Here is a 54,484-nt window from a genome sequence, read left to right as displayed (position 1 = left end):
GACGAGGTGTGCCATGCCTGTGTCAGCCACCCTGCAGGATTGCCTGCGTCAGAAGTCATCGCGGTACGAAGTGGTGTACCACCCCTATAGCCATACGAGCATGGAGACGGCCGCTGCCGCGCATATTCCCGGCGATCGCCTCGCGAAAACCGTGCTCCTTGAAGACGACGAAGGCTACGTCGCCGCCGTATTGCCGACCACACATGCCGTGCGCCTGTCGGATCTCTGGGTGAAGACGGGACGCCATCTCGTGCTCGCCCGGGAGGCCGAGCTGCGCGAGCTGTTCAAGGATTGCGACATGGGTGCGCTGCCGCCGGTTTGTATGGCGTACGGAATGAAGACGTTTCTCGAGGAACGTCTCGCGCAGCAGCCGGAAGTCTATTTCGAGGCCGGCGACCACGAAGCGCTGATCCATATGATGCAGGATGAATTCCTGATGCTGATGGAGACGGCCGAGCGCGCGCATTTCTCGCACAAGATGCAGGGCATGCAGTCCTGACGCGCGCGGCGCGTTGGTACGGGGCGATGCGAGTGTGACAACGCTGCGTGTCGGGGGATGGGGTGTGTCGCGAGATAGTTAATTCGATGTGCGAAATTATCGTGATTGCTTGGCGATGATGAGTTAAGGCTATAACTTGTATCGCATTGCAGATTAACTGTCTGGATATCGATGCTGCTTCAGACGTTTTTAGGAAGCGGTGTAGACCAGCTCGATGCGGTCGACAAGCGTATCGGGCGACCGATGCGGACGTCGACGAGGCGAGGACGCACACTCTGCCGCTCCCTTCCCAGCCGGCTCATTTTGGTGCAGCGCGGGAAATATGCCGTTATTTATGTTGAAGCGGCTTAATATCCGATTTTTCATATATCCATACAATTCAATTACCGTTTTAATAATAAAAGTTTGATTTGTGCTTACTGGAATATTATTTGAATAAACCCTCCAAACTTTGTATTCGGGTATCAAATAAAGTTTGACGTCAAAATTTTTTCCTTGCTATCTTCTGCTCCCAAGTGAACGGCACAAATGACATCACCGTGTAACGAACGGCGAACCGTCATGCGAAACACAAGGTGCCGCCCGCTCAGCTGACAATTGCCTGAACGTGCAGGCGCGTGGTTTTCCGGTTCAATGCCGGGCCGCGCCGGCCGGAACGATTCCTTGAAAAAGAATGAATTGGAATTCGAATGCAATTCTTTCAATTCGGATTGCTAATTGAATTTGAAATGAAATGTTCGCGTTGATGCGATGGCGATGCCGACCTGGCTTCGCCGCCGGCAGCAATCCGAAACTGGGCGAATCGCTTGGGGGATGGGATGGTGGGCATGAAAGTCGAAGAACGTCTGGTTACGTCGAACAGCGGACTGGCTACGCTGGGCCGTCCGCGAGAGTTCGGCAAGAAGCAACAGAATCCGGTGCGCCGGTTCGGTGGCATCGGAATCGTCCTGGTGCTGCATGCAGTGCTGATCTACGCGCTGCTCAACGGCCTCGCGACGAAAGTCGTGCAGGTGATCCAGCATCCGATCGAAACCCGCATCATCGAGCCGGTCAAGCCACCGCCGCCACCGCCGATGCCCGTGGTCAAACTCCCGCCGCCGAAATTCGCGCCGCCGCCGCCGCCGTTCGTCCCGCCGCCGGAAGTGCCGGTGCAGGCGCCGCCGCAGGCGACGATCACGCACCAGTCGGCCCCGGTACCATCTGCGCCGGCCGTGCAGGCGCCGGTCGTGGCGCCTCCGGCCCCGGCCAAGCCCGTCAGCCATGACGTAGGCGTGGTCTGCCCGAATTCGGACACGCTTCGCGCGTCGATCCAGTATCCGAAGGAAGCGCAGGAAAACAACATCACGGGCGACGTGACGATCGAGTTCGTCGTGGATGCGGAAGGGAACATCACGAACGAGCGCGTGGCGCAGTCGGCGGATCCGATCCTCGATCGCGCGGCCTACAACACCGTGAAACGATTCAAGTGTGTCGCGCAGGGCCAGTCGGTGCGGGTCCAGGTACCGTTCTCGTTCAATCTGAATTGATGCAGTGGGCGGCCCGGCGCGAACCGGGCCGGGGAAAACCATCTCGAACTGACGTATTAAGTTCACCGAAATAATTGGAGTGGGGTATGACGAAGCGTTCACTGGCCGCGCTGGCGGCAAGCATCCTGATGTCCGTCGCCGCAATCGACGGGTTCGTTGCGCCGCAGCTCGCCCATGCGCAGGCAAGCGGCGCGGCCGGCACATCGGCGCAGGCCGCGGCGCCGTCGGCCGCACCGGCCCCGGCTCCGGCCGCTGCCGAGCCGGCTCCGCCGCCTGCGCCGGCCACGACGGAAGCAGTCGAGAATCCGTACGGGCTCGGCGCGCTATGGAAGAACGGCGACTTCGTCGCTCGTTTCGTGCTGATCCTGCTGGTGATCATGTCGATGGGAAGCTGGTACATCATGATCACGAAGTTCGTGGAACAGTTGCGCGCGAATCGCCGCGCGAAGCTGGCGGATGCGCAGCTCTGGTCCGCGCCGTCGCTGGCCGAGGGCGCCAAGCTGCTCGACGAGGCGTCGCCGTTCCGGTTCATCGCCGAAACGGCGATCGAGGCCGGCGAGCACCATGAAGACGCGCTGCTGGAAGCGGTGGACCGCAATACGTGGATCGACGTCTCGGTCGAGCGCTCGATCACGAACGTGTCGAACCGGATGCAGGACGGGCTGGCCTTCCTGGCCACGGTGGGCTCCACCGCGCCGTTCGTCGGGCTGTTCGGCACGGTCTGGGGGATCTATCACGCACTGACGGCCATCGGCATTGCCGGCCAGGCGTCGATCGACAAGGTCGCGGGCCCGGTGGGCGAGGCGCTCATCATGACCGCGATCGGCCTCGCCGTCGCGGTGCCGGCGGTGCTCGGTTACAACTTCCTGGTCCGGCGCAACAAGTCGGTGATGGAGCGGGTCCGCAACTTCGGCGCGCAACTGCACACGGTGCTGCTGGCCGGCAATCGGCGCCCGGGGCGCGCGGCGGCGTCGCCGGCAGCCGCGTCGCTTGCGAACTGATCGGCTGACGGAGACGCGCGATGGCCATGAACGTCGGGCAGGACGATAGCGACGAGGTGATCGCCAACATCAACACGACGCCGCTCGTCGACGTGATGCTGGTGTTGCTGATCATCTTCCTGATCACGATTCCGGTCGTGACGCACACGATCCAGCTTCAGCTGCCGAAGGAGACGGTGCAGCCGCTGCAGACGACACCGAAGAGCATCGAGATCGCGGTGAACCGCGACGGCGATTTCTTCTGGGGCGAGCAACTGGTGGATGCGCAGACGCTGCTTGCGAAGCTGAAGGGCGTGTCGCAGCAGCAGCCGCAGCCGAGCGTCCACGTGCGCGGCGATCAGAACACGCGCTATGAGTTCATCGGCCGGGTGGTCACGATGTGCGAGCGCGCGGGGATTGCGAAACTGTCGTTCATTACGGAGCCGCCTGCGCGCGGGGGATAGTCGCGCACGGGAATGGGGGTGAAACAGGGGGCCGGCGGCAGGTTTGAGGCACTGACGCTGGTCGACGGTGACGCACTGGGCCGGTGTAAGGGAAAAAGCGCTGGCGCGGGTCGACCGTGAAGTATGGGGGCTGCGTAGGTGCTAAGGCGCTAACGTGGATCGACAGGAGTCGACGATGGGAATGAATGTGCCTTCGGGCGGAAGCAACGCCGAACCGGAAGTGATGGTCGATATCAACACCACGCCGTTGATCGACGTGATGCTGGTGTTGCTGATCATGCTGATCATCACGATCCCGATTCAGATGCATTCGGTGAAGATGGACCTGCCGGTGGGTAATCCGCCGCCGCCGGCCACGCCGCCGGAAATCGTGCAGATCGACATCGACTTCGACGGCACGACGACATGGAACGGTGCGCCAGTACCGGACCGCACAGCGCTCGAGGCAAAACTGACCCAGGTGGCGGCGGAGCCGGTACAGGCGGAGATCCATCTGCGCCCCAACAAGCTGGTGCCGTACAAGGATGTGGCCGCCGTGCTCGCGTCCGCGCAACGCGTGGGCGCGACCAAGATCGGCCTGATCGGTAACGAACAGTTCATGCAATGACGACACGGACGAGCCGATGAACCAGCGACGATGGAAACGGATGATGGCGGTGACGGCGCTCGGCGCGGCAGGCATGCTCGGACGCCCGGCGTTGCCGGCGGACGCGCTGCGGCCTGATGTGGCGAAACCGTTGGCGGCCGCACAGGAGCTGTACCGGGCGCACAAGTATCGCGACGCGCTGGGCAAGATCGCCCAGGCGGCCGCCGTGCCGAACCGGACGCCGTACGAAACCTATATGGTCGAAGAGATGCGCGGCGCGGCGGCGATGGCGGCCGGCGACACGGGCACGGCTGCGCAGGCGTACGAAACCGTGCTGAATTCGGGGCGGCTGTCGGGCGAGGATGAGCAGCGGACAACGGCGGCGCTGGCCGGCATCTACTTCCAGCAGAAGAACTATCCGCTCGCGATCCGGATTGCCCAGCGCTACCTGAAGGCAGGTGGATCGGATCCGGAAATGCGCACGCTGCTCACGCAGTCGTACTACCTGTCAAACGATTGCGCACCGCTCGTGAGTCAGTTGAAAGCGAGCACGGACGCGCAGGCGAATGGCGGACACGCACCGGATGAAGGGCAGTTGCAGATGCTGGCGACCTGCGCGCAGAAAGTGAAGGACGGCAACGCGTATCGCAGCGCGCTCGGGCTGCTGGTGGCCTACCACCCGAGCCCCGCGTACTGGGACGAAATGGTCACGGCCATTCGCGGCACCCCCGGCTATCTGCCGTCGCTCGATCTCGACATCTACCGGTTGCGGCGGGCAACGGGCTCGCTCGCGTCAGCGAACGCGTACATGGAGATGACGCAGCTCGCGCTGGTTGCGGGGTCGCCCGCCGAAGGCAAGCAGGTGATCGACCAGGGGTTCGCGTCCGGCGTACTCGGCAAGGATGCACAGGCCGACCGCGAGAAGCGGCTGCAGGCATTGGCCGCGAAGCGCGCGCAATCGGGCGGCGACGCCACGACGCCTGCGACGCCGATCGATGCGGGCATGAACCTCGTCTTCGAGGGCCATCCCCAGCAGGGGCTGCCGATGATGGAGCAGGCGATCGCGAAGGGCGGAATCGAGCATCCCGATGCGGCGCGACTGCGGCTCGGCGAGGCGTACTACGTCGCCGGCCAGAAGGCGCGTGCGGTCCAGGTACTGCGCACGGTGAAGGGAACCGACGGTTCCGGTGACCTGGCGCGCCTCTGGACGGTGGTGGCATCCCGGTAACGCAACGGAAGGGTACGACGGCGCGCAACACGGGCGCGGTCGGCAAGCGGTGTGCCGCCGCGACAGCACCGATGCACGACGGGCAGGTCGGCCGATGGAAAGGGGCAGCCTTGTTGATTAGTAAACCGAACGAAATGTGCGAGGGCTGCGTGGCCGCGCGACGCGGGTGCCATGCCGCGCCGCGCGTGGCTCTCAGGCCACGGAAGCGTGCAGCCGGGTATCGCGCCGGGCCGGTCGCGTCACGGCATGGGGCGCGTCTTGACGACATCAAACCGATTTCGACTGCGAGGGTCCGTCTTTCCATGGTTTTGCCCCCTGATGAGTCGGTGCTCGTCGCCGTGTCGCTAGGCAACAAGATCCGGGCGCTGCGCCAGCGCCTGAAACTCACGCTCGACGAAACGTCGACGATCGCCGGCATTTCGAAACCGTTCCTGTCTCAAGTCGAGCGCGGGCGGGCGACGCCGTCGATCACGTCGCTGGTCCGGATCGCGAAGGCGCTGGGCGTGACGATGCAGTACTTCATCGACACGCCGACGGAAGCGCGCTCGGTATGCCGGGGCAACGCGCTGCAGTATTTCCAGTTCACGAACTCGGCCAGCCTGTTTGCCAGGCTGACGAACCTGGTGGACGGCCGCAAGCTCGACGCGATTCTCGTCAGGATGCCGGCGGGGCAGTTGTCGTCCGAGATGACGACGCATGCGGGCGAGGAGTTCGTCTACGTGTTGCGCGGGCAGGTGGCGCTGACGCTCGAGGATTGCACGTTCACGCTGAACGAGGGCGACACCGCGCATTACGAATCGACGATGCCGCATGCGTGGCGCAACACGGCCGACGAAGAGGCGGTGATCGTCTTGGTCGGCACGCCCAGGTTGTTCTAGCGACGGCGGCCGCAGCGGCAAGCCGCCACGAAGGAGAAGTACCCGATCGGCAGTGGAGGGTGTGCATCAAGGCGCGCGTACAGGCTCGCCTTGTACGGAACCTGTTGTCCGTCGAATCGGGAGGAAGCAGGCAATGCGCTCAATGTAGGTGTTTAGTATGACGAATCGAAATAGAAAACGACGGTGATGCTGGATGGTGCGGGTGACCCGAGGCCGATCCGTTCGAGTCGTGGCAGCGAAAGCGTGGCAATCGCGGGTTCCGGTACACGGGCACCCAGGACGCGCAAGGAATTCACAAGGTTCCGGCGCACAGCAGGTGGGGTCTTACTACGAGCGAGAGGGAACGAGATGAAGCAGAGAGTTTTGGCGTTGGCCATCAAGAGGATAGTCTGGGCGGAGCTGGCGCTGACGGCCGCACTGGCGCCGCCGGCGTTCGCCCAGAGCCAGCCGGCGCCGGGCGCCGTCGCGATCGCGGATGCGGTCGCGAACGGCGCGCCCGTGACCGTTGCACAGGCGGGCGGTACGCCGGGTGCCGCCGCTGCCACGGGCACCGCGGCGCCCGATGCGACAGCAGGCGCGGCAGGCGCGGCCGCCGAGGCGACGCCCGCCGCACCCGGTGCGAACGGGCAGGGCAAGGTCGCGCAGATCAAGCGATTCGAAGTGACGGGTTCGCTGATCCGGCAGGCCGACAAGACCGGTTTCCAGCAGGTGCAGACGATCACGCCGAAGGAAATCCAGGCCAGCGGCGCGGTGACCGTCACCGACTTCCTGCGCGACGCGGCGGCCAACTCGGCGAACAGCTGGGGCGAAGGGCAATCGGGCAACTTCGCGGCCGGCGCGGCGGGCATCGCGTTACGTGGCCTGTCCGAGAAGTACACGCTCGTGATGGTCGACGGCCAGCGCGTCGCACCGTACGCATTCTTTTCGAACAGCGTCGACTCGTTCTTCGACCTCAACACGATTCCGCTCAACGATATCGAGCGGATCGAAATCGTGAAGACGGGCGCGGTGTCGCAATACGGTTCGGACGCGATCGGCGGTGTCGTCAACATCATCACGAAACACAATTTCCGCGGCCTGCAGCTCGACGGCAGCCTCGGCAGTGCGATCAACGCCGGTAACGGCGACGGCACGGTGAAGTTCGGCGTGCTCGGCGGCTTCGGCGACCTGAACGCCGACCGCTTCAACGTGACGGCGGCAGTCAGCTACTACAAGTCGAACGGCTTCACGCTTGCCGACCGCGATTCGACGCGCAACCAGGACTTCACGGGCAAGCCGGGCGGCTTCTCGCTGCTCGCGCCGTCGTACTGGAACATGCCCGGCGGCGTCGCGCAGGCGCTGAGCGGAGGCTGCCCGTTCGGCGGCTCGGTGCGTCCGGCCGTGTCGAATTCGTTGTCGGCCGGGTCGCCGGGCACGGTCTGCGCGTACAACACGGCCGAAAGCACGTCGATCCTGCCGATGACCGAGCGCCTGAACGCGAAGCTCCACGGGGACTTCAAGATCGACGACAAGACGACCGCGTTCGCGGATTTCCTCGAGAGCTACAACACGACCACGACCAACGACGGCCTGTGGAACAACGTGATCGGCAATTCGCAGAACCCGGCGCTCGTCTGGAATCCGCAGACGAAGCTGCTGTCGCCGTTCAACTTCACGGTGCCGGTCAGCAACCCGTACAACACGACAGGCGCGGCCACGCCGCTTACCTATGCGTTTCCGAACACGGTCGCGCAGAAGACCTGGGCCAACTACTGGCGTGCGGCCGTGGGTATCAAGGGGTCGTTTACGCTGCCGTACGGCGACTGGGACTGGGCGACGTCGGTCAGTCACTCGCAGAGCACGGTGTCGAACGTGTTCACGAACCAGCTGAACGTCAATGCGCTGAACAACATCTACCAGAACGGGACGTTGAACTTCGCGAATCCGGCGGCAACGCCGAACGCGTTCAACGGGCTCTATCAGGATGCGAACAACCTCGGCATCTCGAAGCTCGACACGATCGACGCGACGGTATCGACGCCGAACCTGTTCCATCTGCCGACGGGCGACGTCGGCATCGGCTTCGGTGCGCAGTTCACGCACCAGAGCGAAATGCTGACGCCGGGCGCCGAATACATGAGCGGGGCCGTCATCACGCCGGATCTCGAGACGGTGGATGGCCAGCGCAACGTCGCAGCCGTCTATTACCAGATCAACGTGCCGATCCTCGAGAACCTGACGTTCAGCCAGGCGGGCCGCTACGACCACTACACGGACGTGGGCGGTGCCTTCTCGCCGCGCTTCGCGTTGCGCTACCAGCCGATCAAGGCGCTCACGCTGTATACGTCGTACAACCGCGGCTTCCGCGCGCCGACCTTCGTCGAGGACAGCAAGTCGCAGACGCTCGGCATCCAGGTCGATCCGGCCACCGGCCAGAACTACACGTCGATCACCGTCGGCAACCCGAACCTCGCGCCGGAACGCACGCGCAACTTCAACATCGGTTTCCAGGTGTCGCCGAGCCGCTACACGGATCTCGGCTTCGACTGGTACAAGATCCGCATCGACAACGTGATCGGCCAGGGCGCACCGTCGCAGATCGCGACCGACCCGACGACGGGCCAGCTGCTGTACAAGGTGATCCCGTACCAGAACCTCGGCTATCTCGACACGAACGGCTTCGAAGGCACGTTCCGCCAGGGCCTGCCGCTCAAGGGCTGGGGCACGCTCACGCTGTCGGGCGACTGGGCGTACATCAACAGCTACAAGATCGGCTTCCCGGGCGGTACGCCGGTCAACGGCGCGGGCAACAACTTCACGATCACGCAGCCGTTCGGCGGCAGCTTCCCGCGCTGGCGCGGCAACACGACGCTGGACTGGAACTACCGGAAGTTCGATGCGGCGCTGACGTGGCAGTTCACCGGCCCGTACGCGCAGAACCTGCTGCCGGCACCCGCGCCGTCGAAGGTCGGTTCGTACAGCCAGTTCAACCTGATGATGTCGTACACGGGCTTCAAGAACTGGACGATCTACGGCGGCATCAACAACCTCTTCAACCGCACGCCGCCGTACGACCCGATCTTCGCGAACGGCACGCTGGATCAGAGCGGGTACGACACGTCGGTGTATTCGTACATCGGCCGGTTTGCGCAGATCGGCGCGACGTACAAGTTCTGATGGCGATCGCGATGCACTGACAGGCTTTAGACCGGCCGCTCCACGTCCACTACCCCCTTTTCGGAGCGGCCTTTTTTCGCCTGGCGCCACGACGGCCCGCAAGCGGGACGCGCGGCGGCGCAGCTCATCCGATCGTGACCAACACGAACCATCCGCGGGACGCAGCCGGCATGCGGCGTCCGGCACAGGCATCGACCGCGCGCAGGCATCACGCCCGCACGCTTCCGGACAGACTGACCATGAGACAGTTGAAATGGCGACGGGCATGCGTACCGCGCCACGCGCACCTGAAGCGCACGCTTACGTGGATGCGCGCCGCGCTGCTCGTGTGCGCCGCGTGGCTCGTGTCGGGCGGCGTCATGCCGCAGGCTGCGCTCGCGGTGCAGGCGATCTCGCAATACGATCATCCGAAGTATCCGCCGGGCTTCACGCATTTCGACTACGCGAATGCCGATGCGCCCGACAGCGGCACGCTCCAGTTCGAAAACTACGACGAAGCGCAAAGCTACGACTCGCTGAACCCGTTCCTCGTGCGCGGCGCGCCCGCGCCGGACATCAAGAACCTGATGTTCGACACGCTGATGCAGCGCAGCTGGGACGAGCTCGCTTCGGAATACGCGCTGATCGCCGACGACGTCGACGTCGCGCCGGACGGGCTGTCGTCGACGTTCCACCTCAACCCGGCCGCACGCTTCTCGAACGGCGACCCGATCACCGCGACCGACGTCAGGTATTCGTTCGATACGCTGACGAGCCCGCAGGCCTCGCCGCTGTACAACGCACAGTTTTCGATCATCAAGCGCGCGGTGGTCGTCGACGGTCACACGGTGCGCTTCGAGTTCAAGCACGCGGAGCGCGACGCTGCGCTGATCGCGGGCGACCTGCCGGTGTTCTCGCCGAAATGGGGGCAGCGCGCGGACGGCACGCGTCCGCCGTTCGACCAGATCGCGAACGTGCCGCCGATCGCGAGCGGCCCGTACCTGATCGACCAGCGCAAGAACGACAAGCAGATCAGTTACGTGCGCGACCCGCACTACTGGGCGGCGAACCTGCCGTCGCGACGCGGCATGTTCCGCTTCGCGCACGTGTCGTTCAAGCTGTACCTGGACCAGTACACGGCGCTCGAAGCGTTCAAGGCCGGCGACATCGACGCGCGCATGGAATACAGCGCGACGCAGTGGGCGCGCAAGTACGTCGGCAAGAATTTCCGCAACGGCATGCTGAAGCGCGGCGAGTTTCCCGACGGCCCCGCGCAGATGCAGGGTTTCCTGATCAACATGCGCAAGCCGATGTTCCAGGACGTGCGGGTGCGGCATGCGTTCGCGCTGGCGTTCGACTTCGACTGGATGAGCCGGATGATGTTCTACGGGCAATACCGCCGGACCAACAGTTTCTGGGAGGCGAGCCCGTTCGCGGCATCCGGCATGCCGAGCGAGAAGGAGCTTGCGCTGCTCGAACCGTTCCGTTCGACGTTGCCGCCGGAGGTGTTCGGCCCGATGGTCCAGCAGCCGTCGACGCTGCCGCCCAACTCGTTGCGCGCGAACCTGAAGGAAGCGCGCGACCTGCTCGCGCAGGCCGGCTGGCATTACCGCGACGGCGCGCTGCGCGACGCGAACGGCACGCCGATGACGATCGAGATCATCGACGACCAGCCCGGCATGGACCGCCTGATCCTGCCGTACACACAGGCGCTCGCGATGCTCGGCATCCACGCGTATCTGCGCGAGATCGACAGCGCGGTCTACCTGAAGCGTCTCGATAATTTCGAGTACGACATGACGACGTACATCTACCTGCCCGTGACGATCCCGGGGGCGGAGCTGACGCGCCGCTTCGGCAGCGCGGCCGCATCGCAGCCGGGCTCCGAGAACTATCCGGGCGTGAAGTCGAAGGCCGTCGATGCGCTGATCCGCGCGGCGCTTGCGGCCGACACGCTCGACGATCTCGAGACGGCGACGCACGCGCTCGACCGCGTGCTGATCAACCTGTACGCGCTGATCCCGCAGTACTACCTGCCGAATGCGCGGATCGCATACAAGGCGACGCTCGGCCACCCGGCGATCGTGCCGGATTCCTATCAGTACGAGGACTGGATCATCGACTACTGGTACGTGAAGCAGCCGGCGGCGACACCCGCGCCGGCGGCCTGACGGGAGAACGACGATGCTGGCATACATACTCAGGCGTTTGCTGCTGATGATCCCGACGCTGATCGGGGTGGTGACGATCACGTTCGCGGTCACGCAGTTCGTGCCGGGCGGCCCGGTCGAACAGGTGCTCGCGCAGTTGCGCCACGGCAGCGCACGCGGCGGGGAGGCGGGCGGCGGAGGCGGCGGCTACCACGGCAGCCAGGGCGTGGACCCGCAGCAGATCGAGCAGATCCGCAAGCAGTTCGGCTTCGACAAGCCGCCGCTCGAACGCTACGTGCTGATGCTGAAGCACTACGCGACGTTCGACCTCGGCCAGTCCTATTTCGCGCACCGCAGCGTGTGGGCGGTGATCCGCTCGAAGCTGCCGGTGTCGATCACGCTCGGGATGTGGACGGTGATCCTCACCTACCTGGTGTCGGTGCCGCTCGGCATCGCGAAGGCGGTGCGCAACGGGTCACGGTTCGACACCGTGACGAGCGTGCTGGTGCTGGCCGGCTACGCGGTGCCGGGCTTCGTGCTCGGCGTGCTGCTGCTGATGCTGTTCGGCGGCGGCACGTTCTGGCAGGTGTTCCCGATGCGCGGGCTCACGTCCGACAACTTCGACGACCTGACGCTGATCGGCAAGGCGCTCGACTATCTGTGGCACATCGTGATGCCGGTGACGGCGTCGGTCATCGGCAACTTCGCGATCGTCACGATCCTGACCAAGAACACGTTCCTCGAGGAAATCGGCCGGCAGTACGTGCTGACCGCACGCGCGAAGGGCGCGCCGGAGCGCGACGTGCTGTGGAAGCACGTGCTGCGCAACGCGGCGATCCCGTTGCTCACCGGGCTGCCGGCCGCGTTCGTCGGCGCGTTCCTGAACGGCAACCTGCTGATCGAGACGCTGTTCTCGCTCGACGGCATGGGGCAACTGTCGTACGACTCGGTGATCCGCCGCGACTATCCGGTCGTGCTCGGTTCGCTGTTCCTGTTCACGCTGATTGGCCTGCTGACCAAACTCATCGCGGATATCTGCTATGTCCTCGTCGACCCCCGTATCCAGTTCAACCGCCTGGACCACTGACCAGGTGTGCGCCGCGTGCGCGGCCTCGCCGTCGCCGTGGCGGCGCACGTGGCTGCGCTTTCGCGCGCAGCCGCTCGGCTACTGGAGCCTCGTGATCTTCACGGTGCTGTTCGCGCTCAGCCTGGGTGCGGACCTGCTGTCGAACGACCGGCCGCTGATCGTGCGCTACGACGGGCACTATTACTTTCCGATCGTGAAGGACTATCCGGAGACGGCGTTCGGCGGCGACTTTCCCGCGATGACGAACTATCTCGATCCGTATATCCGCACGAAGCTCGAATCGCATGGCAATTTAGCGATCTATCCGCCGAACCGCTATCGCTACGACACGATCGACTATTTCGCGTCGCGGCCGTATCCGGCGCCGCCGTCATCGAGCAACTGGCTCGGCACCGACCAGTTCGGCCGCGACGTGCTCGCGCGGCTGCTGTACGGATTCCGGCTGTCGGTGCTGATGGCGTTCGCACTGACCGTGTCGGGCGTGCTGGTCGGCGTGCTGACTGGCGCGCTGCAAGGCTTCTACGGCGGCCGCACCGATCTGGTCGGGCAGCGCCTGATCGAGATCTGGAGCGCGCTGCCCGACCTGTACCTGCTGATCATCTTCGCGTCGATCTTCACGCCGTCGCTGTGGCTGCTGTTCATCCTGCTGTCGATGTTCGGCTGGCTCGTGCTGTCCGATTACGTGCGCGCCGAATTCCTGCGCAACCGCGGGCTCGACTATGTGAAGGCAGCACGCACGATGGGGCTGACGAACGCACAGATCATGTGGCGCCACGTGCTGCCGAACAGCCTCACGCCGGTGATCACGTTCCTGCCGTTCCGGATGAGCGCGGCGATCCTGTCGCTGACGAGCCTCGATTTCCTGGGCCTCGGCGTGCCGCCGCCGACGCCGAGCCTCGGCGAATTGCTGCAGGAGGGCAAGAACAACCTGGATGCGTGGTGGATCTCGATCGCGGCGTTCGCGGCGCTGGTGGTGACACTGCTGCTGCTTACCTTCATGGGCGATGCGCTGCGCAACGCGCTCGACACGCGTACGCGCGGTTCAGCATTCGGTGGAGGGCGGTGATGACGAGACCGTTGCTGCAGATCGACGGGTTTTCCGCGCATTTCGGCGCGAATGCGGCCGTACAGGACCTGAGCCTGGCGATCGGCCGCGGCGAGCGGGTGGCGCTCGTCGGCGAATCGGGGTCGGGCAAGAGCGTGACCGCACTGTCGATCCTGCGGCTCGCGCAGCAGGCGACGCTGTCGGGGCGGATGCTGTTCGACGGCGAGGATCTGCTCGCGAAGACCGAGCAGCAGATGCGCGGGATCCGCGGCGCCGACATCGCGATGGTGTTCCAGGAGCCGATGACGGCGCTCAATCCGCTGTACACGATCGGCAAGCAGATCGCCGAGAGCCTGCGGCTGCACGAGGGGCTGCGCCCGGGCGACGCGCGCGAGCGCGGGATCGCGCTGCTGCGGCGCACCGGGATTCCGGAGCCGGAGCGGCGCATCGACAGTTTTCCGCATCAGCTGTCGGGCGGGCAGCGGCAACGCGCGATGATCGCAATGGCGCTGGCGTGCCGGCCGCGGCTGCTGCTCGCGGACGAGCCGACGACGGCGCTCGACGTGACGGTGCGCCAGCAGATCGTCGACCTGCTGATCGAGCTGCAGGAGCAGGAGGCCGCCGCGCGCGGGATGGCCGTGCTGCTGATCACGCACGACCTGAACCTCGTGCGGCGCTTCGCGCAGCGCGTGGCCGTGATGGAGAAGGGCGTGCTGGTGGAGACCAACACGACGGCTGCGCTGTTCGCGGCGCCGCAGCATCCGTATACGCGCCGGCTGCTCGACAGTGCGCCGCAACGGGCGATCGAGCCGGTCGCCGCCGGTGGGCAGACGATCCTCGACGTGCAGCAGCTCGCCGTCGACTATCGCATCGCGGCAAAGGGCTGGCGCTCGGTGCTCGGCAAGACGACGTTCCGCGCCGTGCACGACGTGCAGCTGAGCCTGAAGCGCGGCGAAACGCTCGGGATCGTCGGCGAGTCGGGTTCGGGGAAATCGACGCTTGCGTCGGCGGTGCTCGGCTTGCAGCGGCCGGCGTCGGGCGGGATCGAGATCGACGGCATGCCGCTCGCGTCGCTGCGCACGACCCAGGGCCGCCGCACGCTGTACGGGCGCATGCAGGTAGTGTTCCAGGATCCGTTCGGCTCGCTGTCACCGCGCATGACGGTCGAGCAGATCGTCGGCGAGGGGCTGGGCGTGCACCGGCCGCAGGTGACCGGCGATGCACGGCGGGCGCGGATCGCCGCGCTGCTGCAGGAGGTCGGCCTGCCGCCCGAGGCGATGCTGCGCTATCCGCACGAATTTTCCGGCGGGCAGCGTCAGCGGATCGCGATCGCGCGGGCGCTGGCGGTGGAGCCGGAACTGCTGGTGCTCGACGAGCCGACGAGCGCGCTCGACGTGTCGATCCAGAAGCAGGTGCTGAATCTGCTGACGAATCTGCAAAAGAAGTACAAACTCAGCTACCTGTTCATCACGCACGATCTGGCGGTGATGCGCGCGATGGCCCACCGGGTCATCGTGATGAAGGCGGGGCGCGTGGTCGAGGCGGGCGAGACGCTCGACGTGCTGCATGCGCCATCCCATCCGTATACGCGGGCGCTGCTCGCGTCGTCCATGCTGGCGCCGGAGCGCGGCCCGCAGGAGAGGCAAGAGAGAACCGATGATTGACGAGAACCGGGCGCCGGGCGCCCGAGCCGTGCAGGCGGCGCAGGCGTTGCGCAGCGACGCCGATTTCTGGTCGCTGCGCATCGTCGACGAGACGATCGACGAACATGCGGTGCGCAACGACGTCGCGCAACCGTTCTCTCGCACGCGCGAGCGCGGTGCGATGCTGACGGCCTGGGCCGGCACGGGTGCGGGCTATGCGGCGACGCCCGACCTGTCCCCGGCCGGGCTGCAGGCGGCGCTCGATATCGCGACCGCGCGGGCGCGGGCCAGTGCGCCGTGGGCGCTGGTCGATCATCGTCACGCCGCGCGCCCGCAGGCGAGCGGCACGTATGCGTCGCCCGATGTCGATGCGGCACTGCCTTCGCGCGCGGAATGGATCGAGCGTCTCGCGCACGAATGCGCGGCGGCGAACCTCGGCGCGCGCATCGTCGAACGCGCGGCGAGCGTGATGATCGTGCACACCGAGCAGTGTTACGTGACGAGCGACGGCGTGCGGATCGACCAGCGCTTCCGCTTCCTGATGCCCGAGCTGCAAGCCGTTGCCCACGGCGACGGCGACACGCAGACGCGGTCGCTCGGTCAGTCGGGCACGCTCGCGCAGGGCGGCATCGACGTGCTGGCACGCTACGGCTTCGACGGCGCGGGCGTTCGGGTTGCCGACGAGGCGCTGCAGTTGCTCGCCGCGCCGAATTGCCCGACCGGCCGGCGCGATCTGCTGCTGATGCCGGACCAGATGATGCTGCAGATCCACGAGTCGATCGGCCATCCGCTCGAACTCGACCGGATTCTCGGCGACGAGCGCAACTTCGCCGGATCGAGTTTCGTCCGGCCGGAGATGGTCGGCCACTATCAATATGGCTCGCCGCTGCTGAACGTCACGTTCGATCCGGAGCCAACGGCCGAAGCCGCGTCCTATGCGTTCGACGACGACGGCACGCCGGCGCGCAAGCAGTACCTGATTCGCAATGGCGTGCTCGAACGGCTGCTCGGCGGGGCGCTGTCGCAGCAGCGCGCGGGCCTGCCGGGCGTGGCCAACTCGCGCGCGTCGGGCTGGAACCGCGCGCCGATCGACCGGATGGCGAACCTGAACGTCGAACCCGGCGACCAATCGCTCGATGCGCTGATCGCGGGCACCGAGCACGGGATCCTGATGCGCACCAACACGTCCTGGTCGATCGACGATCACCGCAACAAATTCCAGTTCGGCTGCGAATTCGGGCAACTGATCGAGAACGGCCGGCTCACGCAGGTCGTCAAGCGCCCGAACTACCGCGGCATCTCCGCCCAGTTCTGGCGCAGCCTGCGCGCGGTCGGCGATGCGAGCACGTTCGGCATCTACGGCACGCCTTATTGCGGGAAGGGCGAACCCGCGCAGATCATCCGTGTCGGCCACGCCGCACCGGCCTGCGTGTTCGCCGGCGTCGACGTATTCGGAGGGGCGTGATGACGGGATTCGATCCGATGGCACGCCAGGCCGGAATCGACTGGCATGCGTATTTCTCCCGGCTCGCCGACGACGCACAACGGCTGACGACGCCGGCCGAAACCGTGCTGCTCGGCTTCTCCAGCGAAACCTCCGACTTCGTCCGCTTCAATGGCGGCAGGATCCGCCAGACCGGGCGCGTCACGCAGGGGCGGTTGTCCGTGCGGCTCGTCGACGGGGCGCGGCAGGCGCACTCGGCGCTGACCGTGTGCGGCGATCCGGCGGCCGACCTGCGCGAACTGGCGGATGCAGTTGCCGTGCTGCGCGACGGCCTGCGCGATGCGCAGGACGACCCGCACCTGCTGTTCGATACGTCGTCGTGGGTGCAGGAAACGCGCCGCACCGGGCGCCTGCCGGATGCGGACGGGCTCGCGCGAATCGTGGCCGAATGCGCGCGCGGGCTCGACTTCGTCGGCTTTTACGCGGGCGGCACGCTGGCGCGCGGCTTCGCGTCGTCGACTGGCAGCCGTGGCTGGTACGAGGTCGAGAATTTCAACTTCAGCTGGTCGCTGTACGACCCGAGCGGCCGCGCGATCAAGACCGTTTATGCGGGCGACGACTGGCGCGATGCGGCGTTCGCGGCCAAGGTCGACGCGGCCGCCGCGCGGCTGCCTGTGCTCGGCCGCACGCCGAAGGCGCTGGCGCCCGGGCGCTACCGCACCTATTTCGCGCCGGACGCCGTCCACGAAATGACGAGCCTGCTTGGCTGGAGCGGCTTCTCGGCGCGCGCGCTGGCGAGCGCCCGCAGCCCGCTGCATCGTCTGTACGCCGGTGAGGTCGCGCTCGATCCGCGCGTATCGATCACCGAGGATTTCTCGCTGGGCATCGCGCCGGCGTTCAACGCGGACGGCTACCGGCGCGACAGCGTGCCGCTCGTCGTCGAAGGGCGGGGCGCCGGGCAGCTCGTATGTGCACGTACCGCGCGCGAGCAAGGGTGCGCGCCGAACGGCGCGGACAACGGCGAATCGCCGCAGTCGCTGACGATCGCGGGCGGCACGCTCGCCGATGCCGACGTGCTGGCCGCGCTCGACACGGGGCTCTACGTCGGCAACCTCTGGTACCTGAACTTCTCGGATCCGATCGCGTGCCGGATGACGGGGATGACGCGGTTCGCGACGTTCTGGGTCGAAGGCGGTCGCATTGTCGCGCCGATCGAAGCGATGCGGTTCGACGACAGTTTCTACCGGCTGTTCGGGTCGGAGCTCGAGCAGCTCGGCTCGGCACCGGCGCTGCTGGCGAACGACGACACGTACGGCGAGCGTGCCACCGGAGGCGCGCAGCTGCCGGGGCTGCTCGCGCGTTCGTTCGAGCTCACGCTGTAGCGCGTTCGCCGACACTTGCCGATGCCGTCATTCTTCATCGACCGCCCGGTATTTGCGTGGATCGTCGCGCTCGCGATCGTCGTCGCGGGCGTGCTGGCCATTCCGCAACTGCCGATCGCGCAGTATCCGCGCCTGGCGCCGCCGCGGGTGGTGATCACCGCGTCCTATCCGGGCGCGTCGACCGAGACGGTCGATGCCGACGTCGGCAGCATCATCGAGGAAAGCCTCGACGGCGCGGACGGGCTGCTGTACTACGAGACGAGCAGCGACGGCCACGGCAACCTCGAGATCGACGTGACGTTTTCGCCCGGTACCGATCCGGACATCGCGCTCGTCGACGTCAACAACCGGTTGAAGCAGGTCGAGCCGCGGTTGCCGCAGCAGGTCGTCCAGCAGGGAATCGGCGTGTTCAAGGCGGCGAACACGTTCCTGATGCTCGTCACGCTGACGTCGACCGACGGCACGCGCGATTCCGCGCAACTCGGCGATTACCTGAACCGCTACGTGCTGCGCGAGCTGAAGCGCGCGCCGGGTGTCGGCGCGGCCGAGCTGTGGGATGCCGACGAGGCGCTGCGGGTCTGGCTCGATCCGGTCAAGTTGCGCGAATACGATCTCGGCGCCGACGACGTGATCGCGGCGATCAGCGAGCAGAACGCGACGGTCACGGCCGGCGCGATTGGCGATGCGCCGTTCGTGCGCGGCCAGCAGCTCACCGCGACGATCGTCGTCAAGGGGCAGCTCGCGTCGCCGGAGGAGTTCGGCCGGATCGTGCTGAAGTCGAAGCAGGACGGCTCGGCGGTGCGCGTCGCTGACGTCGCGCGCGTCGAAATCGGCCGCGACGACTATTCGTTCTATTCGCGGCTGAACGGCCGGCCGGCGGCGACCGTCGGCATCCAGCTCGGCCCGCGCGGCAACGCGCTCGAAACGTCGAATGCGATCCGCGCGCGGCTCGCCGAGCTGTCGCGGACGCTGCCGCCAGGCGTCGCGGTCGAGATTCCGTTCGACGGCGCGCACTTCGTCAAGATCGCGATCCACGAAGTCGTGCTGACGCTCGTCGAGGCCGTCGTGCTGGTGTTCGGCGTGATGTGGCTGTTCCTGCGCGACCTGCGCTACACGCTGGTGCCGACCGTCGTGATTCCGGTCACGCTGATGGGCGCGTTCGTCGCGATGTGGGCGTTCGGGCTGTCGATCAACGTGTTCACGATGTTCGGCCTCGTGCTGGCGATCGGCATCCTGGTCGACGATGCGATCGTCGTCGTCGAGAGCGTGCACCGCGTGATGGAGGAGGGCGTGTCGCCGCGCGACGCCACGCGCCGGGCCATGAAGCGGATCGGCGGGGCGATCGTCGGCGTGACCGCGGTGCTGACCGCCGTATTCGTGCCGATGGCGTTTTTCCCGGGCAGCGTCGGCGGCATCTACCGGCAATTCGCGGTGGCGATGATCGCGTCGATGCTGGTGTCGTCGTTCATGGCGCTGTCGCTCACGCCCGCGCTGTGCGCGAACCTGCTGAAGCCGGTCGCGCGACACGACGGCGGCACCGGCACCGGCCATGCGCGGCGACGCGGCATCGGCGCGCGTCTGGCCGACCGGTTCGGCGCGGCCTTCGCGCGCGCCGAATCCGGCTATCGCCGCGTCGCCGTGTTTGCCGTGCGCCGCACCGGCATGGTCGTGGCGGTCTATGCGGTGCTCGTGATCGGATGCGGGCTGCTGTACTGGATGATGCCGGGCGGCTTTCTGCCCACCGAGGACCAGGGGCAATTGCAAGTGATGATCCAGTTGCCGGCAGGCGCCACGCAGGCGCGCACGCTCGCTGTCGTCGAGCGTGTGGAGGCCATCCTGCACGGGGAGCCGGCGATTGCGAACGTGACGAGCGTGATCGGCTGGAGTTTCGTGGGCAGCGGGCAGAACGTCGGGATGGCGTTCGTGGAGCTGAAGGACTGGGCACAGCGCGACGTCGACGCGATGGCGTTGCGCGACCGGCTCAACGCGCGCTTCGGCGCGATCCTCGACGGCGACGTCGAGGCCGCGCTGCCGCCGTCGGTGCGCGGCATCGGGCATTCCGACGGATTCACGTTCCGGCTCGAGGATCGTGGCGGAGTCGGGCTCGATGCGTTGAAGGCGGCTCGCGAGCAGCTTGCCGAACGCGCGAAGGCGGATCCGTTGCTGTCTGCCGTGCATTTCGAAGACCTGCCGGATGCGCCGCGTATCGAGCTCGATGTCGATCGCGCGAAGGCCTATGCGCTGGGCGTACCGTTCGAGCGGATCGCGGGGCTGCTGGGCGGCACGTTCGGCTCGAACTACATCAACGACTTTCCGGCGTCGGGCCGGATGCGGCGGGTGATCATCGAGGCCGATCCGGTCGCCCGCGCGACCGATACGCAACTGATGGCGCTCACCGTACCGAACCGCACCGGCGACATGGTGCCGCTGTCTGCCATTGCCGCGCCGCACTGGACGATCGGACCGGTGATGCTGAACCGGTACAACGGCTATCCGTCGCTCGACATCAGCGGCCGAGCAGCGACCGGCACGAGTTCGGGCGCGGCGATGGCGGAGATGGAGCGGCTTGCTGCTGTGCTGCCGGCCGGGATCGGCTTCGACTGGGTCGATGCGGCGCGCGAGGAGCAGGTCGCCGCGCGGCAGACGCCGCTGCTCGTCGGGCTGTCGGTGCTCGCGGTCTTCATGGCGCTGGCCGCGCTGTACGAAAGCTGGACGATTCCGCTGTCGGTGCTGACGATCGTGCCGCTCGGCATGATCGGCGCGATCGCGGCGGCGCTCGCGCGCGGCATGCCGAACGACGTGTACTTCAAGGTCGGGATGATCACCGTGGTCGGGCTGGCGGCGAAGAACGCGATCCTGATCGTGCAGTACGCGCGCGACCTGGCCGGTCGCGGCGTGCCGTTGCGGCAGGCGGTGGTCGACGCGGCCGCCGCGCGATTCCGGCCGATCGTGATGACGTCGATGGCGTTCCTGCTCGGGGTCGTGCCGCTCGTGCTGGCGACGGGCGCGGGCGCGGAAAGCCGGCGCTCGATCGGCACTGGCGCGTTCGGAGGCGTGCTGGCGGCGACGGTGTTCGGGCTCGTGTTTGCGCCGGTGGCGTTTCGGGTCGTGGCATCGGCTGGCCGGCGCGGCCGGCGGGTGGCGGTGACGAGGCGCGACGATCGACAGACAGAGACAGTAGGGGAGTGACGCACCGCCGCCAGCGGATGGCCGGGCGTGGATGAGTCACGGCAATGCCCATCGCATCCGGTTCGTCGAAGCGCACGTCGATGCGTCGAAACCCGCTGCATCGACGCGCGGGGCAAATGACACGCTGCCGGGTTGAAAATCCATAACTCTACGGTTATTATTCAGATTCATAACTTTTGAGCTATGAATTGAAACCTACTGCCAACGACCTGTTTGCCGCGTTGGGCGAACCGACCCGCAGGGCCATTTTTCAGCGGCTTTCCCATGAAGGCGAGCAGACGGTCGGACGACTGACCGCACATGCGGGCGTCTCGCAGCCGGCCGTGTCCAAGCATCTGGCTGTCTTGCGACAGGCCGGGCTGGTGGAAGGGCGCCCGGAAGGACGGGAAACCTATTACCGAGCCCGTTCGGAGGGGCTTGCACCCTTGATCGACTGGCTCGGCGTCTATGGCGTGTTCTGGCGGGATCGAATCGATGCGTTGTCCGACCTGCTGGACAGGATGGACACATGACTGCATCGCGAGAATCGCACAGCCTGGTCGTGGAGCGAAACCTTCGGCATCCGCCCGAAAAAGTGTGGCGCGCACTCACGCAATCGTGGCTGATCGAGGAGTGGCTGATGGCCAACGACTTCGTGCCTGAGGTCGGCCACCGCTTTACGCTGCGCGCGGCGCCGTTGCCCGGGTGGTCGGGCATCACGAATTGCCAGGTCATCGCGGTGGAGCCGGAACGGCTGCTCAGCTATCGCTGGGGCGATGGAACGGAATCCGCAAGCGGGCTGAAGACGATCGTCACGTGGACCTTGACGCCGCATGAGGGCGGCACCGTGCTGCACATGGAGCAGTCGGGCTTCCCGTCTCCGACCGCGCTCAGCTACGTGCGCCTCGGCGCGGCCTGGCCTCGCTTTCTGGACAAACTGGATCAGCTCATCGGCTAGTTCCGGCGACTGAACCTCAACGCTTTCTTCTTCCCGATGGGGCCTGCTGGACGGCCGGCCCCAGGGGTCATGCTTGCCTGGCGCAAGCCATCGGCTTCGGCCACACGTTCAAGGAATAGCAGGTATGTCGACTGTCCGAATCGCAATCATCTATCACAGCATGTATGGTCACACCGCCAGGCAGGCGGATGCGGTGCGCGCCGGCGTGGAACGTATTCAAGGCGCAGAAGCGCTGCTCCTGACCACCGAGGAGGCGCCGTCGCGCTGGGACGACCTGGCATTGGCGGACGGCATCATCTTCGGCTCGCCCACCTATATGGCCAGCGTGTCCGCAGGATTCAAGACCTTTCAAGAGGCGACCTCGAACGCCGTCCTGGCCAAGGGCGCATGGCAAGACAAGGTCGCTGCGGGGTTTACGAACTCAGGCGCTCACGCCGGCGACAAGCTTGCCACCTTGATCCAGATCGCGCTGTTTGCCGCCCAGCACGGCATGCACTGGGTCAACCTTGCGCTGCCGCCGGCGAACAACTCCACCACGGGCTCGGATCGGGACTTGAATCGCCTGGGATTCTGGCTCGGTGCCGGGGCGCAATCCAATGTCGATCAGACGGCCGATGTCGTGCCGCCGGAATCGGATCTGGCCACGGCGCGCCATCTGGGTCAACGCGTGGCGGAGGTTGCGATGCAACTCGTGCGCGGGCGGGCTTGAATGCTGTCACGTGACGGCAAATGGCTGCGGTGACGTTCATCGGCCCAGGTGACGGCCGGCTCGTCGCGGTGAGCGGTGCCGTGTCTCGAACCGTCCGGTCTCGGTCCATCGTTGCGGTCGGCGTGTCCGGGCAGGTGGAAGGCACCGCCACGGGTGGCAGGTCAGGGTGGCTCACACTTCCGCACCTGACGCTGATTTCAATGCAATTGATTGCCACTCGAACTGGATTTCGGTTTGGGGTGTGGATTAACTGAGATTAGAAACCTCCTTTAGTGTGGGGTTTTGAATGATTCAATACCTGAAAATATGCAAATGATTAAGATTAGGGCCTCTCGACCCGAGGACGGTGCGCGCGCAGTTGAAATCTGGCGAGGTGCGGTTGATGCGACGCATGATTTTTTGTCACTGGAAGACCGCCGCGCGATTGACGAAATGGTATGCGGCTTTTTGCCGCAAGCGCCGCTTTGGCTTGCCGTCGATACCGATGATTATCCATTTGTACAGCGTGTTGACCACGGGCGATCAATTGCTATGGGGGGGCGGCTGAACCGCTGCGGCGCGTGCTGAACATGATTCTGAACGCGCAGTAGGTTTCAGCGAGCAGGGCGTTTCAGCGATGGCGGAGCAACATGTGCCGCCATCGCTGGATCTTTCGGTGGTCGCTTCGTCCCGATACGCGGAAAACCCGACTCGATGCGGGTGGCGTCGACGCGCTTCGCATCTGGAAAGCAGAGAGAAAAACCATGAGTGACATCATCATCGCAGGCGTTTTTATCGGTCTGATTGCCACGGCGCTGTCGGATGTGTGGGCCGTGTTTCTCGAAAAGGCATTCAAGGTGCCGAATTACGGCTTCGATGTCGTGGGACGCTGGATCGGGCACATGGCACGCGGACAATTCTTCCACAAGCCGATTTTCGCGTCGCCGCCGATTCCGGGCGAAAAGGCGATCGGCTGGATCGCCCATTACGCATTGGGCGCTGCGTTCGGTTTCTTGCCGATCCTGCTCGGCGGCGGGACGGACTGGATTGCCCGTCCGACGTGGGCAGCGGCGATCGCAGCAGGTCTTCTCACGCTCGCGGTACCGTTCTTCATCGTCGTGCCTGCGTTCGGTATGGGTGTCCTGTGCTCGCGCACGCCGGATCCCTGGGCGGCACGTCGCCAGGGCGTTATCGCGCACCTGTACTACGGCATTGCGCTGTACATCGCGGCAATCTTCTTTGCGATGCTGATGCGCTAAGGGCGGGCGATGGTGAGGCATCGACCGCATGCGGTCCATTCAGGAGATTTCGATGACGTGCGAAAAGTGTCGCAGCTTTGGTGGAACGCGCTCCAACTATGAATATCTGGGTATCAATATTTCCAGGCACGCGGAGTTGTACCAGTGCAAGCATTGTGGGCAGTTTCTGGAGATTGTCGCGGAAGCGCGAGCGCCGTATTTTCTTACGCTTGAGCAGGCCAAGGAACATTTCCCGGATGCTCGCAAAGCGATCGACGACATCCGCTGATGGCCAGGAGGTCGGTACTGGTTTGGTATCGTGATTGGACGAACATGACTTTGGAAATGGGAGCGAAATTGCTTGGAGGACGGGTCAGTGGGCCGTCTGCGACGCCAAAAACATGATTTGACATAATCATCATTATCGACGTTTAAATCGCGGAACTGAATCAGACCCCAAAAGTGATCCAATTATCCGATTAAAGAAGCTGTAACGACCCAGTCACACCATGCCGAAGCCGGGATTCCCCGGCTTTTTTTTCGGACAAAAAGAACGATGCGATACCCAAACCTGCGATACGGGAAGCCTGACGAATTCCGCTACTACATGAACGGCCGGACGGTCGCCGACGTCGCGCGCGAGCTGCGCCGCAGCGAGCGCAGCGTCGACGACTGGCTTTCCGGCCGGCAACGCGTACCCTGGTGGGCACCGGAGATTCTCCGATTACGTGCGGTCGAGCGCGACGCGACCCGGCTGCGCTTCGCCTTCAATGCCTGGAAGCCGTCAAGTCTCGAGACTCCAATGCGCGAGCGGCCGCACCTACGGATCGTTGCATAATGGCGCGCGATCAACAGGAGACCACCTTGAAAACCGCAGTTGCCGCCATGCTCGCCGTCATGTGCCTTTCCGCGCACGCCGAGGATTTGTCGTACCCGATACTCAGTTGCAACGTTTTCGACGGGGCTATCTCGTTCGTGCGCGCGGAAGCGGCCGCGAATCGACGCCCGCTGGTCTCCGATCTCGCCTACTATCCGCCGCGCCGTGGGATCACGTTCAATGGCTTGCCCGTCGTCGCTGTGTTTGGCTTCGAGCACAACTCGACGCTGTTCCCGCGTGTTCCCGGCACACCTCCGCCCAGAATGTACGGCGTGACGATCGAAGGCACGCAGGCGACCGGCAATTCCCTAGTCCAGGGAAGCCGCGCGCAGTCAGCGCCATCAGGAATACGGCGTCGAGGCCATGAGTTCGTCGACATATCGTGCATCTCTCAGGGAGGTGCGTTCTAACAAAAAGCCCCGGTTTCCCGGGGCTTTTTCACTTCCATGCCTGGCGTTTCACTTCCGGCGGCGGAAGCGGCCTTTGCTGTCGCGCGCCGGCGTACGGCGCTTGTGGTGCTTCGACATAGGTCATTCTCCTTGCAGTTTGAGGACTTGCGCGAGAAGCGCGTCTCGGATTTTCAGCAGCGAATCGACGTCGCGGCGCAGCCATGCGAGCTGCGTTTTGACCACCCCCCACGTAACGGCCGCATTCAAGACCGCCGAGACGAGCATCGGCAACAGGGTTTCGTTGGTCACGTGTGCTTCCCCCGTGCGGCCGTGAGCGGCCCGCTCGTTATTGGCCGGTCGGGCCGGCCGGCGGCGTCGACGCGCTGTCGGGCACGAACACCGCGAACAGGCCGAACAGCGCCTGCAGGATGGCAGCGATTGCGCCGACCTTCGTCGGGTTCGCACCGAGCTGGATGGCGGCCGTCGACGCCGCCGTTGCGAGTACGCCGATGCCGGCGTGCGTGCTCGGTTCGCCGAGCCGATCGAGAATGGACATGGTTTTCTCCTGGTGTCACAACGAAAGGAAGTTGCCGAAATCGGTCGGCGCCGCACCGTTTCCCGGTGATACCTCATTGGTGCCGCCGCCCCACCCTGCACTGTTGCCGGTGTCGAATGTCGGGTCGGGCGACGTGCCGGCAGTCGTGAACCAGTTCTTCACACCGGTCCACTGTTGGCCGAGCCAATCACGCGTGGCCTGGCCGCTCGCGTAGCCGGCGGCCGCCGGGTTGAAGTCGCCCGTCGCCGGATCGGTCAGCGCGGATGCGCCCGGGATCTGCAGCACCGCGCCGGTCAGCGCGCCGTCGACGTTGCTTACGACCTGGCCGGCCGACGCGACGATTGCGCCACGCTTCACGTAGGCAAGGCCGACCAGGATCACGCCCGCACCGATTGCGAGCCCCGCAGCGTTCGCTTTGAGACTCATGGCAGCGTGAAGCCCCAGTTGTTGATGCCGGCCTCGCCGGCTTTGGCGAGTGCGGCGCTCAGGTCTGCCGACATGTTCCCGCTCAACGCGTCCGGGTTCCATGCCGTCGAGGCGTACGGGTTGTCGACGGCGAGCGGCGTCGGGCCGTCAGTCGAGCCACCGAAGTTCAGCAGCGACCAGGTCGCACCGCCACCGCTTGCCGGCGCGTTCGTGACCGTCGACGTCGGTGTCGCGCCGGCCTGCCCCTTGAAATAGCGGTAAAGCGCGAAGCCGAGCACCGCGACGCCGAGCCCGAGCGCGAGGTTGTTGGCCGTGTCTTTCATGCGAGCGCACCCCCAGCCGCCTGATACCACGCCTGCAGTTGCGAGGGGCTACGGTTATGCCCCTGTGCGTTCGGCAGGCTCTCGAAGATGACGCCGGTCGAGTTGATCTGCGCATACGCGCCGTTCAGATCTCCCGCTTCGATGTACGGTAGTGCGCCCAGGTCGGAGAGGTATTGCACCGCGCCGGCATCCTGGCTTTGCGGGGAGAAGTCCGAGAGCCCCGCCTCCGCCGCGACCTGGTTCCAGGTGCTGAAGATGAACTGATACGCGCCGGCCGCCGTGCTGACCTTGCCCGGTCGCCACGGGATCGGAACGCCGATATCCGGATGGCGGCTGTAGTCGTTGAACGTGCGGCCGCCATTGATCACGTTGTATCGGTTGTTCGACTCAGCCATGCGCAGCATGTACAGGAACGCGGACAGGTTCGCGTCGTAGCCGTTGTAGTTCGGATTGTCAGCCGTGCCAAGCATAGTATTCACCGTTCCGTTTAAATCGCTCCACGCGCTGGATGCGCTTCCGAGCAGGTCAGAAAATCCCGGGTCCGTTGTTCCGCCCGAGTCGCCCGAATCAGTCGGTGCGACGTTCGCGCTACTCGGCTGCATGTAGAGCAGCGCGGCCGCACCAGCGACGAGCACAAGGAAAGGTGCCGCACTCATCACCGGCCCTCGACCTTGTAATAAATGTAGATATCCTGCGGAACAGGGGCCGATGCCGTGACCGTGAGCGTCGTTTGCGACGCGTACGCCGAGACGATGATGGGCGCGGTGGACGGCGTGACCTGCACGTTCGAAATTTCGGTTGGGAAGCCTGCACTCGACTTGCCGGGGAACGTCGGGAACGTGAGCGTGCCCGCCGTCTGCCCCGAGGCGATTTTCATCGTGCCCGCGAGCGCGATCTTTCCGGCCGAGTCGATTTCCTCGTAGCCGGGTGGCGACGTGAAGAAGAAGCCCTGCTTTCCGGACGGTGCATTGTTGGTCCCCCACCAGATCGACGCACCGGGCCCCGTCACCGGCGGCGCTTGGTTGTTGTCGATGTCGTAATAGAGGATGTTGATCGCGTAGGCTGCATCCGTCGCGTGATCCGTACCCTGGGCGTACACACCGCCACCGCCGTTCGCCGTCGTTGAGACGTGATAGAAGGTCAGGTGTCGAGTGGTCTGCAGGAACGCCGGCCCGCCATTGCACACGATCCCGTACACCGCGACATTCGGAGTCGGGTTGTATCCGTTGACCGTGAAGAATTTCTCGTTGTCGTTGCCGTTGAGGATCACCATCGGCGACGCAAGCCAATTGCCCTCGATCAGCTCGTATTGGTTCCAGCAGCAGTTATAGCTCGCGTTGCTGTTGCAGATGAGGAACGAGCCATCGGCCGCATTCGACTGGTATCCCGCAATCGCCCTGAACCGGTTGCCCGAGCAGTCGCCGTTCTCGGCGGTCGTCGCGTTCACGTCCATCTGGACGAACGTGGTTTTCCAGTGGCCCGCGCGAATGTCGTAATCGCCGTAGCGGCAAGCTACGAGGTTCACGGCGATGCCGCCGAGCGCGTTGTTACCGTCGAAGAAGATGCCCTCGATACCGTTGTCGGCTACCCACTGATTCGACGTGGCCGGGTCGGGCTGGATCTTCACGCACGTGCCGCCGCTCGCACCCGTCCAGATGAACCGCGTGAGCGCGTTGATCACCGGTGCGTTGTCATGCACGCCACCTCCGCCGGCACCGATCAGCCGGACACCTTCGCTCTGGATGGTCAGCGTATCCGATACCTGGGTGGTTCCGGGCCCGTAATAGATGGTCTTGAATTCGTTCGACGCGGACGCCGCTGCGATGGCCGCCTTACTCGCTGCCGTGTTGTCGCGGCCATCCATGACCACGCCGAACTCCGACGCGCACACCATCTTGCCGACGATAAGCTTTTTCCATCGGCCGCCGTCCGCCGCGACGATGATCGTGCCGCCGTTGTCGGCGCTGGTCGTGTCGGTCGGATCGAGCCGGAACGCACCGGCCGCTCCATCGTTCGCCGCGTAGTAGCCGGTCGTGAAGGCATTGTTGTAGATCGTCTTCGACAGCGTGCGCAATGCCGCGACGGAATCCACCACGGTCTTGAGCTTGGCCCACGGAAAAATCGAGATCCGCCCGCTCATGCAATCACCTGCATGTTTGCGGTTGCGCCCGTGTCGCTCGTCGCGTACCAGTCGACCTGCGGCGCGTCCGTTTCATTCCATACGTCACCCGGCAGCAGCACGATCACGGCGTTCGTCGGCGTGACACCCGCCCCGCCAATGAAGAGCTTGCCGGCCGATGCAGCCGGGTTGCTGATGCGCAGCGACCGGCACGCGCCGGCCGCACGGATATGCACCTGGTTCGGCGTGCCGGAAGTGAAAGCGGCCACCGCTTGCGGTGCCGCGTCCGTGATGGTGGATGCCTGCATGGGCAACACCGGCACGGGGTTCGCCGTCGTGTTGTTGATGCCGACGTTCGTCGCCGTCAGCGTTGCGCCCGTTACCGTGACGGGGCCGGTGATCGTGACCGGGAACGGCGCACCTGGTTCGCTGACGATCTCCACGGGCACTGGATTCGTGCCCGAGTTGGTCACGATCACGCCGATGCCTGGCAACTGAAAATCAATGTCGCCGTCCGCGATGATGAACGTCACGTTCGTGTCGACCGGCGCGAGCATGTCGATACCGTCGAACGGCGTCGGCGGCTTCGCCTTGAACGATGCACCGACCTGGTCGACCTCGCCGCTTTGCGCGTTGCCCGTGAAGAAGCGAACGACCAGGTTCTGTCCCTGGTCGGCGGACTGGATGAACAGCACCGAGCCCGCGATCTTGAACGGCATCCGCTGGCCGGCATACAGCTTCGTGGTGAGGGTCTGCATTACGCGGCTTCCTTGAACACCGGAGCGAGCACGACCAGGCCGACGACGACGAGCGCGCCGATGACGATGACGCGTTGGTTGCCGGTCTTCGCGTCCTGGTACGCGGCCGTGATGGCCGACGTGGCGCTTTGCTGCGCGTCGGCCGCTTGCTGGCCGGCATTCTGGTAGGCGTTCGCGACGGCCGTCGTCGCCTTGTTGAACGCGTCCTGTGCGCCCTGCACGCTGTCGAGCGCGCCGTTGATTGCGAGCTCGGCCGTGTGCGCGCTCGCGCTCACGGACGACGTGCCGATCGCCGTCACGTCATTCAGCGCGTCGTGCGCGAGACCGAACGACGCGGCCACAGAGCCCTGGTCGGTCGGCGTGACGTTGATGTTGACCGAGCCGCCGCTCGATGCGGTCGCGCCGACACCGCCGCCACCGACATCAAGCCGCTGGTCGACGTTCTGGTTGCTGGTCTTGTCCGAGCTGCTCGAACTACCGCCGTTGCACGGCGTAGCCGGCAGGCCGAGGCGTACCAGGTGGAGTTGTTGTGGACGAAAAATCATCGCAGATCCTTTCGCATCAGCACGACGTCGCCCTTGCGCCAGGCAGGGTAGTAGCCGTTGTCGATAGCTTTTTTCATGAGGCCGCGCCGGCGCGTGCGGAAGGCGATCGACCGGAAGCCGTCCGCCTGGCGTTCGACGAGCGCGAGCCCGAACTCGGTCAGGTCGAAACCAGCGCGGCCGGCCGCCGCCTGGATGAACAGCTCGTCGCCGTCGACCTTCAGCGACCAGGCAAGCACGGGCACGCCGTCTTGCTCGAGCACGAAGCAATCACCCTTTGCCGCGCACGCGGCCGCGCCCTCTTCCGTTGTCATCCAGCGGTCGACGGGCGCGAACATGCGCGCGATCTCGTCGCGCGTCGCCGGCCGCATGGTCACGCCCTGCGATGCTTGAGCACGTACCATGCGACCGCCCCGAGCAAGAGGTATGGAAGGTATTGCTGCAGGATGCCGCTGCCGACCGCCGCGGTGCCGGCCAGCGCGGTATCGAGCGAGCCGCCGCCGTTCGAGACGACGAACGAACCGTCGTTGAACGTGCTGCTCGTCGTCGAATACGCGCCGGACGGGCCGCCGCCGAGGCCAAGAGACAGGTTCGGCATACCTGCCCACGACGGTGCGCCGGCAGTGATCGGAGAGGTCATCAGTGGCCCCCTTCGTGATCGAGCAGCAGCACGAACAGGCCGATCAACAGCAGCATGCCCATGCCGTTGCCGCGCGTCAGGCTCGGCCCGGTGCCGACCGGATACGTCGTCCCGTTCGGCGCGCGGTAGACCGGCACGGTGCCCTGGGCCGTCAGGCCGTTCGCGATCGCATCGCCGGCCACGGCCGCGCCGAGCAGCGACTGGAAGCCCGACAGCCACAGCGCGCCGTTCGAACCGCTCGAATCGGTGCTGCCGTTCGTCTGCATCTGGCCCAGCGTGGACGGCACGCTCGTGTTGTTCGACGTGTCCGGTGCGGTCGTGTACGTGTAGTTCGAATTCGTCGAGTCGGGACCATAGATCCCGTACAGCGTCGACGCATCCGCCCCACTCGGGTCAACCGAACCGGAATCGATGCCGGTTCCGTCGAGGGAGAAGTCATACAGCGCCATGCCGCCTCCCGTCCGGTTAGCGGTTGATCGGGTCGACGATCTTGGCGTAGCCCGTCAGGAACACCGGCCCGGTCTGCGTCACGACGCGGATGAACACGTTCTTCGACAGCGTCGTGTTGAGCCACTTCTCGCGCATGCCCTGGAGATCGAAGTCGACGACGAACAGACCAGGCTGCGGCACCTTCTGGTAGTCGGTCTGATCGTCCTGGTACACCTGCGGCGTGCCTTCGGAAATGATCACCTGGTTGTTGCGGATCTGGATCGACTGGATCGAGCCCGCGCCGGCCTGGCCGTAGTTCGACTGGTGCAGGTAGATCTTGGTGATGACCGAACCGGCTTGCTGCACGGGCAGCGCGATATCGTTCTGGCCGACCGTCATCAGCGCATAGGTCGCCGACTGTTCCTTGAACACCCACGGGTTCTTCGACGGGTCGCTTTCTTGCGCCCAGGCCGTCATACCGATGCCAGCCGGCGCGCTCGCGTTGATCTTGATTTCCATCGTGCACTGCTGCAGGCCGGCGGTCGCCAAGCACGTGAACAGCTCTTCCTGAACCTGCGTCGACTGGATCACGACGCCCGAGCTGTTCTTCGTCGCCGAGCTCTTCGCGCCACGGCGGGTGAAGTCGAGCAGCGCGACGGTGGTCGGGTTCGGCTTGCCCTCGTACAGGTTCTGTGCGAGCAGGTCGTTGCCGTTCACGGCCCAAATGGGCTTGCCGTTTTGCTTGATCGTGATCAGGTCGAGATGCGAGATCAGCAGGCCGTTGGCGAGGTACAGCTTGATCCGCTCGAACGTCGGGCCGCACGGGACCGCCAGAAGCGCGGTCTGCCCCGGGTTGACGTTCTGCAGGTTGACGAGTTGCTCTTTGCGCATCGCGCACTCCTATTCGTGAAGTTGGACCGGTGCCGTGCGGGTTAGGCGTTAGCGCCGCCCGGGAGGTACGGGCCGACCACGGGGATCTGGAACACCGACTTCTGGATGAAGGCGCAAACAGCAACCGTGCCGAGCACGACGAGAGCAGTCTTGACGTGAGCTTTCATAAGGACCTCAGGAAGTGGGAAAGTCAGATTGCGACGTGGACCAGATCGTGTTGCCGTCGACCAGCTTCTTCGCGGCCGGCCACTTGGAAATGATCCAGGCCGCGACCAGGACGCCGACTGTCGTCGCGATGACTTCCTGGGCGAGCCGGTGTTTCGATGGCAGGTAGGCGGAGAGGGACACGTAGCGCTCTATGGGGTGAAAGAGCCCTCATCGTGCGGACGGGCGCCGGAAATGACAAAAGCCGGGAATCCCTTGTCAGATCAGGGATTCCCGGCTTTCCGGGCCTGCAAAAAACGTTGTTTCGACGCTACTCGTACGACACGACGCCCGTCGTGACCTCCCCTTTCTCAGCGTCGCGATGGATGAAGTGGAACTTCTGCAGGCCGAGGATTTCGGCCTTGTCGACGAACAGCACGTCGGCCATCACCTTCGCATCGGCCACGTTGGACACCGCGTAACAGTGAATCTCAGTGCAGTTTCCGAGGAAGTCTTTGTCGACCTGGGCGGGCCGCTGCGATACGCCGATCAGGGTCATCTCGCGCGAGTGCGCGCCGGCCGTCGTCATGCTCTTCCAGGCGGTCGGGGCCTTGTGCGGCTTCGTGACCAGCATCAGCTCTTCGACGATCACGGTCCAGCGCTTGAACCCGGGATTCTCCAGGATTCTGCAGAAGCGATCGAACTGCGCTTCGCGCTCGGCATCGTCCTGGGATGGCACGAACACCAGGCGCGTCTTTCCGGCGGCCAGCGCCTTCACGAGCTCCTGGATCGTGTAGACGCGTTCGCCGCCGATCTCGCCCGCGTAGTCGTCCGGCCGGGAGATTTCGAGCGGCGACCAGACCAGGATCGGGCCGCGCACCTTCGGGAGAAAGTAGCGCTTGATCCACACACCCTTGCCCGAGCGCGAGCGGCCAATCACGCCGATGATGCCACCGTGCCGCGTACCGGTACGCCGCGTCATGCTGCCGCCATCGTGTCGGCCATCAGCGCACCGGGATCGGTACCGAAGGCGGCCGGGCCAGGCGGGGGCGGCGGTGCCGCCGTGGCCGGTGCCGGCTCGACGTTCTGCCCGGGCTGGGCCGGTGCCGGCTGCGCCTCGACGACGTGATGACGCGGGCCGGCGGCCGCCGCGTCCATCTGCGCGCGGATGCGCCGGTTGCGCATTGCGAAGCCCAGGCTCCATGCGAGCGGCACGGCCGCCGCCACCAGCTTCAGCAGCGGATGCTTCATGACGTTCATCACGCCGCCCCAGCCGTAGTACGCATCGCAGTCGGCCAGCGCATCCGCCAGCTCGCGCGTCACGTCGTCGGTCCAGTCGTCCGAGCACTCCGGCAGCATCTTGAGCACGATGCCGCGTGCCTTGTTCAGCCCGAAAAAATACTGATCGGACATGGATGCGGCCTCTTTCTCTGCCGCGACCTGGTCGGCCTGCACTTGCTCGTCGGCGAGCGCCGCGCGCTCGGCCACCTCTTCCTGCCCGATTGCATCGAGCGCTTGCGTGTCCATCATGGTCAGAGCCCTGCGAATGGAGTGCCGTCGAGCAGCCCGCGCCGCTTCGGTTTCTCCTGGGTTTTCTGGGGATCGACGACCGGTTCCGGGCCGCCGGGAGGCTTGGTTTCCCCGGGATTCCCGGGGTGCTCGTCGTACGGGTCGGCCTGGAGCGTCACTTCCTCGCGCACGAAGCGCTGGGAGGCCGCAACGCCGTCGTACTCAAATCGGCACGTGCAACGATCGCACTTTCCGTAGGCGCGTCCGCCCCTGTTCAGCTTGACCGCAACGGTGTGCGTGCAGCCCTTCGTTTTGCAGGGCACCGTGCCGATGAATTTGCCGGGTGCGGACATGGGTGCGCCCTCCCCTTACGCCTGGTTGCCGCCGGCCGCCTGTGCAACCGGCATCGCGTTGACGGCGGCCATTGCGCTGTCGGCCAACGTGACGGCCTGCTGTACCTGGGACATGTGGCTTTGCAGCGTCGCCGTGACGCCCTGGGCGAACGTGTCGATCTTGCTGTTGACCAGGTCGGTCAGCTTGGCCGTGAGCGCCTCCTCGATTGCCGACAGGTCGGCCTTCGCGGCGTTTTCGATCGCGACGACGCGACCGTCGATATTGGCCAGGGCGTCATGCAGCGCGCCGGCCAGCTCGCCGAGCGTCTGGTTATGCGGCAGGTTGCCGGCGATCAGCACGACGACCTCTTCGGCCTTCTCTTTCACGGCCGCGATTAGGGATTGAAGTTCGGACATGGTCTTCCTCTCGGTGGTGTGCGGCCGGAGTCGGCCGGCCGCGTGCCGTTACAGCTTTTCGACGGCTTCGACGAGGCGCTGGATGACGGCGATCTCTTTCGCCGCCATGCCGCGCTCGACCCGCGACAGCTTGTTGTGCATCGCGCGCACGTCGCGGGCTGCAGCCTTGGCTTCCTGCACTGCGTCGACGGTGTCCTGATTGACCATGTCGCCGTAGTACACGCCGGTTTTCGATTCGAATTCTTCGTTCATTTGGCTTCCGCCTCAGGGTCATAGAACTTGCGGGTGCGGGCGCTCCAGTACGGCGCGCTGATCGCGCCGCTCGCCCTGCGTTCGTGCTCGCGCGCGAACGCCATGAAGTCGTCGATGTCGGCCTGGGCCGTCGCCGGGTCGTAGCAGTACTCCGACACGAACGCGAGGAAGCGGCCGAGCATGCTGCGCGCGGTGAGCACCGACAGGTCTGCGGCCGAGATCGCGCCGACTACCTCCTCTTCGGGCAACTGCGCGGCCGCCGCTTCTTCGTCGGATTGCTCCAGCTCGTCGAGGCCGAGCGCGGCTTTCAGGCCAGGCGTCCAGGTCAGCATGCGGCGGCCGGTGAAGGCGGTGACGTACTCGCGGAATTGCGCGGCCGCTTGCCCGTCGCCGGCCGCCGCCCACTCGAGCAACTGGAACGGGTGCGCGCCCTTCTGGCCGCCGCCGGTCTTCGCCGCGTTCATCGTCAGCTCGCGCGACAGGCCCCACTTCGTGTCGCGGCCGAACTTCGCGACGTACTCCGCCGCGTACTGGCCGCCGCGCACGTCCAGGCCGTGATCCAGCACGTCGGACAGTTGCGACGGCTCGCAGAGGCCGACCTTGAGCAGCGCCTCGTACCAGGCGCGCTTGAGCTCGTCGATGAGGCGCGACGCCATGCGGCCCGTGTCGCCTTCCTTCACGTCGCCGAATGCGTCGGGCGTGGCGAAGACCAGGGAGTGCGTGTGTGGGTGCCAGCCGTGCGAGCCGAGCGTGATTTCGAGCGCCTTGATTGAGCCGGCGCGCACGCCCTTGCCGAGGATCCGCTTGTACGTGCGGCAGTTCTGGAATTTCTGCATGGCCTTGGCCTGCAGCGCGAGCATGTCGGCCAGCGGCCGCTCGCCCGCTTCGTGCGGGAAGGTGTTCGTCATGAGCCAGACGTAACCGCCGTTGCCGACGTGCGCCTTCATGCCGTCAGCCACTTCGGCCTGGCGCTGCATGCAGACCTTCAGCGAGCAGACCGGGCAGGCCCAGACCGAACCGCACGTCGACACGCCGGCCAGGCTCGCGCCCGAACCGTCGACGTTGCGCCGCACGCCGAGCGTTTCGCCCGGGGACGTAAGCGCGCGCTGGCACCAGCACGTGCGGTGCTGCGTTTCCTTCGCCGCGGCCGGGTCGTAGATGACCGACTGGGAGACGCGCAGCAGATCGTGCAGGCGGCCCTTCGCCTTCGCCCGGGAAACCGCGTCGGTATTGGGCGTGCGGGGAGCGTGTATCGATTTCGCGTTTATACCAAGAAAACCAGACGGCAATTTTTCGGGGGTGGTCATGGTGCGCGCCTCCCCATCCGGAAGGCGCGGCCGAGCGCGCCCACGCGCGTGACGCGGCCGCAGCGCGGGCACCGGGTTGCGTTGAGCCACCGGCCGCCGCAGCGCCGGCATTTCCCACCGATCGAAGTCACTGGCCGCCCTCCCGCACTTCCACGTCGCCAATGAAGGCGCGCGCGCCTGGCACGTCCAGGTCGGCCGCGAAGGTGTTGTAGAGCGCCAGGGCCGCGCGAAGCCGCTCGTACGCGACTGCGAGCTGCGCGCGGGCGAACGGATCGTCACCAGCACGCACGCCCTGGTCGGACGGCAGGAAGCCCCTCTTCGCATCGATCGCGGTGCGCATGGCGCGCAGCGCGGCCGCAGCGGGCGAGCGGTCGCCCGGGGCGGTTTCGTGATGGACGGGAACGGGGACGGCAGAAGCGCGGCGGGCGCGCGAGGGGCGGGGCTCGCTGGGCTCGGTATAGCCCAGGTCGAGGAAAGCGGATGAGGGGCCTGTCATCGTCAGAACGCCTCCCCTTCGCTGAAATTCGCTTCGGCGCGGCACCAGCCGGCACGCCATGCGTGCCAGTCGTCGGAGAGCCATTCGTGGGGGTTGTCGTCGAGAACGAGGCCGTTGTAGAAGCCGTCGTAGCCGCGCGCATCGGCCGTCAGGCCGGTTGAGCGCGGGTTTTCGTCAGGGAGCATGCGTCCGCCCATCAGACACCCCACACGAAAAGGCGAAGGCACCGCGTGCAGGCGGTGCCCGGGCGGCGCATCGAGCCGCAGTGGCGGCAGCGGATCAGGCGCATGTCAAAGCACCTCCGCGTTGCCGAGCTGCGCGTCAAGCAGGCCGAAGGCCACCATCGCGAAATACCAGCGTTCGGTGCTGAGCAACCAACGGTCAGATGGATACGGGTCGACCAGGTTTCCGAAGTCGTCGACGACACATTCGCCGCTGATGCAGGGAAACGGGGGGAGGGTCAGGGATTCGTCGAAGAGCATCTGCATGTCAGAACTCCTCCCATGCGTCGGCCTGGGCGTCGGTCCAGCCGCGTTGCCAGTCGTGATAGTCGAGCGACAGGAACGGGAAGGGGTTGCCCATCGTGAAATCGGCTTGCTCGCCGTAGGCGTTCCAGCCGTCGCAGTAGGCCTGTGACTCGTCGTCCGGCAGTTCCAGATCGTCCATGTCACACCCCCGAGCGGAAGAGCCGCGCGACCAGGCGGCGGAACGCAAAAAAGCGGGGCGGCTTCGCTACTAGCCCGCCCCGCTCGCCCGCTCTCGCCTGAACTCTGTACGGCCCGTCGATGGTGTAGCCACCGAGCGCGGCCTGGTGAATTTGTAACGGCTCTTTACGCATGCTCTGCCCCTACCTGACCCGTCCCGTGTGGGAATCGCCCGGGATGCGCCCCCGTCAGGGCGCGCCGGTGGGGTCAGGACACCAGCCCCGGGCTTGGACGGGATCATAGTCTTGTGAGACACGACATGTAAAGAGTAACAACACGTGTGGTTACACAATCCGTTGTGATAGGCCGACCGTTGGTCTACTCTTGACGCCGGGTCAGCAAATTTGTAAGGGGTCTGTCATGAAAACCACCATCGAATGGCTGGACGCGGTGAAAGCGCGTCTGGACCTTCCTTCCGACTACGCAGCAGCAAAGGTTCTAGGCGTGACGCGCCAGCGCGTGAGCGCATGGCGCAATGGGCGTCAGACGTTTGAGGATGAGGTATGCCTGCAGGTCGCCGAAATCCTCGGCGTCGATCCGTTTGAGGTGCTGGCGAACGTCAAAATCGAACGCAGCACGGACGAGGCGCGACGCGCCGTTTGGACGCGTGCTTTGGAAAAATTTTCAGCGGGTTTTCGCACGCTGGTACTTCGCGCTAATGCTTGCGGGGCTTGGGTCCCGCAGGTGTAGTACCAGCTTTAATTAGCGATTTGACGTCTTCATCATTATCGACATTTTTGTTTGTGGCAGCCATATCCTAATGTCGCATCTGGGCAAAGTTGAAATGTCCGTTTTTCGACCCGTCGTAAGCTGACCGACCGCTGGCAATCCTGCGCCGGAGGCTGCGATGGCTGCAACGGAACGGATCACGATCACGCTGGCCGTTTTCCGCAGGATGGCGCCGTTGCCTGTCCGGTTCCGGCAGTTTTCTGGCGTTCACCGGGAGACGAAACTGCCCGGTTTATTGACCCGGACGGCAAACGTGTACAGTGGGCGCATCCCCGGAAGATGCCGCATCGATCGTTTTCTCGCGCGCCCGGGCTCCCCGCAAACGCAAAGAAGATCCGCCATGCTGACTGCTTCCTTGCCGATTGAGCCGACCCTGCTTCGGCGCTATCGCTATTTCGAATCCGACGACCTCGACGACACGCGCGAACGCATTGCCGCGGTGCTGCAGCCGCATCGGCTCACGCCGGGCAGTTCGCGCGGCGGCTATTCCGCGTACATGGATCACGTCCGGATCGACAGCGTCGGATTCGGCACGATCGGCTATGCCGGCACCATGAGCGTCGATGCCGGCGAGATCGAGGACTACTATCTGGCCATCCTCAGCCTCGGCGGCTATGCGGACCTGAACGTCGGCGGCCGACGCACGATCGTCGGGCCGACCCATGGCGTGATCGTCGGGCCGGCCACCCGGTTCGGCGGCACGTTCTCGCGCGACTGCGAACAGTTCTTCGTGCGCATCGACAAGCAGGCGATCCTCACGCATACGGGCTACGACCATCTGCAGATCGACCCTGCGCTCGACCTGGCGCGGCCGGAGCTGCAGCCGTGGCTCGCACAACTGCGCGTGATGGCGTCCTCGCCGGAGACCGTCGCGCTCGCGCAGCGCGACCGGCGCATCGCGCTCGAATTCGAACGGCTCGTCATTTCGCTGCTGCTCGCCGGCCAGCCGCATCACTGTCAGACACGGCCCGGCGGGACGGCGCTCGTGCCGCGCACGGTCAAGCGCGCGGAGGCCTATATCGCCGAGCACGCATGCGAGCCCATCACGCTGGCTGATATCGCGCTGGCGGCCGGCGTGCCGGTGCGCACGCTGCTCGACGGCTTCCAGCGCTTCTCGCACGGCAGCCCGATGCAGCTCGTACGCGAACGGCGTCTCGAACGTGCGCGCGACCAGTTGCTGCAGGCGCGCGGCACCGAGCGCGTCGCGGACGTCGCACTCGGTTGCGGCTTCGCGAATCTCGGCCGCTTCGCGATCCTGTACCGCGAAACGTTCGGGGAATCGCCGTCGGATACGCTGCGCCGCGCGCGCCGTTCGGCCGGCTGAGCACGAAATTCTGCGCACGCCGGACAGGCGCTGCGCTCGGTGGATATTCGCGGAAAATTCGTCCGCATACAGTCGATCCGTCCGAATTCGACGGAGCCGCTGGATGTCCCTGCTCAGAATCCGCGTCGCGCGCATCGAGGCGCTGACGCCTGCAATCCGCCGATTGCACCTTGTCGCCGCGAACGGCGCGCCGCTACCCGGCTTCGACGCCGGCGCGCATATCGGCGTACACGTGCCGCTCTCCCCTCGCCCGCAACGGCGCGCGTATTCGCTCGTGAACGCCGACGCGGGCGCCGCTTCCGTCGACCATTATGAAATCGCCGTGCTGCGCGAAGCCGCCGGAAGCGGCAGCTCGCAATGGATGCACGCGTGCGTACCTGGCGACGCGTTCGATATCGATCCGCCCCGAAACGATTTCCCGCTTGCCCCGAAAGCACAGCGGCATCTGCTGATCGCGGGCGGTATCGGCATCACGCCGATCCTGTCGATGGCGCGCGAACTGGCGCACGCCGGGCACACGTTCACGCTGCATTACGCCGCGCGCGATGCCGCTTCGATGGCCTATCGGGACGAAGTGGCCGCGCTGCCCGGCGCGACCTGCTGGTTCGACAACGGCGACCCGGCGCGCGGCATGCCGCTGGCAGACACGATAGGCGCACCGGAGCCCGGCACGCATCTGTACGTGTGCGGCCCGATGGGGCTCATCGAAGCGACGCTCGCCGTGGCCCGGCGTCTCGGCTGGCGCGACGATACGCTGCACAGCGAGCGCTTTGCGGCGGCCGTTCCGGCAGGCGACGACGCGCCGCTCGAAGTCCGGCTCGCGGCGTCGGAGCGCGTGCTGGACGTGCCGGCCGGCACGTCGATCCTCGATGCGCTGATCGAAGCGGGGCTCGACCCGCTCTATGACTGCCGGCGCGGCGACTGCGGCGTCTGCGCGGTCCGGCTGCTCGACGGCGAGCCCGATCATCGCGACATCTGCCTCACCGACGACGAGCACGCCAGCGGTTCGTTCTGCCCGTGCGTGTCGCGCGCGAAAAGCGCGCGCCTCGTCCTCGATCTGTGAACCCGTCCCAATCGTCTCTCTCCGAGCAAGGAAAACGCATGAGCCTGACCAACGAAACCCTCGCGGGCCTGGTCCGCCCCGACAGTGTGCACAAGCGTCTCTATACCGATCCCGCGATCTTCGAGCTGGAAATGGAACGGATCTACGGCCAGGCGTGGATCTACGTCGGCCACGAAAGCCAGGTCAAGGCCGCCGGTGACTATCACACGACGCGCATCGGCGACCAGGACGTCGTGATGGTGCGCGGCACGGACGGCGCGGTCCACGTCGTCTACAACCGGTGTCCGCACAAGGGGGCGAAGATCGTGCCGGACGGCGACGGCTGCGTCGGAAAATTCTTCCGGTGTCCGTACCATGCATGGACGTTCAGGCACGACGGCACGCACTTGTCGGCGCCGCTGCGCAACGGCCTGCAGAACACCTGTTTCGATCCGAAGCATCCGGATTTCTCGATGCGCCGCGTCGCGCGCGTGGACAGCTATCGCGGCTTCGTGTTTGCCAGCCAGAGCGCCGAAGGGCCTGATCTCCGGACGTTCCTGAACGGCGTCGTCTCGTCGATCGACAATCTGTGCGACCGCTCGCCGGTGGGCGAAGTCGAGGTCACGGGCGGTGTGTTCCGCGTGCTGCAGCGCTCGAACTGGAAAGTGTTCTACGAGAACCTGCACGACACGATGCATGCGCCCGTCACGCACGAATCGTCGGTGGTATCGGCCCGGGAGCAGGCCGCGCAGATGGGCGCGATGCCGTTCGAGCTGCTCATCATGGACGGCAACGGCGAGCCCTACGCGTTCTGGGAAAAGCTCGAACTGCGCGCCTACGCGTACGGCCACGGCTATATGGAAGGGATTTTCGATCCGGCGGCCGCCGAGCGCGACCCCGTGTCGAGCGCGCATTTCGCGGTGCTCGCCGACGCCTACGGCGACGAACGCGCGCGCCGGATTCTCGGCATGAACCGCCACAACACCGTGATCTACGGCAGCGGTTCGCCGCATACGGTGTTCCAGCAGTTTCGTGTGATCCGGCCGATCGCGGTCGACAAGACGCTCGTCGAAATCCAGCTGTTCCGGCTGAAGGGCGCGCCCGACGCGGTGTTCGAGCGCGCGCTGACCTACGCGAACGTGATCAATTCGCCGTCGTCGAACGTGATGCCTGACGACGTCGAGGTCTACGCGCGCTGCCAGGAAGGCAACCAGACGCGCGGCGGCGAATGGGTGAGCATGCATCGCTATGCGGGCACCGATCGCGTGACGGAAGACGGCTTCGTGTCGATCAACGGCACCAGCGAGCTGCCGATGCGCAACCAGTTCGTCGCATGGAAGCGCTTCATGGTCGATGAAACCACCGTCCCCGCCAACGCTGTCGAAGGAGTTGCCTGATGCTGCACGACCCGTCTTTCGATCTGTCGACCGTGGCGGTCGACGCAGCCGCCCGTGATGCCACGTTGCAGGCGGACGCGGCGCAATTCCTGTTTCGCGAGGCGCGGCTGCTCGATACGCGCGCGTTCGACCCATGGCTCGACCTGTGGACGCCCGACGGCATGTACTGGCTGCCGCACGAGCCGGGCCAGGCCAGCCCGCGCGACCATATCTCGCTGTTCTGGGAGGATGCGACGCTGCGCGAGGTGCGTGCGGGCCGCGTGACGAACCTGCGTAACTGGTCGCAGCAGCCGACGACCCGCACCGCGCGCCTCGTCGGCAACGTGATCGTCGACGGCCGCGACGCAGCCGGGCGGCTGATCGTCCACTCGACGCTGATCGTCCACGAATGGCGGCTCGGGCAGCGCACGCTGGCGGGGCTCGTCACGCACAAGCTCGACACGCGTGGCGACGATTGGAAGATCTATCTGAAGCGCGTCGATCTCGTCAATTCGACCGACGCGCTCGCCAACCTGGAGGTGTTCGTGTGAACGCCACGGCGCTGTCGGGATCGCTGGCGCGCACGGCCGTGATCGCGCTGCATTACCAGAACGACGTGCTCGATCCGCGCGGCAAGATCCGCGTGGGCTTCGACACGGATCAGCCCGAGCGTGCGGCCGTGCTCGATGCGGCTCGCGCGCTGCTGGCCGGCGCGCGCGGGTACGGTTTGCCGATCGTCCATGTCCGCATCGCGTTCCGCGACGACTATGCGGACCTGCCGCGCAACGCGCCGATCTTCGTGCGCACGGCCGAGCTCGGCGCGGTGCGCGACGGCAGTTGGGGCGCCCGCTTCCATCCGACGCTCGAGCCCGATCCGGCGCGCGCACTCGATTACGTCGTGCATCACCGGTGCACGAGCGGCTTCATCGGCACGCCGCTCGAACAGATGCTCACGGCACACGATGTGCGTCACGTGATCGTTGCCGGCGTCGCGACGCATTCGACCGTGGAAATGACTGCGCGTCACGCAGCCGATCTCGGCTACCGCGTGACCGTCGCGGCCGATGCGTGCGCATGCGCGGATCGCCGGCAGCACGACGCGTCGCTCGAATCGATGCGATTGATCGCGACCATTTCCACCGTCGCCGGGCTGTTCGGCGCGGGCTCGCAAACGGAGGGCGAATGAGCACGACACCTACCCCGGAAGCCCGGTTGCGCGATCGGTCGCGCAACGCGGCCGCGCGCCTCGAAGGCAAGGTCGCGATCGTCACCGGCGCGACGCAGGGGCTCGGCGCCGACATCGCGCGCAGCCTCGCGGAAGAAGGCGCTCGCGTGCTGATCGCGGGGCTCGACGCCGACGCGGGGCACGCGCTGGCCGCTTCGATCGGCGCATCGGCGCGCTTCGCGCCGACCGACGTCACCGACGACGTGCAGCTCGACCGCGCGATCGCGATGGCCATCGACGCATTCGGCGGCCTCGATCTCATCGTGAACAACGCGTGCAGCTACGACGACGCCGGCCTTGCGTCGACCCGCGAACAATGGGCGCGCCTGCTCGACGTGAATCTCGTGTCGGCGGCGATCCTCGCGCAGAAGGCGGCGCCGCACCTGCGGCGCGGCGGCGTTATCGTCAATCTCGGCAGTGTCGGCGGCAAGTTCGGCGCGGCCGGTCGCGCGCTGTATCCGGCGTCGAAGGCGGCGCTGCTGCAGCTGACGCGCAATCTCGCGGTCGATCTCGCGCCGCGCGGGCTGCGGGCGGTCAGCGTGTCGCCGGCCTGGACGTGGTCGCCGTCGCTCGAACGCCTCGCCGGCGGCTCGGTCGAGCTGGCGGACCGCGTCGGCCGGCCGCTGCATCCGCTCGGCCGCGTCGGCCGTGGCGACGAGATCGGCCGTGTCGTCGCGTTTCTCTGTTCGGACGACGCATCGTGGATCACCGGTGTCGACGTGCCCGTCGACGGCGGCTTCTCGATGCTCGGCCCGGATCAGGGCGTGTCGCCGCGCGAGTGGTTCGGTCGGCAGCCTCCGCAGTGACGCGCAGTGCAAATCCGCAGTGTCTCCACCCTACTCCATCGGGAATCCATCCATGACGAAGCAAATCAGAATCGGCAGCGGCGACACGGCGTTCGACGCCTATCTCGCGTTGCCGGAAAGCGGCAACGGACCGGCCATCGTGCTGCTGCAGGAAATTTTCGGCGTGAATGCCGAGATGCGTGAAGTCGCCGACCTGTATGCGGCGGAGGGGTACGTCGTGATCGCGCCGGACCTGTTCCACCCGTTCGCGCCGAACATCGAGCTGGGTTACGGCGAGGAGGATCATGCGAAAGCGTTCGACTACTACCAGCGCTTCGATGTGGCGCGTGCCGTTGCCGATATCCGCGCGACCGTCGATTACGCTCGCGCGCTGCCCGAATCGACCGGCAAGGTCGGCGTGCTCGGCTTCTGCCTCGGCGGCAAGCTCGCGTATCTCGCCGCGGCGCAGTGCGGCGTCGATTGTGCGGTCGGTTATTACGGCGTGGGCATCGAGCAGTCGCTCGATCTCGCGGCACGTATCGCGTGCCCGATGGCGCTGCATTTCGGCGTGGACGATCCACTCAATCCGCCCGAAACCGTGGCCGCGATACGCACGGCGCTCGACGGCAGGCCGAACATCAAGCTGTACGAATACGCGGGCGCCGGCCATGCGTTCAGCCGCAGCGGCCCGACCTTCGTGAAGACGGCAGCGATGTCCGCGCATACGCGCAGCCTCGCGGTGTTCCGAAAGATGCTGGGTCCCGATTACGATCTCGGCGCGCTCGCCGATCATCATTTTTATCTGGAATTCGCCGCGCGCGACCCGGAAGAAACGATGCAGACGATGGTGCCCGAACCCTACGTGAATCACGTGCCGACGATGACGGGCGGCACGGGCTACACGGAGCTCAAGCGCTTCTACACGCACCACTTCATCCACAACAACCCCGCCGACATGGCGATGGTGCCGATTTCGCGCGTGGTCGGCGTCGATCGCATGGTGGACGAGTTCATCCTGACGTTCACGCACGACCGCGAAATCGACTGGCTATTGCCGGGCGTGGCGCCTACCGGCAAGCGCGTGGAGATTCCGATGATCGTCGTCGTCGCGTTTCGCGGGCCGAAGCTCTACAACGAGCATATTTACTGGGATCAGGCGAGCGTGCTGGTGCAGCTCGGGCTGCTCGATCCGCAAGGGCTGCCGGTCTCGGGCGTCGGGGCCGCGCGCAAGCTGCTCGATGAAACGCTGCCGTCGAACACGCTGATGGCGCGCTGGCGCGACAGCGAACCGGCTCGATAGCGGTGCGCGCCGGCAACTGCCCTGCCCTTGCCCCTCCGGACAGACAGCCATGCCGGGCGCGCGACGATCGGCGCTCGGGCCGGTGCGTTGCCGGCGTCCCGACAGCGAGGCCGATCGTGGGCCTCATCGTTGGCCACGGCGCAAGCGCCGCGGCATCAATCGCAATCCGGCCGCGCGATGCGGTCGATTCCCCTCCCCAGCCTTCGCTCAGACACGTTTTGGAATCGGCCAGTTTTGTAATTAAATAAGTCTATTGTGATAAGAAAAGTTATCCAAATGGTGTCGCCATGATCGAAACCAGACCATTCGAAAACGCCGGTCCGGCAACTTCACCGGACCGGAAAAAGCGTGAAATGGCCGCGGCATGGCGCGCGTGGTCGCAACCCGGGTGAATGTCAGCGCCGCGTGGCGAAGACGTCGATGCCGGTCAGTTCGGCGGACAGCGCCCAAAGGCGTTCGGCCTCTCCGGGATCGATCGCGTGCGGTCGCACCCCAGCTTCCTCGTCGCTCGTGGTCACGGTTGCGATGTCGCAATCCTCGCAGTAGACCCCGCCGAGATGCGCCAGGCGTGACGACGTCGCCGCCCACACCTGGGTCGCGGCACCTTGTGCGGTTGTCTTGAAGGTCGGATCGATGGGCGCCCCGCGCTCGTCCACCCAGCCTTGCGCCATCATTTCCGCGTGGGTCAGATGCCGCTGCAGCGGCGTGGCGATCTTGCCCGGATGCAGCGAATAGGCCCTGACGCCGCTGCGCGCGCCGAGCGCATCGAGCTGCACCGCAAACAGCGCGTTTGCGGTCTTGGACTGTCCGTATGCCAGCCATTTGTCGTAGCCGTGCGCAAACTGGACGTCGTCCCAGCGGATCGGCGACAGCCGATGCCCCAGCGACGACACCGCGACGATGCGTGCGCCGTGGCCATGCGCGAGCACGGGCCACAGTCGGTTGACGAGCGCGTAATGGCCGAGGTGGTTGACCGCGAACTGCGCTTCCCAGCCATCGCCGACGCGCGTCTCGGGGCACGCCATGATGCCTGCGCTGTTGATCACGATGTGCACGTCGCGTCGTGCGTCGACGAAGCGCGCGGCGAATGCGGCTACGCTGCCCAGATCGGCGAGGTCGAGCGCGGTAATCTCGACGCCGCTCAGGCCGTGTGTCGCGGCGCGCGCGGCCTCGGGATCCCGTGCGCCGACGACGACGTTCGCACCCGCCAGTGCGAGTGCGCGCGACGTTTCGAGGCCCAGGCCCGAATGGCCGCCCGTCACGATCACGGTCTTGCCGCCCAGATCGAGGCCGGCCAGCACGTCGCTGGCAGTCGATGCGGAACTGAAACCGGAATGCACGGGTATCTGATGACTCGTCATGGAAGACTCCTGAAGTGATGCATGACGCTCGCGGCCGTGTGTCGGCCGCGTCGATGCATGGCATTCATTGTCGGGTGACGTTCCTGGACTGTGAATGCAATAAAATCCGGTTTTTCGTCGAGATCGTCCGAGGGATGCATGGATCCGCTATCGGAGGTGCTGTCGCTGCTGGAAACGCGCGACTCCTATTTCACGGGCCTGCGCGCCGGTGGAGACTGGGCGATCGCCCTTCCCCCGCCCGACGGGATCAAGTTCAATGCGATCGTCGAAGGTTCGTGCTGGCTGACGGTCGATGGTGCCGGTCCGCCCGTCCGGCTGCGCGCGGGCGATTGCTTTCTGCTCACCGCGCCTCGCGCGTTTTGGCTGGCGAGCGATCCGGCCGTCGCGCCGGTCGCCGCGGCTGAGGTGTACGTGAATACCGAGAGCGGCATCGCGCACTACGGCGAGCCGACGAATTGTTTCCTGATCGGCGGCCGCTTCTCGTACGAGGACGGTGCGCAGCTGTTGCTCGGCGGTCTGCCTCCGGTGGTTGTCGTGAACGGAGAGTCGGAGCAGGCGGCGGTGATGCGCTGGGCGTTGCAGCAGCTCGCACACGAATTCGGCGCGTCGTCGCCGGGGGCGTCGCTCATGGTCAGGCAGCTCGGGCACATGATGCTGGTGCATATCCTTCGGCTCTACGTGACCGAGGGCGCGCCCGACAACACCGGATGGCTCGCCGCATTCGGGGATGCGCGGGTCACGGCGGCGCTCAGCGCGATTCACGCGACCCCGGCACGACGCTGGACCGTCGAGGATCTTGCCGCGTGCTGTCATGTATCGCGTTCGACGTTCGCGCTGCATTTCAAGCGGCGGATGGGATTCGGGCCGCTCGAGTACGTGCTGCGCTGGCGGGTGCAGCTCGCGATGCGCGAACTGCGCCGCTCGAACGTGTCCGTGTCGGCGATTGCGCAGCAGCTCGGTTACGACTCGGATAGCGCGTTCGGACACGCGTTCAAGCGCATCGTGGGTTGCTCGCCGCGCACCTATCGCGGTCTCGGCAGCGACCCGGCCGGCTGAAGCCCGCCTCCAACCCGGGGCAGGCGACGACAGCCGGCTCGCGAATCTATCGCCGTTCGCGCTGCACCCCGATCACCACGCTATTTCCGTCGGACACCCTTACTGCCCGCGCTCCCGGCCGGTGACGCGGTTCACGCATGTGCCGCGCGACGGCAGCCTCCCTCCTCCCCATTTGTTCCCCCGACGCAAGACTGTTGCTCCACGGTGGGTGTTCGAGATCGTGACCGGCGCGCCTACAGTTGGCCCATCGGATTCAACGATCCGGTCGGCACCGAAGCCGAGAACCATTCACCTATCGAGGCATATCATGAGCGCATCCAAAGTCATCATCGTCACCGGCGCATCGCAAGGCATCGGCGCGGAAACGGTCAACGCATTCCGGGCCCGCGGCCATCGCGTCGTCGCAACGTCACGTTCGATCGGGCCGTCGAACGATCCCGATCTCGTCACCGTCGCGGGCGACATCGGCGATCCGGCCGTCGCACGGCGCGTGGTCGACGCCGCCATCGAACGTTTCGGCCGCGTCGACACGCTCGTCAACAACGCCGGCGTGTTCATCGCGAAGCCGTTCACGCAATACACCGCGGCAGACTATGCGCAGATCACGAGCGTCAACCTGAGCGGTTTCTTCCACGTCACGCAGCATGCGATCGCCGCGATGCAGAAGCACGGCAGCGGCCACGTGGTCAGCATCACGACGAGCCTGATCGATCACGCGAACAGCAACGTGCCGTCGGTGCTCGCGTCGCTGACAAAAGGTGGATTGAATGCGGCGACGAAGTCGCTCGCGATCGAGTATGCGAAGGCCGGCATTCGCGTGAATGCGGTGTCGCCCGGCATCATCAAGTCGCCGATGCATGCGCCCGAATCCCATGCGACGCTCGCGTCGCTGCATCCGGTCGGCCGCATGGGCGAGATGAGCGACATCGTCGACGCGATCCTGTACCTGGACTCGGCACCGTTCGTCACGGGCGAGATCCTGCATGTCGACGGCGGCCAGAGCGCCGGGCATTGACGCGCAGCGTTGAAACCGCGAGCCGGCGCGCCTATCGCGATGCGCCGGCCCGTTTGGCGCGTGTCGCGGCCACCGGCCTGGCGGGCGCGTGCGCCAGATGCTCGACGAGAAAATCGACGAATACACGCACGCGCGACGACAGAAAGCGCGCATGCGGATACAGCAGCATGAACGGCCGCGACCGGCCGCCTAGGCCGGGCAGCACTTCCACAAGCGTGCCGGCGCGCAGATCCTGCTCGACGATGAAGCGATAGGTCTGGAACAAGCCCGCACCGCTGCGCGCGAGCGTCACACCGGCAATGTAGTCCCCCGACGTACTGTAGCTGCCGGTCGTGGCGACATCGATTCCCTCCGATCCATCGTTGAACAGCCACGGAATCGGCCGCCCGCTGCTCGGCAGCTCGAACTGGATGCATTCGTGCGCATGCAGGTCGTCGATGGCGGTCGGCATGCCTGCGCGCTTCAGGTAGCCGGGCGTCGCGACGACCACGAGTTCGGCATCCTCCAGCTTGCGTGCGACCAGGTTCGAATCGGCGGGCGCGCTGCCGCGGATCGCGAGATCGTAGCCTTCCTCGGCGAAGTCGATGTTGCGGTTGCTCAGGTGGGTTTCGACGCGCACGTCCGGGTACCGCTCGCGAAACGCCGGCAGCAGCGGCAGCACGCGATAGTGTCCGTACGGCGTCGGCATGCTGATCCGCAGCAAGCCGGCGGGCGTGGCCTGCTGGCCGGTCGCCTCGCGTTCCGCGTCGACGAGTTGCGACAGCGCGTCGCGGCATTGCTCGAAATAGCGGCGGCCGGAATCGGTCAGGCGGATCTGGCGTGTCGTACGCACGAACAGCCGCACGCCGAGACGCTCCTCGAGCCGCGCGACCGACCGGCTGACCGCGGCCGGCGTGACGCTCGCCGCGTTGGCCGCCAGCGTGAAGCTGCCGAGTTCGGCGGCGAGACAGAACAGCTCGATGCTGCCGAGCAGCAGATCGTCGAATTGTCGTTGCATGGGGCGATTCCTGCCGTCTCCGGCGCGTGGCGCGCGATGACGCCGAGTGTGCATGAATCCCGCGCGGGAAACCAGCACACGCGCATGGCGTGATTCGTTACACCACGTCGTGAATCAATTGCGCCGCCGACATTTACCGGCTTCGGCCGCATGACTACTGTGATTCACAGGCAGCACCGATTGCCTGAACCCTTTTCCCGCAAGGAGCACGACATGACCGTCGAACAGAAGCTGGCCGACCTCGGTCTCGCGTTACCCGAACCGCCGAACCCGCTCGGCAGTTATACGGCCGTCAGCGAAGCCGGCAACCTGTTGTTCGTTTCCGGACAACTGCCGCTCGTCGACGGCAAGGTCGCGTGTACCGGCCGCGTCGGCGAGCGGTTGAGCGTCGACGAAGGCAAGCATGCCGCCCGGCTCGCGGCGCTGAACGTGCTCGCACAGATCCGCCGGCACCTGGGCGGGTTCGAACGCCTGCGCAAGATCGTGCGCGTCGAGGGGCACGTGAGTTCGGCCGACGGTTTTTTCGGGCAGCCGGCCGTGATCGACGGCGCGTCGGACCTGTTCGCCGCCGTGCTGGGCGGCAAGGCGGGCCATGCGCGCTCGGCGTTCTCCCAGCGTCAGTTGCCGGCCGATGCGGCTGTGGCTCTCGTCGTGATCGCCGAAATCGATCCGGCGTGATGCGGTTGCCGCGCCGCGGGGCGGCAACCGGCCGCTCCCGCGCTACACGGCCGTCGGCGACGCCGGCGCGCCGCCCTTGCGGATCAGCACGCCGGGCGTCAAGCTGCTGCACTGCTCGACGCCCAGCATCGCCATGTTCCGGTCCACTTCGTCGCGTAGCAGGCCGATCGCGTGCATGACGCCGGCTTCGCCGGCCACGGCCGCCGCGTAGTTGAACGGCCGCCCGACGAACACCATGCGCGCGCCCAGCGCGACCGCTTTCAGCACGTCCGAGCCGCGACGAAAACCGCTGTCGATCATCACCGGATAGTCCGCGCCCAGTGCCCGAACCACGTCGGGCAGGATCCGCATCGGCGAGACCGCGCCGTCAAGCTGGCGGCCGCCGTGGTTCGACAGGATGATGCCGTCGGCACCCGCGTCGCGCGCGATGACGGCATCGTCGACACTGAGGATGCCCTTGATCACCAGTTCACCCTTCCATTCCTGCCGGATCCGCTTCAGGTGCCCCCAGTCGAGATGATCGCGGGCCGAGAAATCCCGCTGCACCGTGGACGACAGGATCGGCGCGCCGCGGGTGGCAAAGGAATTCTCGAAATGCGGCATGCCGTGCGCGAGCAGCGTCCGGGCGAAGGTGCCCGCGAGCCAGCGCGGGCGCACGATGCCGTCCCAGAACAGGCGCGGTCCGGGGCGCAGCGGTGTGGTGAAGCCGGTACGCACGTTGTTTTCGCGATTGGCGGACACGGGGATGTCGACCGTGATCACGAGCGTCCGGTAGCCGGCGCGCGCCACGCGTTCGAGCAGCGCGCTGATGCGGCTTGCATCGCCTGGCAGGTAGGCCTGGAACCACGTGCCTGGCGCGGCAGCGGCGACCTCCTCCAGCGGAATGAGCGACGAGCCGCTCATGACCGACGCGATGCCCGCGCGCTGCGCGGCCCGCGCCAGCAGGATGTCGCCGCGATAGGCCGACAGCGCATGGATCCCCATCGGCGCGATGCCGAACGGCGACGCGTAGCGTCGTCCGAACAGCTCGACACCCTGCTGCCGCTGCGAAACGTTGCGCAGCACGCGCGTGGCAAACCCGTACTCGTCGAACACGGCACGGTTGTCGTCGCGCGTGCGGTTGTCTTCCGCCGCGCCGCTGACGTAGCCGAAGATCGGGCGCGGCAGTGCGCGGCGCGCCGCGGCTTCGAAATCGTGAAGGCACAGCATCTTTCGCAGCACGCGCGGCAGGTGCGGCGTGGGCGTAGCGGTCTGGGGGCGGCTTGTTCCGGGAGCGGATGAGGCGGAAGGAGTCATGTCTGCGGCCTGTTCTTGAATCGATGCTGGAATTTTAGGTACGTGCGCCGTGCTTAAAAAGCGATAATCTTCCAATGAATTTGTTCGATAAAAGCGAAAGACAATGGCCACTCCGACTCTCAAGCAGCTCGACGCGTTCTACTGGGCGGCGACCTGCGCAAACTTCTCGACCGCGGCGCAACGGCTTCATCTGTCGGTGTCGTCGCTGTCCAAGCGCATCAACGAACTGGAGCAGGTCGTCGAGCGCACGCTGTTCGACCGGAGCGGCCATCGGGCCGTGCTGACCGACGACGGCGAGGCGCTGCTGCCGGCCGTGGTGCGGGTGCTCGAGTCCGTTGCCGCGCTGCAGGAATCGGTTGCCAGGGACGAAGGGCTGAGCGGCCGGCTGCGCTTCGGCGTCGGCGAACTGTCGGCGCTGACGTGGCTGCCGCGCTTCGTGGCGGCGGTCCAGAAGCTGCACCCGAAGCTGGCGCTGGAGCCGTATGTCGACGTGGGTGCGGCACTGGAGGAGAAAGTCGACGCCGGTGAACTGGATTTCGCGGTGATCGCCGGCCGCTCGTCGCGCGGCAGCGTGCTGTCGCAGCCGGTGGCGGAAGCGCGGTTCGCGTGGATGGCGGCCGAGGTGCTGGTCGGCCGCGAACGCGTACTGACGCCGGCACTGCTCGCCCGTCATGCGCTGGTGCTGCTGCCGTCCGGTTCGGGCGTGACGCGCATTCTCGACGACTGGCTGCTCGCGTGCGGCATCAATCACGCGCGCAGGATCGCGTGCAACAACTGGAGTGCGGTGGCCGGCATGCTGGGCGAAGGCGTCGGCATCGGCTTCCTGCCCGTCGACTGGGCGCGTGCGCGGCCGGGCGGCAATCTCGTGCCGCTGACGAGCGAGCCGCCGCTGGCGCCGCTTCAATATGCGTTCCAGTGGCGCCGCGGCGACGTGCGCGGGCTGATTCCGTCGATGCTGTCGCTGGTGCGGCAGTATGCGGATTTCCGCTGAACCGTGGCTTGCCGCCCGGCGTCAGGCGCGGGCGGTTCCGACGATGCGTGCCGTCGTCACGCTTCGTCGATGCGCGAGACCTGCCTGGGATCGGGCATCCACAGGTAGCACAGCAGCGACACGCACACGCATGCGGACACGTAGTAGAAGAACCATGCTTCGTGCCCGATGCTCTTCATCCACAGCGCGACGTATTCGGCCGTTCCGCCGAACAGCGACACCGTGATCGCATACGGCAACCCGACGCCCAGTGCGCGCACGCCGACCGGAAACAGTTCGGCCTTGGCCACCGCGCTGACCGATGAATACAGGCTGACGATCAGCAGCGCGACGACGATCAGCGCCAGCGCTCCGCCGGTTGTCTGCACCCCGCGCAGCGCCTGGAAGATCGGCACGGTGCAGAGCGTGCCGAGCACGCCGAACGCGATCAGCAGCGGGCGACGGCCGACGCGATCGGACAGGCTGCCGAAGATCGGCTGCATTGCGACGAATGCCAGCAGGCTGATCACGGAGACCATCGAGGCGTCGGCCTTGCTCATCCCCGCGCTGTTGACGAGGAATTTCTGCATGTACGTCGTATACGCATAAAACGCGACCGTGCCGCCGAGCGTCAGGCCGGCCACGATCAGGCATTCGCGCTTGTGGTGAAACAGGTCGGCGATCGACGCGTGGCGGCGCTTGCTGCGACGGTGCTGCTCGAACGATGCCGTTTCCTGCATGTTGCTGCGCAGGAAGATCGCGCTGCAGGCCAGCAGCGATCCGAGCAGGAACGGGATGCGCCAGCCCCAGCTTTCGAGCTGCGCGGTGGTCAGGAAAAACTGCTGCAGCACGACCAGCACGCCCATCGCGAGCAACTGGCCGAGCGACAGGGTCGCGAACAGGAAGCTCGAATAGAAGCCGCGACGGGATTTGTCGGCCATCTCGCTCAGGTACGTCGCCGAGCTCGCGTATTCGCCGCCGAGGCTCAGCCCTTGCAGCAGTCGCGCGAACACCAGGAGCACGGGCGCGGCAATGCCGATCGTGTCGTAGCCGGGGGTCAGGCCGATGATCAGCGAGCCGACGCACATCGCCAGCACCGAGACGAGCAGCGCGGCCTTGCGCCCGTGGCGATCCGCGTACAGGCCGACGAGCCAGCCGCCGATCGGCCGCATGATGAAGCCGACGGCAAAGATGGCCGCGGTGTTCAGCAACTGCACGGTCAGGTTGCCGTTGGGAAAGAACGCCTTCGCGAAGTACAGCGAAAACGCGGAATACACGTACCAGTCGTAATACTCGATGAGGTTGCCTACCGATCCGCTGAAGATGGATTTGAGGTTCGCGAGGGTTCCGGTCGGCCGGGAATCCGTGGCCGTTGCAAGAGGGCTGACGCGCGACACGTAATGTCTCCGTTTCGATTGTGCTTGTGGTCCGTGCAAGTGCCGGCCGTGGTGGGCCGCTTGCAATCGGGTGCGGCTAGGTTAGAAGAGACGTTGCGTTGTAGAAAGCGAAATAATGACAAGGAACCTGTTCGCTTTATGGAAAGTCAGGTCGGCGACTACCCGCTTCCCGCTTCCGTTCCGGCATCGTTCACGGTTCCCCGATTATCAGGGATAGATCACCGGAAAGCCTTGCTCATCAACGCGCTACACGTTCCAGATACATTGAAATACAAAATATCGCATGCGACTTAATCGAATGCGCTTGACGTGAATGGTCGTCTCGGTGAAACTCCATCGCATGCGATCTAATCGCATATGAAACAAACCAGCCAACTGACGGAGCAAATGATGAGCAAGATCGAAACAGTGCTGTACACGGGCAAGACGCATACGACTTCGGGCGGCCGCGACGGCGCGGCGCGCAGTTCCGACGGCCGCCTCGACATCCAGTTGTCGTCGCCGGGCAGCGCCGGCACCGGCACCAATCCGGAGCAACTGTTCGCGGCCGGCTGGTCGGCCTGCTTCATCGGCGCGATGCAGCTTGCGGCGCGTGCCGCGAAGGTGACGCTGCCGGCCGATCTCGCGGTCGACGCGGAAGTGGATCTCGGCACCGCCGGCAACGCGTACTTCCTGCAGGCCCGGCTGAACGTGAGCGTGCCGGGGCTCGATCGCGACGTCGCG

63 protein-coding genes and 1 pseudogene (1 of these 64 running past the window's edge) are annotated in these 54,484 nt (G+C 65.7%); 36 read left to right on the top strand and 28 right to left on the bottom strand.

Annotation, left to right across the window (positions count from 1 at the left end):
• Window positions 1-13: 13 nt before the first annotated feature.
• The 23 genes and pseudogenes from BDO18943_RS02270 to BDO18943_RS02160 all read left to right on the top strand — a co-directional run bounded on the left by BDO18943_RS02270 (window position 14) and on the right by BDO18943_RS02160 (window position 25,386).
• Window positions 14-499, top strand: a complete 486-nt coding sequence (locus BDO18943_RS02270) for an aminoacyl-tRNA deacylase (RefSeq protein WP_175021154.1) — start codon at window positions 14-16, stop codon at window positions 497-499.
• Between the two features lie 827 nt (window positions 500-1,326).
• Window positions 1,327-2,025, top strand: coding sequence for an energy transducer TonB (locus tag BDO18943_RS02265; protein ID WP_043183188.1), 699 nt, complete (start codon window positions 1,327-1,329; stop codon window positions 2,023-2,025).
• 86 nt (window positions 2,026-2,111) lie between these two features.
• Window positions 2,112-3,026 carry a MotA/TolQ/ExbB proton channel family protein gene (locus BDO18943_RS02260; protein WP_175021058.1) on the top strand — a complete coding sequence of 305 codons (915 nt, stop codon included), beginning with the start codon at window positions 2,112-2,114 and terminating at the stop codon, window positions 3,024-3,026.
• A gap of 20 nt (window positions 3,027-3,046) precedes the next feature.
• Complete coding sequence (locus BDO18943_RS02255) at window positions 3,047-3,469, top strand: ExbD/TolR family protein (protein WP_011352158.1); 423 nt, start codon at window positions 3,047-3,049, stop codon at window positions 3,467-3,469.
• 175 nt (window positions 3,470-3,644) lie between these two features.
• Entirely contained in the window at window positions 3,645-4,076 is a 432-nt protein-coding gene (locus tag BDO18943_RS02250; RefSeq protein ID WP_048022780.1) for an ExbD/TolR family protein, read from the top strand.
• Between the two features lie 16 nt (window positions 4,077-4,092).
• Window positions 4,093-5,283, top strand: coding sequence for a tetratricopeptide repeat protein (locus tag BDO18943_RS02245; RefSeq protein ID WP_175021057.1), 1,191 nt, complete (start codon window positions 4,093-4,095; stop codon window positions 5,281-5,283).
• 302 nt (window positions 5,284-5,585) lie between these two features.
• The gene (locus BDO18943_RS02240) at window positions 5,586-6,161 is read left to right on the top strand and encodes a helix-turn-helix domain-containing protein (RefSeq protein WP_175021056.1); all 576 of its coding nucleotides are present in this window, start codon (window positions 5,586-5,588) and stop codon (window positions 6,159-6,161) included.
• Between the two features lie 348 nt (window positions 6,162-6,509).
• A complete protein-coding gene (locus BDO18943_RS02235) occupies window positions 6,510-9,317 on the top strand; it encodes a TonB-dependent receptor (protein WP_175021055.1) in 2,808 nt (935 codons plus the stop codon).
• A gap of 239 nt (window positions 9,318-9,556) precedes the next feature.
• Window positions 9,557-11,467, top strand: a complete 1,911-nt coding sequence (locus BDO18943_RS02230; RefSeq protein ID WP_175021054.1) for an extracellular solute-binding protein — start codon at window positions 9,557-9,559, stop codon at window positions 11,465-11,467.
• Between the two features lie 13 nt (window positions 11,468-11,480).
• Complete coding sequence (locus BDO18943_RS02225; RefSeq protein ID WP_089450548.1) at window positions 11,481-12,533, top strand: microcin C ABC transporter permease YejB; 1,053 nt, start codon at window positions 11,481-11,483, stop codon at window positions 12,531-12,533.
• Window positions 12,487-13,599 carry an ABC transporter permease gene (locus BDO18943_RS02220; protein WP_175021053.1) on the top strand — a complete coding sequence of 371 codons (1,113 nt, stop codon included), beginning with the start codon at window positions 12,487-12,489 and terminating at the stop codon, window positions 13,597-13,599. Before BDO18943_RS02225 ends, BDO18943_RS02220 begins: the two co-directional genes overlap by 47 nt.
• Entirely contained in the window at window positions 13,599-15,242 is a 1,644-nt protein-coding gene (locus BDO18943_RS02215) for an ABC transporter ATP-binding protein (protein WP_175021052.1), read from the top strand. Before BDO18943_RS02220 ends, BDO18943_RS02215 begins: the two co-directional genes overlap by 1 nt.
• The gene (locus tag BDO18943_RS02210; RefSeq protein ID WP_089450545.1) at window positions 15,235-16,686 is read left to right on the top strand and encodes a TldD/PmbA family protein; all 1,452 of its coding nucleotides are present in this window, start codon (window positions 15,235-15,237) and stop codon (window positions 16,684-16,686) included. The genes BDO18943_RS02215 and BDO18943_RS02210 overlap by 8 nt, the downstream gene beginning before the upstream one ends.
• Window positions 16,686-18,047, top strand: coding sequence for a TldD/PmbA family protein (locus tag BDO18943_RS02205; protein ID WP_175021051.1), 1,362 nt, complete (start codon window positions 16,686-16,688; stop codon window positions 18,045-18,047). Before BDO18943_RS02210 ends, BDO18943_RS02205 begins: the two co-directional genes overlap by 1 nt.
• A gap of 21 nt (window positions 18,048-18,068) precedes the next feature.
• Window positions 18,069-21,236, top strand: coding sequence for a multidrug efflux RND transporter permease subunit (locus BDO18943_RS02200; RefSeq protein WP_175021050.1), 3,168 nt, complete (start codon window positions 18,069-18,071; stop codon window positions 21,234-21,236).
• Between the two features lie 176 nt (window positions 21,237-21,412).
• On the top strand, window positions 21,413-21,748 hold the full coding sequence (locus tag BDO18943_RS02195) for an ArsR/SmtB family transcription factor (RefSeq protein ID WP_235995755.1): 336 nt from the start codon (window positions 21,413-21,415) through the stop codon (window positions 21,746-21,748).
• Complete coding sequence (locus BDO18943_RS02190; RefSeq protein ID WP_043182959.1) at window positions 21,745-22,173, top strand: SRPBCC family protein; 429 nt, start codon at window positions 21,745-21,747, stop codon at window positions 22,171-22,173. The genes BDO18943_RS02195 and BDO18943_RS02190 overlap by 4 nt, the downstream gene beginning before the upstream one ends.
• A gap of 124 nt (window positions 22,174-22,297) precedes the next feature.
• Window positions 22,298-22,882, top strand: coding sequence for a flavodoxin family protein (locus BDO18943_RS02185; RefSeq protein ID WP_175021049.1), 585 nt, complete (start codon window positions 22,298-22,300; stop codon window positions 22,880-22,882).
• Window positions 22,883-23,194: 312 nt separating this feature from the next.
• Window positions 23,195-23,377: pseudogene (locus BDO18943_RS02180) on the top strand (acetyltransferase); the annotation flags it as partial.
• A 134-nt stretch (window positions 23,378-23,511) separates the two neighbouring features.
• Complete coding sequence (locus BDO18943_RS02175; protein ID WP_235995754.1) at window positions 23,512-24,120, top strand: DUF2938 family protein; 609 nt, start codon at window positions 23,512-23,514, stop codon at window positions 24,118-24,120.
• A 52-nt stretch (window positions 24,121-24,172) separates the two neighbouring features.
• Window positions 24,173-24,388 carry a hypothetical protein gene (locus BDO18943_RS02170; protein ID WP_175021048.1) on the top strand — a complete coding sequence of 72 codons (216 nt, stop codon included), beginning with the start codon at window positions 24,173-24,175 and terminating at the stop codon, window positions 24,386-24,388.
• A 267-nt stretch (window positions 24,389-24,655) separates the two neighbouring features.
• Entirely contained in the window at window positions 24,656-24,937 is a 282-nt protein-coding gene (locus BDO18943_RS02165; RefSeq protein WP_175021047.1) for a hypothetical protein, read from the top strand.
• A 26-nt stretch (window positions 24,938-24,963) separates the two neighbouring features.
• Complete coding sequence (locus BDO18943_RS02160) at window positions 24,964-25,386, top strand: hypothetical protein (protein ID WP_175021046.1); 423 nt, start codon at window positions 24,964-24,966, stop codon at window positions 25,384-25,386.
• Window positions 25,387-25,506: 120 nt separating this feature from the next.
• On the opposite strand, the gene BDO18943_RS02155 is transcribed toward BDO18943_RS02160, so the two are convergent.
• The 24 genes from BDO18943_RS02155 to BDO18943_RS02045 all read right to left on the bottom strand — a co-directional run bounded on the left by BDO18943_RS02155 (window position 25,507) and on the right by BDO18943_RS02045 (window position 37,172).
• Complete coding sequence (locus BDO18943_RS02155; protein WP_175021045.1) at window positions 25,507-25,674, bottom strand: hypothetical protein; 168 nt, start codon at window positions 25,672-25,674, stop codon at window positions 25,507-25,509.
• Between the two features lie 37 nt (window positions 25,675-25,711).
• Complete coding sequence (locus BDO18943_RS02150) at window positions 25,712-25,921, bottom strand: hypothetical protein (protein ID WP_175021044.1); 210 nt, start codon at window positions 25,919-25,921, stop codon at window positions 25,712-25,714.
• A gap of 15 nt (window positions 25,922-25,936) precedes the next feature.
• Window positions 25,937-26,347: a hypothetical protein gene (locus tag BDO18943_RS02145; protein ID WP_175021043.1), complete on the bottom strand. Its 411-nt coding sequence runs from the start codon at window positions 26,345-26,347 to the stop codon at window positions 25,937-25,939.
• Window positions 26,344-26,670: a hypothetical protein gene (locus BDO18943_RS02140; protein WP_175021042.1), complete on the bottom strand. Its 327-nt coding sequence runs from the start codon at window positions 26,668-26,670 to the stop codon at window positions 26,344-26,346. The genes BDO18943_RS02145 and BDO18943_RS02140 overlap by 4 nt, the downstream gene beginning before the upstream one ends.
• Window positions 26,667-27,326, bottom strand: a complete 660-nt coding sequence (locus BDO18943_RS02135) for a glycoside hydrolase family 24 protein (RefSeq protein WP_175021041.1) — start codon at window positions 27,324-27,326, stop codon at window positions 26,667-26,669. The genes BDO18943_RS02140 and BDO18943_RS02135 overlap by 4 nt, the downstream gene beginning before the upstream one ends.
• A complete protein-coding gene (locus BDO18943_RS02130) occupies window positions 27,326-28,810 on the bottom strand; it encodes a pectate lyase (protein ID WP_175021040.1) in 1,485 nt (494 codons plus the stop codon). Before BDO18943_RS02130 ends, BDO18943_RS02135 begins: the two co-directional genes overlap by 1 nt.
• Complete coding sequence (locus tag BDO18943_RS02125) at window positions 28,807-29,547, bottom strand: hypothetical protein (RefSeq protein ID WP_175021039.1); 741 nt, start codon at window positions 29,545-29,547, stop codon at window positions 28,807-28,809. Before BDO18943_RS02125 ends, BDO18943_RS02130 begins: the two co-directional genes overlap by 4 nt.
• On the bottom strand, window positions 29,547-30,092 hold the full coding sequence (locus BDO18943_RS02120) for a hypothetical protein (RefSeq protein ID WP_175021038.1): 546 nt from the start codon (window positions 30,090-30,092) through the stop codon (window positions 29,547-29,549). The genes BDO18943_RS02125 and BDO18943_RS02120 overlap by 1 nt, the downstream gene beginning before the upstream one ends.
• Window positions 30,089-30,493, bottom strand: a complete 405-nt coding sequence (locus BDO18943_RS02115; RefSeq protein WP_175021037.1) for a hypothetical protein — start codon at window positions 30,491-30,493, stop codon at window positions 30,089-30,091. Before BDO18943_RS02115 ends, BDO18943_RS02120 begins: the two co-directional genes overlap by 4 nt.
• A complete protein-coding gene (locus tag BDO18943_RS02110) occupies window positions 30,463-30,729 on the bottom strand; it encodes a hypothetical protein (RefSeq protein ID WP_175021036.1) in 267 nt (88 codons plus the stop codon). Before BDO18943_RS02110 ends, BDO18943_RS02115 begins: the two co-directional genes overlap by 31 nt.
• Window positions 30,729-31,178, bottom strand: coding sequence for a hypothetical protein (locus tag BDO18943_RS02105; RefSeq protein ID WP_175021035.1), 450 nt, complete (start codon window positions 31,176-31,178; stop codon window positions 30,729-30,731). The genes BDO18943_RS02110 and BDO18943_RS02105 overlap by 1 nt, the downstream gene beginning before the upstream one ends.
• Window positions 31,179-31,194: 16 nt before the next feature.
• Window positions 31,195-32,049 carry a major capsid protein P2 gene (locus tag BDO18943_RS02100; RefSeq protein WP_175021034.1) on the bottom strand — a complete coding sequence of 285 codons (855 nt, stop codon included), beginning with the start codon at window positions 32,047-32,049 and terminating at the stop codon, window positions 31,195-31,197.
• Window positions 32,050-32,090: 41 nt separating this feature from the next.
• Window positions 32,091-32,216 (bottom strand): hypothetical protein, encoded by a 126-nt coding sequence (locus BDO18943_RS42935; RefSeq protein WP_260865351.1) that lies wholly within the window; start codon window positions 32,214-32,216, stop codon window positions 32,091-32,093.
• Window positions 32,217-32,223: 7 nt separating this feature from the next.
• Window positions 32,224-32,397 carry a hypothetical protein gene (locus tag BDO18943_RS02095; RefSeq protein WP_155623365.1) on the bottom strand — a complete coding sequence of 58 codons (174 nt, stop codon included), beginning with the start codon at window positions 32,395-32,397 and terminating at the stop codon, window positions 32,224-32,226.
• A gap of 127 nt (window positions 32,398-32,524) precedes the next feature.
• On the bottom strand, window positions 32,525-33,175 hold the full coding sequence (locus BDO18943_RS02090; protein WP_175021033.1) for a hypothetical protein: 651 nt from the start codon (window positions 33,173-33,175) through the stop codon (window positions 32,525-32,527).
• On the bottom strand, window positions 33,172-33,723 hold the full coding sequence (locus BDO18943_RS02085; RefSeq protein ID WP_175021032.1) for a hypothetical protein: 552 nt from the start codon (window positions 33,721-33,723) through the stop codon (window positions 33,172-33,174). Before BDO18943_RS02085 ends, BDO18943_RS02090 begins: the two co-directional genes overlap by 4 nt.
• A 2-nt stretch (window positions 33,724-33,725) precedes the next feature.
• Window positions 33,726-34,055 carry a hypothetical protein gene (locus BDO18943_RS02080; RefSeq protein WP_175021031.1) on the bottom strand — a complete coding sequence of 110 codons (330 nt, stop codon included), beginning with the start codon at window positions 34,053-34,055 and terminating at the stop codon, window positions 33,726-33,728.
• A gap of 15 nt (window positions 34,056-34,070) precedes the next feature.
• Window positions 34,071-34,451 (bottom strand): hypothetical protein, encoded by a 381-nt coding sequence (locus BDO18943_RS02075; RefSeq protein WP_175021030.1) that lies wholly within the window; start codon window positions 34,449-34,451, stop codon window positions 34,071-34,073.
• A gap of 48 nt (window positions 34,452-34,499) precedes the next feature.
• Window positions 34,500-34,703 carry a hypothetical protein gene (locus tag BDO18943_RS02070; protein WP_175021029.1) on the bottom strand — a complete coding sequence of 68 codons (204 nt, stop codon included), beginning with the start codon at window positions 34,701-34,703 and terminating at the stop codon, window positions 34,500-34,502.
• Window positions 34,700-36,010, bottom strand: a complete 1,311-nt coding sequence (locus BDO18943_RS02065) for a protein rep (RefSeq protein WP_175021028.1) — start codon at window positions 36,008-36,010, stop codon at window positions 34,700-34,702. The genes BDO18943_RS02070 and BDO18943_RS02065 overlap by 4 nt, the downstream gene beginning before the upstream one ends.
• 127 nt (window positions 36,011-36,137) lie before the next feature.
• Window positions 36,138-36,506, bottom strand: coding sequence for a hypothetical protein (locus tag BDO18943_RS02060; RefSeq protein WP_175021027.1), 369 nt, complete (start codon window positions 36,504-36,506; stop codon window positions 36,138-36,140).
• A 2-nt stretch (window positions 36,507-36,508) separates the two neighbouring features.
• Complete coding sequence (locus BDO18943_RS02055; protein WP_175021026.1) at window positions 36,509-36,691, bottom strand: hypothetical protein; 183 nt, start codon at window positions 36,689-36,691, stop codon at window positions 36,509-36,511.
• A gap of 105 nt (window positions 36,692-36,796) precedes the next feature.
• On the bottom strand, window positions 36,797-36,994 hold the full coding sequence (locus BDO18943_RS02050) for a hypothetical protein (protein WP_175021025.1): 198 nt from the start codon (window positions 36,992-36,994) through the stop codon (window positions 36,797-36,799).
• A gap of 1 nt (window position 36,995) precedes the next feature.
• Entirely contained in the window at window positions 36,996-37,172 is a 177-nt protein-coding gene (locus BDO18943_RS02045) for a hypothetical protein (protein ID WP_175021024.1), read from the bottom strand.
• A gap of 398 nt (window positions 37,173-37,570) precedes the next feature.
• Here BDO18943_RS02045 and BDO18943_RS02040 point away from each other — a divergent pair, with 398 nt between their 5' ends.
• From BDO18943_RS02040 to BDO18943_RS02005, 8 genes are all read left to right on the top strand, one after another.
• Window positions 37,571-37,900, top strand: coding sequence for a helix-turn-helix domain-containing protein (locus BDO18943_RS02040; RefSeq protein ID WP_175021023.1), 330 nt, complete (start codon window positions 37,571-37,573; stop codon window positions 37,898-37,900).
• 379 nt (window positions 37,901-38,279) lie between these two features.
• Window positions 38,280-39,263, top strand: coding sequence for an anthranilate 1,2-dioxygenase regulatory protein AndR (gene andR, locus BDO18943_RS02035; RefSeq protein WP_175021022.1), 984 nt, complete (start codon window positions 38,280-38,282; stop codon window positions 39,261-39,263).
• A 103-nt stretch (window positions 39,264-39,366) separates the two neighbouring features.
• Window positions 39,367-40,326, top strand: coding sequence for a PDR/VanB family oxidoreductase (locus tag BDO18943_RS02030; RefSeq protein ID WP_175021021.1), 960 nt, complete (start codon window positions 39,367-39,369; stop codon window positions 40,324-40,326).
• A 38-nt stretch (window positions 40,327-40,364) separates the two neighbouring features.
• Window positions 40,365-41,702 carry a Rieske 2Fe-2S domain-containing protein gene (locus BDO18943_RS02025; RefSeq protein WP_175021020.1) on the top strand — a complete coding sequence of 446 codons (1,338 nt, stop codon included), beginning with the start codon at window positions 40,365-40,367 and terminating at the stop codon, window positions 41,700-41,702.
• Window positions 41,702-42,232 carry an aromatic-ring-hydroxylating dioxygenase subunit beta gene (locus tag BDO18943_RS02020; protein WP_175021019.1) on the top strand — a complete coding sequence of 177 codons (531 nt, stop codon included), beginning with the start codon at window positions 41,702-41,704 and terminating at the stop codon, window positions 42,230-42,232. Before BDO18943_RS02025 ends, BDO18943_RS02020 begins: the two co-directional genes overlap by 1 nt.
• Complete coding sequence (locus tag BDO18943_RS02015; protein WP_175021018.1) at window positions 42,229-42,867, top strand: cysteine hydrolase family protein; 639 nt, start codon at window positions 42,229-42,231, stop codon at window positions 42,865-42,867. The genes BDO18943_RS02020 and BDO18943_RS02015 overlap by 4 nt, the downstream gene beginning before the upstream one ends.
• Window positions 42,864-43,712: an SDR family oxidoreductase gene (locus tag BDO18943_RS02010; protein WP_175021017.1), complete on the top strand. Its 849-nt coding sequence runs from the start codon at window positions 42,864-42,866 to the stop codon at window positions 43,710-43,712. Before BDO18943_RS02015 ends, BDO18943_RS02010 begins: the two co-directional genes overlap by 4 nt.
• Before the next feature lie 52 nt (window positions 43,713-43,764).
• Window positions 43,765-44,991, top strand: a complete 1,227-nt coding sequence (locus BDO18943_RS02005; protein ID WP_175021016.1) for a dienelactone hydrolase family protein — start codon at window positions 43,765-43,767, stop codon at window positions 44,989-44,991.
• A gap of 395 nt (window positions 44,992-45,386) precedes the next feature.
• Here BDO18943_RS02005 and BDO18943_RS02000 read toward each other — a convergent pair whose 3' ends face one another.
• Entirely contained in the window at window positions 45,387-46,352 is a 966-nt protein-coding gene (locus BDO18943_RS02000; RefSeq protein WP_175021015.1) for an SDR family NAD(P)-dependent oxidoreductase, read from the bottom strand.
• Between the two features lie 138 nt (window positions 46,353-46,490).
• On the opposite strand from BDO18943_RS02000, the gene BDO18943_RS01995 reads away from it, so the two are divergent.
• Both BDO18943_RS01995 and BDO18943_RS01990 read left to right on the top strand, forming a co-directional pair.
• Window positions 46,491-47,408, top strand: coding sequence for an AraC family transcriptional regulator (locus BDO18943_RS01995; protein ID WP_175021014.1), 918 nt, complete (start codon window positions 46,491-46,493; stop codon window positions 47,406-47,408).
• 307 nt (window positions 47,409-47,715) lie between these two features.
• A complete protein-coding gene (locus tag BDO18943_RS01990; protein ID WP_175021013.1) occupies window positions 47,716-48,423 on the top strand; it encodes an SDR family NAD(P)-dependent oxidoreductase in 708 nt (235 codons plus the stop codon).
• A 31-nt stretch (window positions 48,424-48,454) separates the two neighbouring features.
• Here the strand turns inward: BDO18943_RS01990 and BDO18943_RS01985 are convergent, their stop codons facing one another.
• Window positions 48,455-49,420, bottom strand: coding sequence for a LysR family transcriptional regulator (locus BDO18943_RS01985; RefSeq protein ID WP_089450523.1), 966 nt, complete (start codon window positions 49,418-49,420; stop codon window positions 48,455-48,457).
• A gap of 213 nt (window positions 49,421-49,633) precedes the next feature.
• Between BDO18943_RS01985 and BDO18943_RS01980 the strand changes: the two genes are divergently transcribed.
• The gene (locus BDO18943_RS01980; protein WP_175021012.1) at window positions 49,634-50,098 is read left to right on the top strand and encodes a RidA family protein; all 465 of its coding nucleotides are present in this window, start codon (window positions 49,634-49,636) and stop codon (window positions 50,096-50,098) included.
• A 42-nt stretch (window positions 50,099-50,140) separates the two neighbouring features.
• On the opposite strand, the gene BDO18943_RS01975 is transcribed toward BDO18943_RS01980, so the two are convergent.
• Window positions 50,141-51,394 carry an alpha-hydroxy acid oxidase gene (locus tag BDO18943_RS01975; protein ID WP_374101827.1) on the bottom strand — a complete coding sequence of 418 codons (1,254 nt, stop codon included), beginning with the start codon at window positions 51,392-51,394 and terminating at the stop codon, window positions 50,141-50,143.
• 103 nt (window positions 51,395-51,497) lie between these two features.
• Here BDO18943_RS01975 and BDO18943_RS01970 point away from each other — a divergent pair, with 103 nt between their 5' ends.
• Window positions 51,498-52,385: a LysR family transcriptional regulator gene (locus BDO18943_RS01970; RefSeq protein ID WP_175021011.1), complete on the top strand. Its 888-nt coding sequence runs from the start codon at window positions 51,498-51,500 to the stop codon at window positions 52,383-52,385.
• A 56-nt stretch (window positions 52,386-52,441) separates the two neighbouring features.
• On the opposite strand, the gene BDO18943_RS01965 is transcribed toward BDO18943_RS01970, so the two are convergent.
• Window positions 52,442-53,761, bottom strand: coding sequence for an MFS transporter (locus tag BDO18943_RS01965; protein WP_175021010.1), 1,320 nt, complete (start codon window positions 53,759-53,761; stop codon window positions 52,442-52,444).
• Window positions 53,762-54,151: 390 nt separating this feature from the next.
• Here BDO18943_RS01965 and BDO18943_RS01960 point away from each other — a divergent pair, with 390 nt between their 5' ends.
• A protein-coding gene (locus tag BDO18943_RS01960) for an organic hydroperoxide resistance protein (protein ID WP_175021009.1) crosses the window boundary here: on the top strand, window positions 54,152-54,484 show its 5' portion. The gene runs 87 nt beyond the window's last position; the window shows 333 of its 420 coding nt (coding positions 1-333); the start codon lies at window positions 54,152-54,154; the stop codon falls past the right edge of the window.

This window comes from Burkholderia aenigmatica (genome assembly GCF_902499175.1).
Taxonomy (GTDB): Bacteria; Pseudomonadota; Gammaproteobacteria; order Burkholderiales; family Burkholderiaceae; genus Burkholderia; species Burkholderia aenigmatica.
Note: the sequence above shows the minus strand (reverse complement) of the source record. Positions and strands in the feature narration are given on the sequence as shown.

Bases quoted from the DNA above. Each gene is read 5' to 3' on its own strand.
- BDO18943_RS02190 (WP_043182959.1), top strand. From the start codon at position 21,745: ATGACTGCATCGCGAGAATCGCACAGCCTGGTCGTGGAGCGAAACCTT.
- BDO18943_RS01990 (WP_175021013.1), top strand. From the start codon at position 47,716: ATGAGCGCATCCAAAGTCATCATCGTCACCGGCGCATCGCAAGGCATC.
- BDO18943_RS01970 (WP_175021011.1), top strand. From the start codon at position 51,498: ATGGCCACTCCGACTCTCAAGCAGCTCGACGCGTTCTACTGGGCGGCG.
- BDO18943_RS02080 (WP_175021031.1), bottom strand. From the start codon at position 34,055: ATGTCCGCACCCGGCAAATTCATCGGCACGGTGCCCTGCAAAACGAAG.
- BDO18943_RS02020 (WP_175021019.1), top strand. From the start codon at position 41,702: ATGCTGCACGACCCGTCTTTCGATCTGTCGACCGTGGCGGTCGACGCA.
- BDO18943_RS02210 (WP_089450545.1), top strand. From the start codon at position 15,235: ATGATTGACGAGAACCGGGCGCCGGGCGCCCGAGCCGTGCAGGCGGCG.
- BDO18943_RS02040 (WP_175021023.1), top strand. From the start codon at position 37,571: ATGAAAACCACCATCGAATGGCTGGACGCGGTGAAAGCGCGTCTGGAC.
- BDO18943_RS02215 (WP_175021052.1), top strand. From the start codon at position 13,599: ATGACGAGACCGTTGCTGCAGATCGACGGGTTTTCCGCGCATTTCGGC.
- BDO18943_RS02010 (WP_175021017.1), top strand. From the start codon at position 42,864: ATGAGCACGACACCTACCCCGGAAGCCCGGTTGCGCGATCGGTCGCGC.
- BDO18943_RS02130 (WP_175021040.1), bottom strand. From the start codon at position 28,810: ATGAGCGGGCGGATCTCGATTTTTCCGTGGGCCAAGCTCAAGACCGTG.
- BDO18943_RS02115 (WP_175021037.1), bottom strand. From the start codon at position 30,493: ATGGTACGTGCTCAAGCATCGCAGGGCGTGACCATGCGGCCGGCGACG.
- BDO18943_RS02150 (WP_175021044.1), bottom strand. From the start codon at position 25,921: ATGTCCATTCTCGATCGGCTCGGCGAACCGAGCACGCACGCCGGCATC.
- BDO18943_RS02250 (WP_048022780.1), top strand. From the start codon at position 3,645: ATGGGAATGAATGTGCCTTCGGGCGGAAGCAACGCCGAACCGGAAGTG.
- BDO18943_RS01995 (WP_175021014.1), top strand. From the start codon at position 46,491: ATGGATCCGCTATCGGAGGTGCTGTCGCTGCTGGAAACGCGCGACTCC.
- BDO18943_RS02200 (WP_175021050.1), top strand. From the start codon at position 18,069: ATGCCGTCATTCTTCATCGACCGCCCGGTATTTGCGTGGATCGTCGCG.
- BDO18943_RS02220 (WP_175021053.1), top strand. From the start codon at position 12,487: ATGTCCTCGTCGACCCCCGTATCCAGTTCAACCGCCTGGACCACTGAC.
- BDO18943_RS01985 (WP_089450523.1), bottom strand. From the start codon at position 49,420: ATGCAACGACAATTCGACGATCTGCTGCTCGGCAGCATCGAGCTGTTC.
- BDO18943_RS02070 (WP_175021029.1), bottom strand. From the start codon at position 34,703: ATGAACGAAGAATTCGAATCGAAAACCGGCGTGTACTACGGCGACATG.
- BDO18943_RS02140 (WP_175021042.1), bottom strand. From the start codon at position 26,670: ATGAAAGACACGGCCAACAACCTCGCGCTCGGGCTCGGCGTCGCGGTG.
- BDO18943_RS42935 (WP_260865351.1), bottom strand. From the start codon at position 32,216: ATGAAAGCTCACGTCAAGACTGCTCTCGTCGTGCTCGGCACGGTTGCT.
- BDO18943_RS02270 (WP_175021154.1), top strand. From the start codon at position 14: ATGCCTGTGTCAGCCACCCTGCAGGATTGCCTGCGTCAGAAGTCATCG.
- BDO18943_RS02000 (WP_175021015.1), bottom strand. From the start codon at position 46,352: ATGACGAGTCATCAGATACCCGTGCATTCCGGTTTCAGTTCCGCATCG.
- BDO18943_RS02110 (WP_175021036.1), bottom strand. From the start codon at position 30,729: ATGACCTCTCCGATCACTGCCGGCGCACCGTCGTGGGCAGGTATGCCG.
- BDO18943_RS02125 (WP_175021039.1), bottom strand. From the start codon at position 29,547: ATGCAGACCCTCACCACGAAGCTGTATGCCGGCCAGCGGATGCCGTTC.
- BDO18943_RS02255 (WP_011352158.1), top strand. From the start codon at position 3,047: ATGGCCATGAACGTCGGGCAGGACGATAGCGACGAGGTGATCGCCAAC.
- BDO18943_RS01975 (WP_374101827.1), bottom strand. From the start codon at position 51,394: ATGACTCCTTCCGCCTCATCCGCTCCCGGAACAAGCCGCCCCCAGACC.
- BDO18943_RS02185 (WP_175021049.1), top strand. From the start codon at position 22,298: ATGTCGACTGTCCGAATCGCAATCATCTATCACAGCATGTATGGTCAC.
- BDO18943_RS02225 (WP_089450548.1), top strand. From the start codon at position 11,481: ATGCTGGCATACATACTCAGGCGTTTGCTGCTGATGATCCCGACGCTG.
- BDO18943_RS02120 (WP_175021038.1), bottom strand. From the start codon at position 30,092: ATGATTTTTCGTCCACAACAACTCCACCTGGTACGCCTCGGCCTGCCG.
- BDO18943_RS02260 (WP_175021058.1), top strand. From the start codon at position 2,112: ATGACGAAGCGTTCACTGGCCGCGCTGGCGGCAAGCATCCTGATGTCC.
- BDO18943_RS02230 (WP_175021054.1), top strand. From the start codon at position 9,557: ATGAGACAGTTGAAATGGCGACGGGCATGCGTACCGCGCCACGCGCAC.
- BDO18943_RS02235 (WP_175021055.1), top strand. From the start codon at position 6,510: ATGAAGCAGAGAGTTTTGGCGTTGGCCATCAAGAGGATAGTCTGGGCG.
- BDO18943_RS02065 (WP_175021028.1), bottom strand. From the start codon at position 36,010: ATGACCACCCCCGAAAAATTGCCGTCTGGTTTTCTTGGTATAAACGCG.
- BDO18943_RS02025 (WP_175021020.1), top strand. From the start codon at position 40,365: ATGAGCCTGACCAACGAAACCCTCGCGGGCCTGGTCCGCCCCGACAGT.
- BDO18943_RS02030 (WP_175021021.1), top strand. From the start codon at position 39,367: ATGTCCCTGCTCAGAATCCGCGTCGCGCGCATCGAGGCGCTGACGCCT.
- BDO18943_RS02060 (WP_175021027.1), bottom strand. From the start codon at position 36,506: ATGACAGGCCCCTCATCCGCTTTCCTCGACCTGGGCTATACCGAGCCC.
- BDO18943_RS02090 (WP_175021033.1), bottom strand. From the start codon at position 33,175: ATGACGCGGCGTACCGGTACGCGGCACGGTGGCATCATCGGCGTGATT.
- BDO18943_RS02045 (WP_175021024.1), bottom strand. From the start codon at position 37,172: ATGGACGATCTGGAACTGCCGGACGACGAGTCACAGGCCTACTGCGAC.
- BDO18943_RS02205 (WP_175021051.1), top strand. From the start codon at position 16,686: ATGACGGGATTCGATCCGATGGCACGCCAGGCCGGAATCGACTGGCAT.
- BDO18943_RS02175 (WP_235995754.1), top strand. From the start codon at position 23,512: ATGTGCCGCCATCGCTGGATCTTTCGGTGGTCGCTTCGTCCCGATACG.
- BDO18943_RS01980 (WP_175021012.1), top strand. From the start codon at position 49,634: ATGACCGTCGAACAGAAGCTGGCCGACCTCGGTCTCGCGTTACCCGAA.
- BDO18943_RS02245 (WP_175021057.1), top strand. From the start codon at position 4,093: ATGAACCAGCGACGATGGAAACGGATGATGGCGGTGACGGCGCTCGGC.
- BDO18943_RS02170 (WP_175021048.1), top strand. From the start codon at position 24,173: ATGACGTGCGAAAAGTGTCGCAGCTTTGGTGGAACGCGCTCCAACTAT.
- BDO18943_RS02075 (WP_175021030.1), bottom strand. From the start codon at position 34,451: ATGTCCGAACTTCAATCCCTAATCGCGGCCGTGAAAGAGAAGGCCGAA.
- andR (WP_175021022.1), top strand. From the start codon at position 38,280: ATGCTGACTGCTTCCTTGCCGATTGAGCCGACCCTGCTTCGGCGCTAT.
- BDO18943_RS02105 (WP_175021035.1), bottom strand. From the start codon at position 31,178: ATGGCGCTGTATGACTTCTCCCTCGACGGAACCGGCATCGATTCCGGT.
- BDO18943_RS02265 (WP_043183188.1), top strand. From the start codon at position 1,327: ATGAAAGTCGAAGAACGTCTGGTTACGTCGAACAGCGGACTGGCTACG.
- BDO18943_RS02135 (WP_175021041.1), bottom strand. From the start codon at position 27,326: ATGAGTGCGGCACCTTTCCTTGTGCTCGTCGCTGGTGCGGCCGCGCTG.
- BDO18943_RS02055 (WP_175021026.1), bottom strand. From the start codon at position 36,691: ATGCTCCCTGACGAAAACCCGCGCTCAACCGGCCTGACGGCCGATGCG.
- BDO18943_RS02050 (WP_175021025.1), bottom strand. From the start codon at position 36,994: ATGCAGATGCTCTTCGACGAATCCCTGACCCTCCCCCCGTTTCCCTGC.
- BDO18943_RS02165 (WP_175021047.1), top strand. From the start codon at position 24,656: ATGCGATACCCAAACCTGCGATACGGGAAGCCTGACGAATTCCGCTAC.
- BDO18943_RS02145 (WP_175021043.1), bottom strand. From the start codon at position 26,347: ATGAGTCTCAAAGCGAACGCTGCGGGGCTCGCAATCGGTGCGGGCGTG.
- BDO18943_RS02100 (WP_175021034.1), bottom strand. From the start codon at position 32,049: ATGCGCAAAGAGCAACTCGTCAACCTGCAGAACGTCAACCCGGGGCAG.
- BDO18943_RS02240 (WP_175021056.1), top strand. From the start codon at position 5,586: ATGGTTTTGCCCCCTGATGAGTCGGTGCTCGTCGCCGTGTCGCTAGGC.
- BDO18943_RS02085 (WP_175021032.1), bottom strand. From the start codon at position 33,723: ATGATGGACACGCAAGCGCTCGATGCAATCGGGCAGGAAGAGGTGGCC.
- BDO18943_RS02005 (WP_175021016.1), top strand. From the start codon at position 43,765: ATGACGAAGCAAATCAGAATCGGCAGCGGCGACACGGCGTTCGACGCC.